At 44.7% G+C, this 57,671-nt stretch carries 56 protein-coding genes and 1 pseudogene; 42 read left to right on the top strand and 15 right to left on the bottom strand.

What is annotated here, in order from left to right:
* The first annotated feature begins 24 nt into the window (after positions 1–24).
* The gene (locus tag ACTO17_RS06750; protein WP_482557369.1) at positions 25–876 is read left to right on the top strand and encodes an AraC family transcriptional regulator; all 852 of its coding nucleotides are present in this window, start codon (positions 25–27) and stop codon (positions 874–876) included.
* A 157-nt stretch (positions 877–1,033) separates the two neighbouring features.
* Here ACTO17_RS06750 and ACTO17_RS06745 read toward each other — a convergent pair whose 3' ends face one another.
* Together ACTO17_RS06745 and ACTO17_RS06740 are read right to left on the bottom strand one after the other, a co-directional pair.
* A complete protein-coding gene (locus tag ACTO17_RS06745) occupies positions 1,034–1,591 on the bottom strand; it encodes a Uma2 family endonuclease (RefSeq protein ID WP_482557368.1) in 558 nt (185 codons plus the stop codon).
* Between the two features lie 82 nt (positions 1,592–1,673).
* Positions 1,674–1,991 (bottom strand): helix-turn-helix domain-containing protein, encoded by a 318-nt coding sequence (locus tag ACTO17_RS06740; RefSeq protein WP_172538495.1) that lies wholly within the window; start codon positions 1,989–1,991, stop codon positions 1,674–1,676.
* Between the two features lie 145 nt (positions 1,992–2,136).
* On the opposite strand from ACTO17_RS06740, the gene ACTO17_RS06735 reads away from it, so the two are divergent.
* From ACTO17_RS06735 to ACTO17_RS06725, 3 genes and pseudogenes are all read left to right on the top strand, one after another.
* Positions 2,137–2,991, top strand: coding sequence for a hypothetical protein (locus tag ACTO17_RS06735; protein ID WP_482557367.1), 855 nt, complete (start codon positions 2,137–2,139; stop codon positions 2,989–2,991).
* 52 nt (positions 2,992–3,043) lie between these two features.
* Positions 3,044–3,400, top strand: a pseudogene (locus tag ACTO17_RS06730) (CHAP domain-containing protein); the annotation flags it as partial.
* 126 nt (positions 3,401–3,526) lie between these two features.
* The gene (locus tag ACTO17_RS06725) at positions 3,527–4,978 is read left to right on the top strand and encodes a GBS Bsp-like repeat-containing protein (RefSeq protein ID WP_482557387.1); all 1,452 of its coding nucleotides are present in this window, start codon (positions 3,527–3,529) and stop codon (positions 4,976–4,978) included.
* Positions 4,979–5,168: 190 nt separating this feature from the next.
* Here ACTO17_RS06725 and ACTO17_RS06720 read toward each other — a convergent pair whose 3' ends face one another.
* The 12 genes from ACTO17_RS06720 to ACTO17_RS06665 all read right to left on the bottom strand — a co-directional run bounded on the left by ACTO17_RS06720 (position 5,169) and on the right by ACTO17_RS06665 (position 17,236).
* Positions 5,169–6,839, bottom strand: coding sequence for an ABC transporter ATP-binding protein (locus ACTO17_RS06720; RefSeq protein WP_482557366.1), 1,671 nt, complete (start codon positions 6,837–6,839; stop codon positions 5,169–5,171).
* A gap of 1 nt (position 6,840) precedes the next feature.
* Positions 6,841–8,022, bottom strand: coding sequence for a S8 family serine peptidase (locus tag ACTO17_RS06715; protein WP_482557365.1), 1,182 nt, complete (start codon positions 8,020–8,022; stop codon positions 6,841–6,843).
* A gap of 40 nt (positions 8,023–8,062) precedes the next feature.
* Entirely contained in the window at positions 8,063–9,769 is a 1,707-nt protein-coding gene (locus tag ACTO17_RS06710) for an ABC transporter permease family protein (protein WP_482557364.1), read from the bottom strand.
* 354 nt (positions 9,770–10,123) lie between these two features.
* A complete protein-coding gene (locus tag ACTO17_RS06705) occupies positions 10,124–10,318 on the bottom strand; it encodes a hypothetical protein (protein ID WP_482557363.1) in 195 nt (64 codons plus the stop codon).
* Between the two features lie 45 nt (positions 10,319–10,363).
* On the bottom strand, positions 10,364–10,630 hold the full coding sequence (locus tag ACTO17_RS06700; protein ID WP_482557362.1) for a hypothetical protein: 267 nt from the start codon (positions 10,628–10,630) through the stop codon (positions 10,364–10,366).
* A gap of 2 nt (positions 10,631–10,632) precedes the next feature.
* Positions 10,633–11,733 (bottom strand): P-loop NTPase family protein, encoded by a 1,101-nt coding sequence (locus ACTO17_RS06695; RefSeq protein ID WP_482557361.1) that lies wholly within the window; start codon positions 11,731–11,733, stop codon positions 10,633–10,635.
* Positions 11,730–13,157 (bottom strand): radical SAM protein, encoded by a 1,428-nt coding sequence (locus tag ACTO17_RS06690; protein ID WP_482557360.1) that lies wholly within the window; start codon positions 13,155–13,157, stop codon positions 11,730–11,732. The genes ACTO17_RS06695 and ACTO17_RS06690 overlap by 4 nt, the downstream gene beginning before the upstream one ends.
* 43 nt (positions 13,158–13,200) lie before the next feature.
* On the bottom strand, positions 13,201–13,890 hold the full coding sequence (locus ACTO17_RS06685; protein WP_482557359.1) for an ABC transporter ATP-binding protein: 690 nt from the start codon (positions 13,888–13,890) through the stop codon (positions 13,201–13,203).
* Between the two features lie 13 nt (positions 13,891–13,903).
* A complete protein-coding gene (locus tag ACTO17_RS06680; protein ID WP_482557358.1) occupies positions 13,904–15,070 on the bottom strand; it encodes an ABC transporter permease family protein in 1,167 nt (388 codons plus the stop codon).
* Between the two features lie 180 nt (positions 15,071–15,250).
* Positions 15,251–15,886: a sensor histidine kinase gene (locus ACTO17_RS06675; RefSeq protein ID WP_482557357.1), complete on the bottom strand. Its 636-nt coding sequence runs from the start codon at positions 15,884–15,886 to the stop codon at positions 15,251–15,253.
* A 71-nt stretch (positions 15,887–15,957) separates the two neighbouring features.
* Positions 15,958–16,518 carry a hypothetical protein gene (locus tag ACTO17_RS06670; protein WP_482557356.1) on the bottom strand — a complete coding sequence of 187 codons (561 nt, stop codon included), beginning with the start codon at positions 16,516–16,518 and terminating at the stop codon, positions 15,958–15,960.
* Position 16,519: 1 nt separating this feature from the next.
* Entirely contained in the window at positions 16,520–17,236 is a 717-nt protein-coding gene (locus tag ACTO17_RS06665; RefSeq protein WP_482557355.1) for a LytR/AlgR family response regulator transcription factor, read from the bottom strand.
* Positions 17,237–17,410: 174 nt separating this feature from the next.
* Here ACTO17_RS06665 and ACTO17_RS06660 point away from each other — a divergent pair, with 174 nt between their 5' ends.
* The 31 genes from ACTO17_RS06660 (at position 17,411) to ACTO17_RS06510 (ending at position 46,760) form a co-directional block, all read left to right on the top strand.
* Positions 17,411–18,073, top strand: a complete 663-nt coding sequence (locus ACTO17_RS06660) for a response regulator transcription factor (protein ID WP_482557354.1) — start codon at positions 17,411–17,413, stop codon at positions 18,071–18,073.
* A 57-nt stretch (positions 18,074–18,130) separates the two neighbouring features.
* Complete coding sequence (locus ACTO17_RS06655) at positions 18,131–19,387, top strand: sensor histidine kinase (protein ID WP_482557353.1); 1,257 nt, start codon at positions 18,131–18,133, stop codon at positions 19,385–19,387.
* A gap of 103 nt (positions 19,388–19,490) precedes the next feature.
* Positions 19,491–20,981, top strand: coding sequence for a DUF6034 family protein (locus ACTO17_RS06650; RefSeq protein ID WP_482557352.1), 1,491 nt, complete (start codon positions 19,491–19,493; stop codon positions 20,979–20,981).
* 75 nt (positions 20,982–21,056) lie between these two features.
* A complete protein-coding gene (locus ACTO17_RS06645) occupies positions 21,057–22,673 on the top strand; it encodes a DUF6034 family protein (RefSeq protein ID WP_482557351.1) in 1,617 nt (538 codons plus the stop codon).
* A gap of 71 nt (positions 22,674–22,744) precedes the next feature.
* A complete protein-coding gene (locus tag ACTO17_RS06640; protein WP_482557350.1) occupies positions 22,745–23,638 on the top strand; it encodes a hypothetical protein in 894 nt (297 codons plus the stop codon).
* A 60-nt stretch (positions 23,639–23,698) separates the two neighbouring features.
* On the top strand, positions 23,699–24,418 hold the full coding sequence (locus ACTO17_RS06635) for a hypothetical protein (protein WP_482557349.1): 720 nt from the start codon (positions 23,699–23,701) through the stop codon (positions 24,416–24,418).
* A 36-nt stretch (positions 24,419–24,454) separates the two neighbouring features.
* Positions 24,455–25,093 (top strand): ABC transporter ATP-binding protein, encoded by a 639-nt coding sequence (locus ACTO17_RS06630; protein WP_482557348.1) that lies wholly within the window; start codon positions 24,455–24,457, stop codon positions 25,091–25,093.
* Positions 25,090–26,604 (top strand): COG1361 S-layer family protein, encoded by a 1,515-nt coding sequence (locus ACTO17_RS06625; protein WP_482557347.1) that lies wholly within the window; start codon positions 25,090–25,092, stop codon positions 26,602–26,604. The genes ACTO17_RS06630 and ACTO17_RS06625 overlap by 4 nt, the downstream gene beginning before the upstream one ends.
* A gap of 78 nt (positions 26,605–26,682) precedes the next feature.
* Complete coding sequence (locus ACTO17_RS06620) at positions 26,683–27,348, top strand: hypothetical protein (protein WP_482557346.1); 666 nt, start codon at positions 26,683–26,685, stop codon at positions 27,346–27,348.
* A gap of 356 nt (positions 27,349–27,704) precedes the next feature.
* Positions 27,705–28,931 (top strand): PocR ligand-binding domain-containing protein, encoded by a 1,227-nt coding sequence (locus ACTO17_RS06615; RefSeq protein ID WP_482557345.1) that lies wholly within the window; start codon positions 27,705–27,707, stop codon positions 28,929–28,931.
* 15 nt (positions 28,932–28,946) lie between these two features.
* Positions 28,947–30,005, top strand: a complete 1,059-nt coding sequence (locus ACTO17_RS06610) for a response regulator transcription factor (RefSeq protein WP_482557344.1) — start codon at positions 28,947–28,949, stop codon at positions 30,003–30,005.
* Positions 30,006–30,040: 35 nt separating this feature from the next.
* Positions 30,041–31,216, top strand: coding sequence for a 1-propanol dehydrogenase PduQ (locus tag ACTO17_RS06605; protein WP_482557343.1), 1,176 nt, complete (start codon positions 30,041–30,043; stop codon positions 31,214–31,216).
* Between the two features lie 294 nt (positions 31,217–31,510).
* Positions 31,511–31,789: a propanediol utilization microcompartment protein PduA gene (gene pduA / locus ACTO17_RS06600; protein WP_135989818.1), complete on the top strand. Its 279-nt coding sequence runs from the start codon at positions 31,511–31,513 to the stop codon at positions 31,787–31,789.
* 81 nt (positions 31,790–31,870) lie between these two features.
* Positions 31,871–32,674, top strand: a complete 804-nt coding sequence (gene pduB, locus ACTO17_RS06595; RefSeq protein ID WP_482557342.1) for a propanediol utilization microcompartment protein PduB — start codon at positions 31,871–31,873, stop codon at positions 32,672–32,674.
* A gap of 21 nt (positions 32,675–32,695) precedes the next feature.
* Positions 32,696–34,357 carry a propanediol/glycerol family dehydratase large subunit gene (locus tag ACTO17_RS06590; protein ID WP_172537764.1) on the top strand — a complete coding sequence of 554 codons (1,662 nt, stop codon included), beginning with the start codon at positions 32,696–32,698 and terminating at the stop codon, positions 34,355–34,357.
* Between the two features lie 18 nt (positions 34,358–34,375).
* The gene (locus ACTO17_RS06585) at positions 34,376–35,053 is read left to right on the top strand and encodes a propanediol/glycerol family dehydratase medium subunit (protein ID WP_482557341.1); all 678 of its coding nucleotides are present in this window, start codon (positions 34,376–34,378) and stop codon (positions 35,051–35,053) included.
* Positions 35,054–35,067: 14 nt separating this feature from the next.
* Positions 35,068–35,577 carry a diol dehydratase small subunit gene (locus tag ACTO17_RS06580; protein ID WP_482557340.1) on the top strand — a complete coding sequence of 170 codons (510 nt, stop codon included), beginning with the start codon at positions 35,068–35,070 and terminating at the stop codon, positions 35,575–35,577.
* Positions 35,578–35,604: 27 nt separating this feature from the next.
* On the top strand, positions 35,605–37,425 hold the full coding sequence (locus ACTO17_RS06575) for a diol dehydratase reactivase subunit alpha (RefSeq protein WP_482557339.1): 1,821 nt from the start codon (positions 35,605–35,607) through the stop codon (positions 37,423–37,425).
* 1 nt (position 37,426) lies between these two features.
* A complete protein-coding gene (locus ACTO17_RS06570) occupies positions 37,427–37,789 on the top strand; it encodes a glycerol dehydratase reactivase beta/small subunit family protein (protein ID WP_482557338.1) in 363 nt (120 codons plus the stop codon).
* A 4-nt stretch (positions 37,790–37,793) separates the two neighbouring features.
* Positions 37,794–38,558 (top strand): BMC domain-containing protein, encoded by a 765-nt coding sequence (locus ACTO17_RS06565; RefSeq protein WP_482557337.1) that lies wholly within the window; start codon positions 37,794–37,796, stop codon positions 38,556–38,558.
* 21 nt (positions 38,559–38,579) lie between these two features.
* Positions 38,580–38,855: a BMC domain-containing protein gene (locus ACTO17_RS06560; protein ID WP_016285351.1), complete on the top strand. Its 276-nt coding sequence runs from the start codon at positions 38,580–38,582 to the stop codon at positions 38,853–38,855.
* A gap of 15 nt (positions 38,856–38,870) precedes the next feature.
* On the top strand, positions 38,871–39,521 hold the full coding sequence (gene pduL / locus ACTO17_RS06555) for a phosphate propanoyltransferase (RefSeq protein WP_482557336.1): 651 nt from the start codon (positions 38,871–38,873) through the stop codon (positions 39,519–39,521).
* Positions 39,522–39,553: 32 nt separating this feature from the next.
* On the top strand, positions 39,554–40,369 hold the full coding sequence (gene eutJ / locus ACTO17_RS06550; RefSeq protein ID WP_482557386.1) for an ethanolamine utilization protein EutJ: 816 nt from the start codon (positions 39,554–39,556) through the stop codon (positions 40,367–40,369).
* Between the two features lie 13 nt (positions 40,370–40,382).
* Entirely contained in the window at positions 40,383–41,243 is an 861-nt protein-coding gene (locus ACTO17_RS06545; RefSeq protein WP_482557335.1) for a flavoprotein, read from the top strand.
* A gap of 13 nt (positions 41,244–41,256) precedes the next feature.
* A complete protein-coding gene (locus ACTO17_RS06540; protein WP_135989808.1) occupies positions 41,257–41,523 on the top strand; it encodes a EutN/CcmL family microcompartment protein in 267 nt (88 codons plus the stop codon).
* On the top strand, positions 41,523–42,506 hold the full coding sequence (locus tag ACTO17_RS06535) for a cob(I)yrinic acid a,c-diamide adenosyltransferase (protein ID WP_482557334.1): 984 nt from the start codon (positions 41,523–41,525) through the stop codon (positions 42,504–42,506). Before ACTO17_RS06540 ends, ACTO17_RS06535 begins: the two co-directional genes overlap by 1 nt.
* A gap of 12 nt (positions 42,507–42,518) precedes the next feature.
* Positions 42,519–43,934 (top strand): aldehyde dehydrogenase family protein, encoded by a 1,416-nt coding sequence (locus ACTO17_RS06530; protein ID WP_482557333.1) that lies wholly within the window; start codon positions 42,519–42,521, stop codon positions 43,932–43,934.
* A 16-nt stretch (positions 43,935–43,950) separates the two neighbouring features.
* Positions 43,951–45,276: an SLBB domain-containing protein gene (locus ACTO17_RS06525; RefSeq protein WP_482557332.1), complete on the top strand. Its 1,326-nt coding sequence runs from the start codon at positions 43,951–43,953 to the stop codon at positions 45,274–45,276.
* Between the two features lie 21 nt (positions 45,277–45,297).
* Positions 45,298–45,846: a BMC domain-containing protein gene (locus ACTO17_RS06520; protein ID WP_172539092.1), complete on the top strand. Its 549-nt coding sequence runs from the start codon at positions 45,298–45,300 to the stop codon at positions 45,844–45,846.
* A gap of 24 nt (positions 45,847–45,870) precedes the next feature.
* Complete coding sequence (locus ACTO17_RS06515; protein ID WP_172539093.1) at positions 45,871–46,257, top strand: BMC domain-containing protein; 387 nt, start codon at positions 45,871–45,873, stop codon at positions 46,255–46,257.
* Positions 46,254–46,760 carry a EutP/PduV family microcompartment system protein gene (locus tag ACTO17_RS06510; RefSeq protein WP_172539094.1) on the top strand — a complete coding sequence of 169 codons (507 nt, stop codon included), beginning with the start codon at positions 46,254–46,256 and terminating at the stop codon, positions 46,758–46,760. The genes ACTO17_RS06515 and ACTO17_RS06510 overlap by 4 nt, the downstream gene beginning before the upstream one ends.
* Before the next feature lie 187 nt (positions 46,761–46,947).
* Here the strand turns inward: ACTO17_RS06510 and ACTO17_RS06505 are convergent, their stop codons facing one another.
* Entirely contained in the window at positions 46,948–47,883 is a 936-nt protein-coding gene (locus tag ACTO17_RS06505; RefSeq protein WP_482557331.1) for a CorA family divalent cation transporter, read from the bottom strand.
* A gap of 308 nt (positions 47,884–48,191) precedes the next feature.
* Here ACTO17_RS06505 and ACTO17_RS06500 point away from each other — a divergent pair, with 308 nt between their 5' ends.
* From ACTO17_RS06500 to ACTO17_RS06470, 7 genes are all read left to right on the top strand, one after another.
* Complete coding sequence (locus ACTO17_RS06500) at positions 48,192–51,515, top strand: leucine-rich repeat protein (RefSeq protein WP_482557330.1); 3,324 nt, start codon at positions 48,192–48,194, stop codon at positions 51,513–51,515.
* A 156-nt stretch (positions 51,516–51,671) separates the two neighbouring features.
* Positions 51,672–52,151: a DUF2975 domain-containing protein gene (locus ACTO17_RS06495; protein ID WP_482557329.1), complete on the top strand. Its 480-nt coding sequence runs from the start codon at positions 51,672–51,674 to the stop codon at positions 52,149–52,151.
* A 41-nt stretch (positions 52,152–52,192) separates the two neighbouring features.
* Positions 52,193–52,411, top strand: a complete 219-nt coding sequence (locus ACTO17_RS06490) for a helix-turn-helix domain-containing protein (RefSeq protein WP_172536177.1) — start codon at positions 52,193–52,195, stop codon at positions 52,409–52,411.
* Entirely contained in the window at positions 52,398–53,990 is a 1,593-nt protein-coding gene (locus tag ACTO17_RS06485; protein ID WP_482557328.1) for a DUF4153 domain-containing protein, read from the top strand. The genes ACTO17_RS06490 and ACTO17_RS06485 overlap by 14 nt, the downstream gene beginning before the upstream one ends.
* Before the next feature lie 86 nt (positions 53,991–54,076).
* Positions 54,077–54,922, top strand: a complete 846-nt coding sequence (locus ACTO17_RS06480; RefSeq protein WP_482557327.1) for a fumarate hydratase — start codon at positions 54,077–54,079, stop codon at positions 54,920–54,922.
* A 50-nt stretch (positions 54,923–54,972) separates the two neighbouring features.
* Positions 54,973–55,608, top strand: coding sequence for a fumarate hydratase C-terminal domain-containing protein (locus ACTO17_RS06475; RefSeq protein WP_482557326.1), 636 nt, complete (start codon positions 54,973–54,975; stop codon positions 55,606–55,608).
* 281 nt (positions 55,609–55,889) lie between these two features.
* Positions 55,890–57,560 carry a methyl-accepting chemotaxis protein gene (locus ACTO17_RS06470; RefSeq protein WP_482557325.1) on the top strand — a complete coding sequence of 557 codons (1,671 nt, stop codon included), beginning with the start codon at positions 55,890–55,892 and terminating at the stop codon, positions 57,558–57,560.
* Positions 57,561–57,671: the final 111 nt, after the last annotated feature.

The raw sequence follows: 57,671 nt of genomic DNA, 5'->3' as shown, positions 1-57,671 counted from the left end.
CCATGTAAAGGAGCGGATGAAACTATGGAATGGATAGAAAGATTGAATCAGGCCATCAATTACATGGAGGAGCATCTTACAGAACAGGTGGATTACGAAGAGCTTGGACGAATTGCCGGGTGTTCTTCTTACCACTTTCAGAGGATGTTTTCTTATATGGCAGGCATGCCCTTGTCTGAGTATATCCGAAAGAGAAAAATGTCACTGGCAGCGGTGGATTTACAGGGCGGAAAAATTAAGATTATTGATGCGACGGAGAAATATGGATACAGTTCCCCTACCGCATTTAACAGGGCATTTCAGTCCATTCATGGAATTGCCCCTTCTGCCATAAAGACAGAAGGAGTATCTGTGAAATCATTTCCTCCGATTACATTTAAGCTTACGGTGAAAGGAGTCGAAGAAATGGAATATCGGATTGAAACAAAGGATGCTTTTCGCATTGTGGGAGTGTCTGTGCCGTTGGAAAAGGAGATTGAGAAAAATTTTGCGGTGATTCCTTCCAAGTGGCAGGAAATTTCCATGAATGGAACGCTGCAAAAGTTAACAGGAATGATGAATGCTGAGCCTATGGGGGTATTGGGGGTAAGCACCTGCAATGAAGAGGAACCCTGGCGGTATTATATTGCTGTTTCCAGTTCAAAAGACAGAGAGGAATGGGAGGAATATACGGTACCGGCGGCCACATGGGCGATTTTTTCCGGTTCAGGAACCAACCAGTCCATTCAGGAGTTGGAACAAAGGATTGTGACAGAATGGCTTCCCACATCTGGATATGAATACGGAAGTGCGCCGGATATTGAGGTGTATTTGAATCCTGATCCAGCTAATGCCCAGTACGAGGTGTGGATTCCCGTGGTAAAGAAACAGGGATAAAAAGCCGGAGCCATTGAAAGGTTTTATAATTTTAATTAAAAAGTCCATGTCGACGGAGAAACGAATCCCTCAACTGCAGCAGAGTCCAGTTGAGGGATTTTTCTTTGTCATAAGAGTTTCCGGCCTTCATAGCAGGATGCTTAAACCCCAATGCTCCTTAATCCACATTTTCAAATATTTCTGCCAATGTCATTGTAATATTGGGAAATTCCCTTAAGGATATCACCGTTTGGGCATTGTAATCTTCCTCTTCTTCATCATCCTGCAGAATATAACTTTCGGTCAGTTTATAGCTTCCCTGTTTCAGATAATATATCTCCACAGAACCCTGTTGGGATACGATCCAGTATTCCGGCACGCCTGCCTGTTCATAGGCGTCTTTTTTTTCCGTTTTGTCCCTCATGGCAGTGGAAGGGCTTAAAATTTCTGCAATGAATTTGGGCACGCCGCTGTAGCTGCTGCCTTTCAGATGCTTCCGGTCACAGATGATCATAAGATCCGGACGCATATAATCGTCGTTTTCTTTCGGATGATAGTTAAAGTCCAGATTTTCCATAAAAGCCATGCACAGGCTGTTTTTCAATCCGTTTTTTATCTTGTAATAAATGTTTCCGTTGATGATTCCATGCCGGTAATTGGGGGCCGGCGACATATCATAGACAATACCGTTGATTTTTTCCTGTTTTCTGGGTTCCGTTTCTTTGAACAGAGGCATACTTTCACATCCTTTTTCTTTATAAATCAATAAAATTCCTGTTTCTAATATTATAATAAATCAGGTGGCAAAAGTACAGAGATTATAAGATTTTTGCTATCCGAAGCAAAGTCTCCTGCTTTTCTTTGTCCATTTCTTTAAAAACATTGACAAGTTCCTGTTCAATGACAGAATCTTTGGAGCGGTACTCATGTTCCAGGATATAATCTATGGTGGTATCAAGTACATTGCAGATCTGCACCAGAAGGGTAAGGCTTACCTTCACTTTGTTGGTTTCTATATTGCTGATGTGGGAAACATTGACGTCTACCGCATTGGCAATGTATTCCTGGGTAAGCATTTTTTCATTCCGAAGTTCCCGGATTCTCTGCCCGATAAAGGCAAAATCTAAATCTTTCATGACATACCTCACGTGAAAAATAATTTTATGTAACAGTATCCCCGAATTATAAAAAATAATATCTTAACTTTAATCTTTTTATAGTTATAGTATAATAAAGTATAACTATAAAATATATTCTAATAAGTAAAAAAGGAGTGTTTTTATGAAAGGGAAAAAGAGGTTTATTGGATTTATAGTTCTGGTGATGTGTTTTATTTCATTTGGGGTAACTGCATTTGCAGGGGAAATGCAGCTGAAGAATAAGAAATGGGTGTCCGGGCAGGGCGGAGTTTATGAAACAGACAAAGACGGAACAATTGTTTATAATTCTTACGGAACCGTCTACTATAAAATTAAGATTCCGAAACAGGGATATATCATAGTTGATGTGAAAACATCGTCCCTTCCTGGGGAAGACGATTACAATGCGCAGGATGATGAATATGACGGAGAACTCAGCGAGCCCGGGATGACAAATGTGGATTTGCTGAGCTCTTCTAAAAAAGTATTATCAGCGAATAGTAATAATTTGACGGAAAAAAAGAACTATTCTTTTTCCTGGGCAGTGAAAAAGGGAACCTATTATCTGGCAGTCAGCGGTAATCAGAACTATAATATCCGTTACGCTTTTACCGCGGTTACTAAAGTGAGTAAATCGGGATCAAGCGCCAAAAATGCAGTTTCTCTGAAAAAGGGAACATTAGTAAAGGATTTGCTGCTTCCCCGTAAATATCATTATTTTAAAATAGATTTGCCCAAAAAAACAAAAGTTACGATCGTGTTTGATTCTAAGCTTAAAGATTCAAATTCTATGGAATTGACAATGGTATTGGCGGTAAAAAAGGGAAAAGATTACCGATTTGTAGATGGCAAAGGGAAATTAGTGGCAAAAAATAACGCTGTCTGGTGGGAGATTAAGGGAAAAGAGAAAGTAACGCTGAATCTTCCGAAAGGAACTTATTATGTTCGGATGGATGGGGGATCGACTTCAGGTTATTACACCATGAAGTGGAAATAAGGAAAACGGCATATCCTATGTTAATGGCAGTATGTAAGAAAGAAGGGTGTTTATGAAACAGAAAGAAAACTGGAGGAGAAGAATAGCAGGATTACTGATAATGGTAATGATTTTATCATGTGTACCAATAAATCAAAAGGTTCAAGCTGCTGATTATAGTACAGCGGGATGTGTAGATTGGGTAAAAGCAAGAGCGTCTCAAATAGGAGTAACTCTTCCTCCTACTGGAAAAAATGAATATGGTTTATATGGAGCTTCTGCATATTGGACAAATTTACCCGCTCAATATCAAAGAGGAAGTGAACCAAAAGCTAATGCACTTGCAATATGGAAATTTTCGAGTAATGCGGCATACAAAAATTATGGACATGTAGCATTTGTAGAAAGTGTTAATGGTGATACTGTTACCTTGACTGAAGGAGGGCTTCCATCGTCTTATACATATGCAGGTAACACAGGTGTTCGTTTGATAAATATATCAAAAAATAAAATTAGTTCATCGGGAGGTTGTTCAGGTTTTTTAGGGTATGTATATTTGACTTCCGCCGACACCGAACCCCCAGTAATTTCCAATGTGCAGATCTCAGACGTAAATAGCGAGGGCTACACTGTCACCTGTACAGTCAGCGACAATGTGGGAGTGACAAGCGTTAAATTTCCCTCCTGGAATATAGATATCCATGGGGGAGGCGATGCAGAGTGGTTGGAAGGAAGTCGGAATGGAAACACATTTTCAGTAAGAGTAAACATTGCTAATTTGAAATCCGGGGCAGTCCAGGGATACTATGCGACGCATATTTACGCTTATGACGGAGCCGGAAATTCATCATGGGAAAATACCAATAACGGAATTCCAATTTTTATCGATCGCACTCCACCGGAAATTTCGAATATCTTTGTTTCAGATGTGACAGATACGGAATATACTGTGTATTGTACCGTTACAGATAATACCTGGATCAACAGAGTTCAGTTTCCAACCTGGACTGCGTATAACGAACAGGATGATATTGTGGCAGACTGGGCGACCAACAGCCTGTGCAGCGGAACAGCAGATGGGGATACCTATATGTATCGGGTTAATATTTCCGATCATAACTATGAATTGGGAGAATATATTACACATATCTATGCCTATGATTCTGCAGGAAATTTTGTAAAAGGCATTGCTCCTTCCCAGATCATCGAAACAGGGATGGGCAATCTAGGAGATGATGAAAACCCAGGTAATCCAGGGGATGATGAAGAACCAGATAATTCAGGAGATCCAGAGAATCCAGGCAATCCGGAAGATCCAGAGAATCCGGATAATCCAGGAGATCCGGAGAATCCGGGTAATCCAGGAGATGGCAGTAACACCGGCGACAGCAGCAATCCTGGAAATACCGAAGACAGCAGTAAACCGGACAATACCGTAAACGGCAGGCCGGAAGATACCGAAGATTCTGGCGATCCGGAGGATGCGGAACAACCTGCCCAAACTACATGCACCATTACTTTTGACGGAAACGGAGGAACAAATCTCAGCCGGCGGACAATCACAGTCCGGCGAAATCAGATGATGGGAAGTATGCCTTCTATTCAGCGAAAGGGATATTTGTTCAAAGGATGGTATACAGAGAGAACCGGCGGCGTAAAAATGTCCTATTACACAAGGGTCACAAAGTCACAGACTTTATATGCCCGTTGGGAAACAGTCACAAAGCCTAAAAAAGCAGTGATAACTACCCTGAAAAAACGCGGAAAAGGGAAATTTCTGGTAAAATACAGGAAAATCAGCGGTTCAGACGGATATGAAATCTGTTATTCCACCAGTAAGAAATTCAAATCTTCTGTGAAAAAATCCAATACCTATTCTCTGTCAAAAACAGTGAAAGGATTAAAAAAGAAGAAAAATTATTATGTGCGTATCAGGGCTTATAAAACAGATTCTACTGGAAGCAAAGTATATGGCAGTTACAGTAAGACAAAGAAAGTGAAAGTATAATTTTGTTTCGTTGGGCTGTCGGAAAGGGTTTTCCGGCAGTCCAACAAAAATTAATATTTGTATCCAAGAGAATGCATCAGCTTGATGATTTTTTTCACTTGATAACTATAATAGTTCATTTCCTGGATGAGGTTCGTCAAATATAGGCACTGCCGCGAAATAGTTCGCGGTTCTGAAATCTATTGGCAAATCATTTGGCTTGCGGGCATAATTTCCCATCCTCCAAACAATACACGCGATCCATGCCTTCTAAATGCTCCAGATTGTGAGTGATTACAATCAGCGTCTTTCCTTTTGTCTGATGGATCAGAAAATCATGTAGGTGGGCGTCGGATTCCCCGTCATATCCGGCTGTGGCTTCATCCAGAACAATAATGGGCGCTTCCCTTACCATTGCTCGGGCCACCGCAACCTTCTTCCGTTCACCCCCTGACAGCATGGAACCGTTCTGCCCGATGACGCTTTTCTCTTTTTCAGGCAGTTTTGCAATGAAATTATCCGCGCCGCTTTTTTCACAGGCTCTAAGAAATGTCTCCCTGTCCGTCCGCAAATCCAAATCAATGTTTTCCCGTATGGTTCCGCTAAACAGATAAGGCGCCTGATCCACCACTGCAAACAGCCCCCGGTAGCTGTCCGCTTCTATTTCATTGATATTCGTCCCGTTTACCGTGATTTCTCCCTCCTGGGGTTCCAAAAAGCGCAGCAGCAGATTTAAAAACGTGGTCTTTCCGCTTCCATTTTCTCCCACAATGGCTACTTTCTCCCCCTGAGTGATTTTGATGTCGGCGCTCGTTAGAATGCTTCTGCCATTTTCATAAGCGTAAGAAACCTGTCGGTATTCGATTTGTATACCCTGATCTTGTTTTACTTTTAATTTTCCAGTATCAGATTCTTCCTCCAATTCGAAGATTTGAAAGAGACGTTCTGCGGAAGGAATGATTGTGGAAAAAAAGATCCGCAGGTTCAGCAGCATCATAATCGGATCCGTTACATAACCGCTGTAAGAAATAAAAGCAAATACTCCCCCTAACGACAGATGGCCCTCTGCCATCTGCATCCCTCCCAAAATGTACAAAAGCCCTGTGACTCCCCAGCTCAGCGCCGTCTCTATATTATTATTCACGCTCTCAAGCAGCGATTCCTTTTGATGCAGTTTCAGCAATTCTTTCTGCCGCTTTTGAAATTCCTCCCATTGTTTCCGATAAAGGCCCCACAACTTTATCTCCTTGATTCCATCTATATTTTCACTGAACCATCCTGTGAAATTGCTTAATTTCTCCAAACGCTCTTGGGTCCATTTTCTTGTTTTTCTGGAAATCAGGCTGACAATCCCATACTTGATCGGTACAATCAGAATTACAACAAGAGTCAGCCTCCAGCTTATGACAAACAGCCCCACCAGACCGCTGACAATCCGAAAAAGATATTCAATGGTAAATCCGAAAAACTGATCTGTGATCAAAGCGGCGTTTGATGCGTCCACCCGCATATTGTCTATAATTTCTGCGCTGCTCTTCTCCGTAAAATAAGATATTTTTAAGCGCATCAGCTTTTGGAATCCCCGTGAAATCAAAGAAAAATAGAAAGAATTATGGATATGGACAAACATCCAGGATCGCAGAAAAGATATGATCTGCCCCGCAGCAATCAGCAAAAAGATCAGAAGCGTCAGCTTTACCGTTACAGAAAAATTCATTTCCAACAATCCCTGGTCTGTCAGCCTGCTGATCAGCAGCGGCTGCAAAAAAACAATGGCGGACGAAGCAATCAGACACAGAAAAATGGCGGCCAGATAATATTTATAGGGCTTCAGTAATGCTAGCAATTTTCCCAGATAATAGTAATCTTTCTTTTTATTCATCTTAACACCTCATCTGTTGTAAAATCTTCTGAACAATCCAGTCCGCGAGATTTCTGTCTTCTTTATCCTCAAAGACGATCGTCTGATCCATTTGTACGATAAATTCCGGTTCCGTCTTGTGTTGTTTCGCAAAGAAAATGATTAAGCTGTTATTCCTGAAATATAAGCTGTAACGCTGAACCTCATCCTGGATTTTATCATAAGACAAGGGAAAAATATTTTTTTCAAAGTCGTTCTTCTTTTCCCAGTCGGCCGTGCAGATGCAGGAATAACCTTTCTTTTCGAACCGCAGCACAATGTCTTCCAGAGCTGATTTCAGTTTTTTTCCTGCACATTCTTGATAAATCACTGCTATTTTTGGTATGGGCTCTTCCATGTACGAGGCCGGAGGCAGGTTTCTTCCTTTCGCAATGCGGACAGCAGGATTAATGAAAGTTTCATGGTCAATACCTTCTTTTTCTGAAAAACACCTCACAAGATCCCTTTTTCCAATCTTTCCATATTGCTGCAGCAGGAAACATATGGATGCGGCTATATAAGGCAGCGCAAAGCTGTTGGAAACTCCATATGGTTCCCCGATCCACTGGCTGTACCGATCCATCACGCAGGAAGATTCAAAATTCCCTTCCAGATCTATGCCGTCCTTCGGCTCCCAGATGGCTTTTATTCCATAGCAGCAACCCTTTTTTACGCCGATTGCGTCTCCATAACAGGCGGGATAAGTAATTTCAAAGGAATTGGAAGCCGCCGCAAGCAGGATGGTTCCCTGATTCTTCGCTCTATCCAGAAATGGCAGGAGCCTTTTTGCATATGCCGGAATCTTGACACCGATGCTCATCAAAACCACATCCATCTTTTTGGCAACGCACCACTCCAGCGCAGCGCAGAATTCACCAAGTTCCTGGCCGCGGTTTCGATTCAAGATGGAAACACTGGATATCCGGCAATCCGCAGCATGATTTTTTTCTAAAAATTCCATAAGAAGGGCCGCGCACAGTGTTCCATGAGATTCCAGATCTCCCTCCGGTTCCAGAAACTGAGGAACGCAGGTCCCGTCTGAAATCTGCCGGCAGTCCACGGTATCTTTCTTATGGGGCAGAAGGATTTCTAACAATTCCCTGTTTACTCCATTGTCAATAACTGCTATGTTTAACCTCAATGGCTGTCCCTTCTTTCCGTACATGTACAGGCAATTTCCTGCCAGCTTGATGCAAAGCTGATTTCTATTCTTCCTCTCTTACTCCCAATAATTGAATTGGATTCACTTTTAAGTTCCTTCCAGTCAAAAACAGGGACATTGCAAATGTGCCCAGCACTTCTACACTTACTGCGAATACAATGCTGTTCCTTACAATATTCTGGTTAACAGCAACAGACAGTTCCTCGTTTTTATTCCCTGCAATCCCCTTGGAATACATAGAACTGAAATAATCTTCCTCCAGAGACGCCGTATTCAGCATCTTTTCATTGGTAATTCCCCCAATGGTTCCTCCAACGCAGGCGGCAGCGATCGTTAAAAGCATAATTCCCGTCAGCAGGGATACTCTGCATTCCCTCCGGGTCATTCCCAATGCCCGTTCAATAGCTGTGCGTCTTCTCTGTCGAATAATGGCTGAATACAGTAAAAATGCGCTGCTTGCAATTACCGATACAAAACCCACCAGGAATATAATGACGGCTATGGTCTGCAAGTTGTTCATCTGGGAGGCGAAACTCTCATATCCTTTATCATCAAAAGTCACTTCCAGAAGGGAAGATTCCGGAAGTTTGGAGAATTCCTTGTAAAAGTCGTTGATTCCTCCATTTTCTATCTGAAATGAAGCGTTATAGCCCTGCATGGGGCCTTCCGCAATGATGTTCCTGACCTTCTCTTCTGGAACGGACGCACTTGGAATGATAATCTCATCTGGCGCCAGTTCATACAGATTCCATCCTGGTGAATGATATAAATATATTCCTTTAATGACATAATCCGATTCAAAAAACACATCATATTTTTGTCCTTCCGGAGTTAAAATATCCAACCGAAACAATCCTCCCCCTCCAGACGACATTGATACTTTAGAATATTTATAATCTGTAAAAAACATCTGTAATTTAATTTTGTCCCCGACTTTGAGATTATTTAATTTGGCAAACGTCTGGGAAATCAGACATACCTTGGAACCATTTTCATATTCATTACCGCTGATGGATTCTCCTTCCACGATAGAAGCCTGGCCGTCATGAAAAGGGCTTAATAGTTCAATATTTTCTGTCGGTGTAACGGGCGCTGTTTCAAATGTCAATTTGTTTAATTCATCAATAAGATTCTGCCATAACGCTCCATCTTCCGTATTCCAAAAACCTGCGCTTACTTCCTGCCAGCGCAGCGATGGTTTCCAGTCTGGAAAAACTGCAGCTGGAACATATTCAAAGGAATATTCTTCCTTTATACGGGTATCGCCATAAATATTCATTGACAGAAGCGCAATATATGTCTTACCTGCTTCTAACGGCTCCGTCTCCTCCCTGTAATGGTCACAAAACCAAATTTCCTTTCCAACCATGGAAGGTTCCCCATCTCCCCAATAAACATTTTTTATCTCTACCTTCACCGGAGAGTTTGGGAGACTGTTTTCAAGAGGTGAAAATTCCACTAATGATGAAGTGGGATAGGCGCCATCCCTTGCTAATGTGCCTGTAATAAAATCAGGAGAAACCGCACCGTAAAACGGCCTGTGCTCCACTTTGTTTATGTATGCAACGTCAAGGCTGTTTAATAATTCTTCATTTAGAATCTGCGTATAGCCTGCTCTTTCAGTTATTTTATATTTTTGCAGTTCCGCGTCCCATTCTTGTTCCGTCAATATACTGTCTGGCTTCTGTGTCACAGTCCCTATGGTGGTGAAGCTGTCCTTCATTCGGTTTATGGAATCTTGGACACTCATCCACAGACTGCATCCCAATGCGAAAAACACTGTGCCAAACATAATGATACAAAAGAATAAAATGCTCATCCATTTTCTACGGAATAATTGTTTTATGCTGTTTTTCACACAATCGTTTTTTCTCATCATTCTCACACAATATTCTTTCTGTCAATTTTTGATGTTATGCTGAATCATTGATACTCAGACCTCATATCTCTACTCATTTGTTCTCTATGAGGCCTGAGTAATTCATATATATTAAACATAAACTTATAGAAATAAAAATCTTTTAATAAATTCGTTACTATACTATCTTTAAAGTCATTTGAATCAGATTATAAATTAAGCACCTAACTTTTGTTCTGCAAAGTTTTATCTTCCAGCTCCACCTGTAGCTGAGCCGCCTTGATTTGAATTCAAAAAATGACTTCCCCAAACCCTGGTATCTGCATACGCAGTAGATCTTGAATCACATCTGCATTCTGTTGTTGAACAAACTCCACAAGGACATTTAAAGGAAAATACAGTTTGGCCAACTTTAGTATCCATTTTTTTTAATTTTTTCATAAGTTCTCCTTTCTTCTCAAAGTCCATGTTTAATACAATATGCGTTTATAAATTCATTTGAACTAATCTTGCAATATCATCCACTGTCAAAAATCCGTTGTCTTCTATTTTTGAAACTGAAAAATAAACATTATATTTTTCTTCCACCGCCATTAAAATCTGATATAATTGAATTGCGCTTAAACCAAAGAAAGATGATGTCAATGGCACGTTCCGATTATCAGCTGTTGCTTCATGTCTAACGTTGAAATATTCATTAATAAGTTGACAAATGTATGCCATAATATTTTCTTTGGTATATTCATCTTTCATCCTTATATCCTCCCATATGAGAAATCAAACAACTCGTTTTTTAAAGTTTTATAAAATAGTTCAAAATCAGGTTCATTTAATAATTGATAAACTTGCTTTCCTTGTTTTTCTCGTAAATTATAAGCTTCTTGTTCCGTTTTGCCCACAGGTATATAAATGGTATCCACTTGTTCCTGAGGTTCAAAAGCTATGTCAGTAATTTGGTTGCTGATATGAAATGCAGATATGGGATATCCAAATTTGTGTTTAAAATGCTCATTTATATTAAATATAAAATCTTCTGAGAGCACTTCACTTAGTCCGCAATATAAACAATAATCCGCATGGATTGCCTGTGAGATTACATATGCGCTGATTCCATAGTCATAAACTATACTATTATCAAACGCTGTCATAGGTTTTGGTAATTTTATAATTATGACATCAGGATTTTCTTCCTCTTCAATCCTTTTTATAAGAATCTTAATTTTATCAACACTATTTTCTGATATATATTTGTCATAAAACTGAACGAAATATTGGTGCTCATAGAGCGCATTATATTTATTCTCACTAACTATAGTACCCTTCATATTATCTCTTTTTAACCTTTGCATTAATTTCAAGGCTATCTCATATCCATCGCACTCGTGAGTCATTTCTCCTATGAATATGATAGGAGTTTTAAATTCTATTTTTTCAAACCGTGTCTTTTCTTGCATCTCAACAGGTTTATAGATAGATGTAAAAGATGTTTTATTTTCGGAAGCCAAAGCTTGAAATTTTCTCTGTCTTGCTTTCTCCAATTTAAAAAAACATATAATTTTTTTTCCCTCAAGTAATGTCTCTTCAATAATATTATACAATAGTGTCTTTAATTGTTCTTCTTCTCTAATTTCAATATCAGCAATTATTACTGTTTCACATTCTCTGATACCTTTTTTCCAATCAGCACTGATAACAATGCCTATTTCATTATAATTCTTCAAAAAGGATATGTCTTTTCCTTCTAATTCTGTTCCTGTTGAGATAATGAACCTAATATCATATTTATCAGGAGGACATTTTATAAGTGAAATCTCTTTCTTTGTAAATGCTATAATACATGTTCTTTCTTTTTTCAAAAAACTCCCTCCTTAATTGTGTTCATTTTCTTCTCATGTATCCTATTTTCATATAAAAGAATCCTATCCATAAGCTGATTCCAAGCGCTTCTCCTAGAAACTGTACATTGTTTTCTTTTACTTTCTACACATAGTTTATCCTTATTCACAGCTTGTTTTGCACATACCGAACATAAAGAAAAAGCCCAACAATTTTTACATTCCTCTGTAAGCTGCGCAATATTTAGCAAGCTATTTATCTTTTCATTATCGAATCCATCATCAAGGCTTCCAATATTTGTACATATTGATGTTTCACTGATTCTCTCACATGGAAAGAACTTTCCATCACAATCTACCATCAGCCTCAATTTTCCAGGAATGCATGGTCCTCCCGGTGCGGTAATGTTTGGTAAAAAATATGAGTTAAAATGACTATCAACAATTGCCCTATTTTCAAATTCCCCTTGCACTAGCCCATCCGGCGCAACAAAATTATTTTCTCTTAGATATCTGACATATCCCAAAAATGTTTGATATTCAAAATTTGATATAAATTGCTCGTTCACAGCTTTAACATTATTATCTTCTTCAACTATATTCCATCTTACTCTAATATTTTTTATAATCGGCTCATTAAAAAAATCAGAAATTTTTTTATATTCATTATCGGTGTCAATAACCATATTAACAGAACACTGTTTTTCATTGTCGCACTTAGTCTTTAATTTTTTTAAATTTTTCATTACTGTATCGTAAGAACCTTCATTATTGATATATTTTCTATTCTTATCATGAATTTCTTTAGGTCCATCGAAACTAACAGTAATGGATACCCGATTTTTTACCAAAAAATCTATTATCTCATCTGTCAGCAAAGTTCCATTGGTTGTTATTGTATACAAAATCCTATGTCCTCTAAAAGTTTTATTACAATAATCTATAATTCTTTTTATTAAATCAAATTGAAGGAGTGGTTCACCACCATAAAATCCAATCACCTTTTCTTCACAATCTACGGAATGGTTCATATAAAAATCTATAGCCTTTTTTGCTGTCTCATAACTCATATTCTTATTAGAGTGGCTTCTCGTCCCTAAATTTTTCTCTTCTGAATAAACACAGTAATGACAGCGCAAATTACATTTTTGTGTAAGTTGCAGCAATATTTTACTAACTTTCCTTTCGAGCATAATATCCAAATATCTCGTTGCTGGATGTTCAAGTTTCTCAATATATGGTTCGTTTAAGTATCCCAATTCTTTTAGTTCATTAATGGCATATTCTGTCTTTTCGTTTCTTTCTGAATATTTCATTTTCTCTACAGAATCCCAATTCGTAATCCTTTCATATATCTCTTCATTGACTGTTATAATCTCATTCCTCTGCGTTTCATAAAAATAATACCCTAACGGTGTTTTAATCGGACAAATCAATGGTTTCATTTTTATTCTCCCTTCATTTTACACAATACGTTAATCCTGTATGTTATCTATCACCTATACGGTTCTTTTTCTCCACAATCCGCCCGTCACTCATCCGGTACAGCACGTCCGCCTGCCGGGCAATGTCCGGATCATGGGTGACCAGAATGACGCACCGCCCATCTTCATGGGACAGTTTTTTCAGTTTTTCCACAATCCGCCCGCTGTTGGCCGTGTCCAGATTCCCAGTTGGCTCGTCCGCCAGGATAATCGGGGCTTCCGACGCTATAGTCCGGGCAATTGCCACCCGCTGCTGCTCCCCGCCGCTCAGCATTCCGGGAAACTTTTTTTGCATGGTTTCGTTTAATCCCACGCTTTCTAAGATTTCATTGATCCGTTCTTTCCAGTTTCCTTTCTTTCTGCCTGTGAGTCCGAGGGGATAGGCAATGTTTTCCTGTACGGTCAGCATGGGAAATAAGTTGTAATTCTGAAAAATAATGGACAGCTGATTTCTTCTGAGTTTATCCCGGTCCAGCTCCCGGTAGCTTTTCTCATCCAGGTAAATGGTTCCTTCCGAGGGGAGGTCAAGGCCCGCCAGGAGGGAAAGCATCGTGGTTTTTCCGCTCCCGGACTTTCCTTCAATGACGCAGAACTGCCCCGACTGGAACTGGGCGTTCACTTCCCGAAGAGCGTACGTGGTTTGATAGTGATTACTGTAACGGTAACTTACATTTTCTATTTTTAACTTATTCATATTCGTTCTTCTCCTAATACGTCTTCCCGATATACAGCACGTTTTTCCGGCACACAAGGATGGCGGAAAACGCTGAGCCAAGGAACTGCACCGCCATAAATGCAAGAAATACTTTCAGCCAGGTGTCTGCCGGAAATCCATAGCCGGCACAGAGTAAAGCAGCCATGGCCGCTCCGCTCCCGATAACAGCTAATGCGCTTCCTTCCAGCAGCAGCTGCAGGATAATCTCAAATCTTTTCATCCCCAGGCAGCGCATCAGGAAGATTTCCCTTTTCTGGTTATGGATGGACAGAAAGAAAATCAATGCCTCCAAAAGAATAAGCAAAACAAAAACCGGTATGACGAATATCTTTAAAATTTCTATGTTCTTCTTGATTTTAGAAGCTGTCTGGATATAGTTTCTATCATCCACCGACAGAGCTATCTGCGCAATGTCCTCCGGCTTCTGTGTGTCCATGGGGAAGAAGGAAAGCTCCCTCGCTTTTTCCTTCCATGCATTCAGTTCCATGGGATTTCCAACCACCCCTCTTGCCGAAGAGTAATAGAAAGGTTTCCCTTCCGCTGCGTACCGGCCTCTAAGCCAATCCGCTGAACAGATGACATTGGGTTCTTCCGTCATTATGCTGTCATATACGCGTCCCTGGAAGAATCCGCCTATTTCTATCTGAGTGGAGGCGACCTTTTCAAATCCGTCCACCTGGCCGATTTCATCATATTTTCCGCTGTAAAGGTTCAGTTCCAACACGTCTCCCGGCTGGCAGTCCAGCCCCCGTTCTTCTGCATATTCTCTGCTCAGGAGGCAGACTCCGGCGTCCTCTGACAGCATTGTCTCAAATTCCTCCATGCTGACGGTAAGGCTTTCCGGCTCAAGCAGGAATGCAGAGGCGTCATTGGCAGCGGTGAGGAACACGCTTATTTTCTCTTTGTCCTGGCCGCCGCGGCTGACATTGCCGTAGCTTTCGGCAGTCAGCACTTTCTCTTTCACATCTAACTGCTCTAAATGATCCGCCGTTTTTTCCTGAATCCTAAGTCCTTGCTGCCGTATCCCGCTGACATCTGTCAGGCATATGGACACGGGAATCTGTTCTCCTAAATTTTCCAGGGCGCGGTAGTTTCCGTCAATGCTGTCAAGATAAATAAAGATAAAGCTGATAAAGATAAAGGAGATTAGAATTAACAAAAAACTTCTGCTTTTGTTTCTCACTGCGTATTTTATTCTGTACATTGTTACCTCGCTAATCTTAGTATCAGGGTACATCCTGAATATTTTTTATCATTATACCATACAAATTTTCTATTTTTATCAAGATGTAATAAATTAATCATGTTTATGTAAAAAATCATGTAATTTCCTGAGAAATTATTTCGCGGAATTGATATACAGAAGCGCTTCCACCTTAAAGATATCTTCCGTGTTACTTATATTAATCTCTCCCCCGCACATATCTATCATTTTCCTGACATTTTCCAGCCCGATTCCATGACGGGCCGCATCTTTTTGAGTTGTCTTAAATGTTTCTTTTCGTTTGATGATATTGCCGGAATAGCTGTTTTCTATAAACAGAAAAAGAATGCCGGATTTTACGTATATTTCAACGTTCAAATAGCTGCGTTCTGTTTTTTGCGATTCCCGAATTGCATTATCCAGCAGATTTCCCAAAATGGTGCATAATTTAAAATTTCCATGGAACATCCCTTCTGGAATATTTATCTGCACGTTCACTTCTTTTAATGTTCTGTTTGCTCTCTTTATCATATACTCCAGAATGCCGTCCACTTCCTGGTTTCCCGTAGCTGCTGTCTCATGGGAGCCTGTCATAAATTGTTCCATCTCTTTTAGATATTCCTGCGCTTCCTGAATCTTTTTTTCTTTCAGCAGCATTTTCAATTCAATGATATGGTGTTTTATATCATGCCATAAGGTTTTTTCATTTTTTTGAGATTCCTGTATGCTCTCTAATTCCTGGGCGTATATATGCATGATTGGTTCCTGCATTTTTTGTTCCATGTATGTGGAATAAAACTGAATTAATGACTGATAGATATATATATTTAAGATATTAATGATCAGCAGCCCTGTCGCTGTAAAAAAACAACCCCCCTGAACTGCTCCCCCATCTTTACCACGTAAAAAATAACTCCTATGCTTATAACAGGAACAATTCCCAGCGAAGCTTGATATCTGACAGGAAGGGCAGAGTCTCTTTCTGCCCTTATCGTCCTCTCCATAATCATTGCAGCCAGAAACATCACCAGACTTGTAACATATTCCTGCAGGGGATTCACAGAGTTTCCGTACTGATACTTTGAAAAAGTAAATACTACGATACTGTCGTCCAAAGCATTGATCCCATAAATCAAAAACACGGTAAGCGCTTTTCTCGAAGTCTTTATGTAATATGGCAAAAGTACTAGAATAAGCCCCAGGATATTGCATAAAAGGTTAAAAAGCGGATCATAAAAGAGGTGGTAAATTGTGCTGGTAAATCCCCAGAAAAACAGATATAATATCCAATGGAATTTCCAAAGACAGACTTTTTTGTCTGCAAATGTGTCAACCATTTTTTTAATGGCAGCAGTTCGAACGGCATTGGCCGTTATGCTCAGTAATATCCCCTTAATCCCCATTTTATTTTCTCCTCTCACTCTCCAAAATTTTCTTTCTTACGTAAGGTCTTTGCGGCTGGCTGATATTCAGCACGCTGCCGTCAACCATTGTAATTTGTTCGTATGTATAAGTTTCTACGAAATACGTATTGATAAGATAAGATTTATGTATTTTCAAAAAAGTGTCGGCAGGAAGCAGTTCCTCCGTTTCATTTAACTTTCCATAATACTCTTTTATCCCCCTCACTGTCACCACCCTGATTTTCCTTTTTTCACTCTGCAGATAAAGGATGTCTCTATAGGGTATCTTATACAATTTCCCTTTGTTTCGAAACTCCAGAAAAGAGACGTTTTTTCTCAGGAACTGGAGGATTTTATCCATGACAGACGTTATTTTTTCTTCTTCCAGCGGTTTTGTCAGAAAATCAAAGGGGCGGTTTTGAAACAGCTCCAACGCATAGGATTTGCTTGACGAAATATAGACTATGACTGTCTGCTCATCGCCTATCGTATTCCGGATCATTTTTCCTACATTAATTCCATCCACTCCGGGCAGCGCAATGTCAAGAAAAAGAATGTCTGCTCTGTTATGATTCATCAAAGCCTCTGACAAATTTGTTCCTGTATAGTAAGTCTCTATATGATAAGACGTCTGATTCCTGGACGCATGATTGATCAATATGTCTTTTAATTCCTCACATGTTCCTTTCTCATCATCACATATCACAATATTTAACATATTTTCTTCCTCGTTTTCAGATTATTTTGAATATCCATAGAATTCCAAAAACCGTATCTTTGTAAACTTATTATAACACAACTTCATAAAAATTTTGAAAACACTTTTACAAAACCTTTACAAATCCCTCTCGCTTTCTTTTCCAATCTTCGCTATAATAGACTTGGTGATAATATGAAAAAGATATTAGTGATAGAAGATGAACCGCCCATCAACGATCTAATCTGCATGAATCTTGAAATTGCAGGCTACAATCCGGTTCCTTTTTTTGACGGCAATGAATTCAGCCGCCATTTAAAAGAACAGGACGATTACTCCCTGGCCCTTTTGGATATTATGCTTCCGGGAAAAGACGGATTTGAACTGTTGGAGGAACTGAAGGAACACAGAATCCCTGTGATTTACCTGACAGCCAAAGGAGATTTGCCCAGTAAGGTAAAGGGCTTAAGAAGCGGAGCGGAAGATTATATTGTAAAACCATTTGAGATGCTGGAGCTTTTAGTCCGCATAGACAATGTATTGAAACGATGCGGCAGAGAAGAGACAGAGGAAATCCGAATCCGTGACGTGATCATCAATGAAAAGAAGAGAACCGTATTAAAAAGCGGAAAAGAAATCCCCATGCAGCCCATGGAATTTGACTGCCTTCTGGTATTCTGGAAATATCGGAACCGGGTCATTACAAGAGATCAGATTTTGAATATTCTCTGGGGCGTGGATTTTCAGGGAGAGAGCCGGACGGTTGATGTGCATGTGGGAAATATCCGCAAAAAACTGGATTTTTCCGATGTGATAATTACTGTGCCAAGGGTAGGATATCGAATGGAAGTTCCATGAACAGAAACTTCATGCAGCAGCCGAACATCAATGGAGATACCGGGTGGAGGGATACCGATGGATATGATTAAGAAAATTGCATTTACTGCGTCAACCATGCTTTTTGTGTTGGCGCAGATTTTTTCGTTTTATGTAATTTTTACCAGTCGTCAGGAAAAAATTGATTTGATGAAAGAAAAAGAACGTAAAATCTATGAAAATGCTTCCGGGAATTTCAGCCAGAAGCTGTCTAATGCAAACTTAAAGTCTCAGTTGTCAGATCATGTAATCATCTACTGTTTTCGGGAAAATATGCCGGAAAATTCAGCGTTATATAAAGAAGAAGAGGAATTGTACAATGACAGCCCTTATGAATTTGATGTGAAGAATGTTAATGTAAAGAATATAGAAAGTCCCATAAATTGTGTGTTAGAGAAAAGCGGCGGCAGATATATTCTGGTGTTTTTTGAAAAGGATGCGGTCAGGTATTACCGGATGAAATCTTCCAATTATTCCATATTTTATGCAGTGGATGTCACTTATATTTATGATAAAAGCCGGGATCTGATGATTCAGGAGCTTCTGATTTCCTGCGGGGCCTCCCTGGCGATGGCAGCGCTGTTAGTATTTTTGATTAAGAAAATTACAAAACCCCTGCAGGCAATTAACGAAACCCAGAGACAGTTAATCGGAAGCATGTCCCATGAATTAAAGACCCCGCTGACAGCCATCAAAGGGTATTCAGAAACCCTTCTGAACGTAAAGTTATCCCCTGAGCAGGAGGAGAAATCCCTGCGTTATATTAATCAGGAAAGCGGCAGGCTGTCCCGTCTGACAGAGAAAATGATGGAATTAACGAGACTGTATGAAGCGGAATGCAAAGTGATGCTGCAGGAGGTATCTCTCGAGCATCTCTTTGAAGCAGTGGAAGATAATATGTCCCACAGGCTGCAGGAAACAGGGATTCAACTGATGCGGGAGGGGAATTATCAGGGAAAAACCAGGAAACTGGATGAAGATTTGATGACAAGCTTTTTGATTAACCTGATAAACAACAGTATTATGGCGTCTGAGCCCGGCAGCCGGATTTATCTGGGAGCAGATGAGGATTCCCTCTGGGTGAGAGACGAAGGGTGTGGAATTCCCCCGGAAGAAGTGGATAAAGTCCGGAAAGCTTTTTATCGCGTGGATAAGTCCCGTTCCAGGAAAAGCGGAAATATGGGACTGGGCCTTGCACTCTGTGATCAGATTGCGGTGGTGCATCACGGAACCATGAAAATTGAGAGCAGATTGGGAGAAGGAACGAAGATTTCTGTTAGATTAGAGCGTCAATGAATCATTCTCAGAAAGAAAAATCCTTTACCAAACCTTTACAACTGAGTGAATATTTCAAAAAGATAACCTGTTACTATGAAATATAAGAACAGGAGGATTTAATATGAAGAAAAAACATATAGCAATTCTTGCATCAGTGCTGTGTATCGGCATATTATCCGGCTGTCAGGAAACACCCGGGAATACCATTGTAAAGCAGAAGGGCGCAGACAGCGTCAAAGAATATGAAAGCGTTGAAGATAAAATCAAAGATATGCTCCAGGCGCCGGATACTTATCAGAATCATGCAGAATACGAAAAAGGCGGATTGGTAATTGATACCAATGCAGAAGTCATTTTGCCAGACGCAGATACCATGAACACCTACAAGGTATCTGCCGTAGAAGTGAATCAGGAATTGATAGACAAGGTAACCAATGCATTTTTTGAGGGAGCTAAATTCTATCATGCTTCCGGTTACAGCCAGTGGACGAAAGAGCAGTATCAGGAGGATATTACAAGGCTGAAGCAGTACAAAGCGGAAGGAAATATGGACCCTTACGAATATGGAACAGATGAGAACGGAGAACTGTATTTTAACATTGACGAACAGATTGCAAGAGATGAAGAAGATATGGCAAATGCCCCGGATGAAGTAACCAAAAGGGAAGTGAAGCCTTCCTTTGGCCTGGAATGGAGTTCTGAAAAAGGGGAAGAAGGCGAAATACAAGTGGATGAAGATTCATTTTACGGCTTTGCAGAAACAGATCAGGGGAATTACAGTTATAACATTATTTCAGGAAGTTTGTCTGCAGATGTTAAATTCTCCATCGAGAAAATGAGGGATGATTTGCCTGATCCACGGCAAAGCACGTTCTGGGTGGAAGGAAGATATCTGATGGACTGCGAAAGAGAAAACTTTAAAGGCATGACAGAAGAAGAACTCAAAGAATATACAGATATTTCTTATGAGGACGCAGAGAAAATTGCCAGAGAAAAAATTGAGAAGCTGGGTTGGGACTGGGAAGTTTATGATTGGGATTATACGGTCTTTAAACGGGGAGAAGGGGATGTAGAAAAAGACAATATTGTGGACGGCGGATATCTGTTTTGTTTCAGCCGGATGTTAGACGGCGTGCCTGTTACCTTTACAGATTCTTATGGAGGCAGTCTGGAGGATATGGACAGTACCTTAGTTCCGTGGAGCTATGAACGATGCGAAGTGATTGTAGGAGATGACGGAATTCAGAAAGTGGAAATTTATAATCCTTATCATATAGACGAGGTTCAGACTGAAAATGTGAAACTGATGGATTTTGACAGCATTGTGAAAATTTATGAACAAATGATGGAAGTTTCCAATGCAGATATAACAAAATTTGAAGCACAGAGAACATATCATATTAACAAAATAACCTTGGGCTACAGCAGAATTTATGAGCCTGTGGTAGACAATCGTTCCGGAATTATAGTTCCGGTGTGGGACTTTTTCGGGGGAATTGATTCAGAAATTGACGGACATCATGAAAAAAATAATGGAGAACACTCCAGACAGAGCTTTATGACCATTAATGCCATAGACGGAACAGTTATTGACAGGGGGCTGGGATATTAAAAATAAAAAAATATACAAAAGCTGAGAAATCAGCGGGAAGGAAAAGGGAAAATTTATGAAAGAAAAAAGGTGATTTTGACAACATTCAGAAACAGATGCAGGGCAGTTTTTGCGGCGGGGCTGCTTATCATTCTGGCGGGATGCCAGGAAACGCCCAAAGAATCCATTGTAAAGCAAAAAAGCGCAGACAATATCAAGAATTATGAGAGCAATGAAGAAGTTTCTGAAAAAGATGGGAACGAAACAGGAAACCAGGATTCCAAAGAAACCAAAGACAGTTTGGATACGGAAGAAGCCGCCGAAGAAAAAGAAGGAAAAATCAACGAAATTGTAAAAGCGCCCAAATCATATAAGAATCAGATGGAATATGAAGGAGGCAAGATTACCGTTGATACCGATGCAGAAATTGTGCTCCCCAAAGTGGATGCCATGAATACCTATCAGGTATCAGCCAGAGAAGTGGATCAGGAATTAATTGATCAGATTACAAACACTTTCTTTGAAAATGCGAAGTTCTATCACGGTTACAGTTATAATACATGGACGAAGGAAGATTACCAGAAGGATATTACCATGCTGAAGAAGTGGAAGGCGGAAGGAAACCTGGACCCCTATCACTGGGGAACAGACGATGAAGGCAATCTGTCTTTTGACATAGACGCTGCTATTGAAGGCGATGAGATAAGTATGGCGGATGCGCCGGAACAGATAGAGAAACAGGAAGTGGTTCCGTCCTTCGGCTTAGAATGGGTGGATACTACCAATGGAGAAAATGTGACTAAGGTAGATGAAAACAGGTTTTACGGCGTAGCGGAAACAGATCAGGGAATTTACGGCTACACAATCAGCGGCAATGACGCCCATACCTCAGACGTCAGAATACTGATTCAGACTCAGGAGGAGGGGCCTCAGAGTTTCCGGGATTTTAATACCACTGGATGGAAGGACGGAAGGTATGCCATGGATACGGAAAACAGATCTGCCGATGGAGAGACAGATTCCCATTCCCTGTCAGAAGATACGGTGAAAAGCCTGGTAAAAATTTCTTATGAAGATGCTGAAAAAATGGCAAAGGAGAAAATTCAACAGTTGGGATGGGACTGGGAAGTTACTAGCTGGGATTATTCTCTTTACTGCAGCAGTTATGAAATAAAAGAAGAAGATGTTCAGGATGCAGGATATGTCTTTTACTTTACCAGAGTACTGGACGGAGCGGCTGTTACCTTTACGGATGCCTATGGGGGAAGCCTGGAGGATCATAACAGTACCCTGATTCCCTGGAGTTATGAGCGGTGTGAGGTAGTGGTGGGAAGCGGCGGAATTGAGAGAGTGGAAATTTACAATCCTTATACCGTTGGAGAAATTCAGACCAAAAATGTGGAGCTGATGGATTTTGAAAGCATTATAAAGATATATGAGCAGATGATGGAAATTACCAATGCAGATATGCTGGATTATTACAATAAGCTTACTTACCACGTCAGAAAAATCACATTGGGTTACACCAGGATTTATGATCCGACCGTAGACAGCAAATCCGGGATACTGGTGCCGGCCTGGGATTTTTTCGGAGGTTATGACTCGGAATCTGTGGACTATACAAGCAAAGACAGCGGTGAACATTCTAATCAGAGCCTGCTGACGATAAATGCAGTAGACGGAACCATTATAGACAGAGAACTGGGGTATTAGAGCATTTTTCAAACATGCTCTAATACAGCAGAGATTTTCAGAGAGCTAGACAGAGAAAGGGGAAATGGGCTATGGAAGCTGTAAAACAGGTGGCAGCGGCAGTCAGGTGGAACTTCCTGGGGTTTTTTAAAAATCCCAGGGTGATTATCACCTTCCTGTTTTCCTTTATCCTGTGTTTTTTCTTAAGCGATCGGGCAATGATGGTGGCGGATTATTATGAATCGCCCATGCAGGCTTTGGAGCCGTTTATCTGGACATTCGGGGACGCCACAGCCATTCTTCTGTGCTCCCTGCTGCTGATTCTGCTGTTTTTGGATTTGCCCAAGCTAAGCCCTTTTACGCCTTATATGCTGCTTCGGATGAGAAAGAGCCGGTGGCTTTTCGCACAGCTGTTTTATATTTTTCTGGTGACGGCTTTGTATATGCTTTATGTGATTCTGGTTACCAGCCTGCTCTGTATGCAAAAGACGTATCCGGGAAATATCTGGAGTAAAACGGCGGCTCTTTTAGCCTATTCCCAGATGGGAAAGAAATTGTCCATTCCCTCCACTGTGAAAGTGATGGAAAGCACAACCCCCTGTTCCTGCAGTATGCAGATTATGGCGCTGCTTGTGTGTTATGCCCTGACGTTAAGTTTTCTGATGCTGTATTTTCAGATGAAACTTGGCAAAAAAGCGGCAATCTTTGCAGGATTATCCTACAGTCTGTTTGGTTTTCTGCTGAATCCGGAAATTCTGGCCAAAATTCTCCGCAAAGAAGAATATGAGATGTTTCTGGTACGGAGAATCACCGGATGGATCAGTCCTTTGAATCATGCCACTTACGGGATGCATGATTTTGGATATGACGTGCTGCCCTCCATTGGGCAGTCCTGTATGATATTTCTGGTGATTCTGGCGTGTCTGTCAGGTCTTTCTTTTCACACTCTGAAAAAATATAATTTCAGCTCCTTTACCGGGGAATAAGCAGATTGGCTGAGAAAACGTGTTTCAAATGCAGCAGTTTCAGTGAGAAAGGAAACGGAAATGAAAGAATTATTACAGGAAAAAGGCTTTTGGGCTGCAGCGTTTCTGTGTTTTCTGGGAATGGTTTTGGGGTTTCAGTTCTACGAAATCCAATATCCGCTGAGCCAGGGCAGTTTTTTGAAATTTTATCAGACTGCGTTAGATTCCCAGGTGTTGCTGTTTCTGATTCCCATTGCCGCTTCCCTATCTTCAGGCGCAGCCTATGTGAGAGAATCCTCCTGCGGATTTCTGAAATTTTATATTGTAAGAATCAGCCGGATGGAATATGTAAAACGGAAAACACTGCAGATTTATGCCGGAGGTTTTCTGCCTGTTTTTATAAGCGGAATATCAGCGCTGCTTCTCTGCTTTCTGTTAATATATCCCCTGGAATTGCAGGGAGCCATTTCCTGGGAAACGGTCTGGAAGAATATTCTTCTGCTTCTCCGACTCAGCATCATCGGAGGAATCATAGCGGAATTTGCGGGAATCTTCGGCGTGGTTTTCCGAAATTACTATATGGCGTACGGACTTCCCTTTGTTAGCTACTATCTGCTGATTATTTTAAAAGACCGCTATTTGCCCAAAATGTATGCCATGTACCCCAAAGAATGGGTGGTGTGCCAGGAAAACTGGGGAGCAGACGGCATGGGAATCTGGATATTCTTACTGGTATTTTCCTTAGCGGCCCTGTTGTGCCACAGTCTTTTGCTGAATCACCGCATAAAAGAAATTAATTAAGAAACAGATTTATTTTATTGATAGAAAGGAATGCCAATGCCCCCCTATATCGAAATCAGCCATGTAACTAAAAAATTCGGTGAAGATACCGTACTTTCTGACATTAACGTAACGATGGAACAGGGAAAAGTTTACGGAATATCCGGCAACAACGGTTCCGGTAAAACAGTTTTAATGAAATGCATCTGCGGCTTTATGCCTGTTACGGAAGGAACCATTCGGGTAAAGGGCAGAATCATCGGAACAGAAATTGATTTTCCGGAAAGCATCGGCGTTATTATTGAAACCCCAGGATTTCTGACAAATTTAAGCGGAATCCGCAACCTGGAAATTTTGGCGGGGCTGAAAGGAAGGATTACCAAAACTGAAATACGCGCCGCCATTCAGAAAGCGGGATTAGATCCGGAACTGAAAAAATCTGTCTCGAAATATTCCTTAGGGATGCGTCAGCGTCTTGGCATTGCCCAGGCAATTATGGAAGATCCGGACTTTTTAATCTTGGATGAACCATTTAACGGACTGGATAAGCATGGGGTGAAGGATATCCGCACGCTGCTGTTGGAATTAAAGGAGCAGGGAAAAACAATTCTTCTGGCCAGCCACAACAGTGAAGATATTCGGATTTTGTGCGATAAGGTCTATGAAATGGACGGAGGGAGGATACAGGAGCCATGAAAAGAACAAAGGGAAAATGTCTCAGAAATTTTGCCGCTTTCTGCTGTATGATGCTGAATCTCAGCCTGTTTTTTACTGAAACAGGAAAGGCGGCAAATCTCAGTCCTTCTGAGGAAAGCAAAAAGCAGGAACATATGATTTCCATAGAAACCAACCGGAAATACGAGGGAATGAAGCATTCTTTCTCCAAAGGCTACGAGCCTTCCATTCGGAAAAATACCATGTTTCTTGTGGTGCCTTTTACAACGAAGGCAAAACTGGAATCAGACAGAATGATTGTGGGAATTTCCTTTGAGCGGGAAGAAAACAGCCCTTTTTATTATAAAAATTATCAGAAAAAAGTAAAACAGTCGGAGGACGGCGTTTATCTGTATCAGTGCCAGATTAAATTAAAAGAGGACAGAATCAACGGGCAGTATCCCCTTCGCCTGTCTGTTCAGGCCCAGACAGAGGATACGGTTTTCCGGCAGGATTTTACCATTTACGTGGAAATAACAGACGGGAAATCATCTTCCGGGGAGGAACCAGAACACACAGATTTTTCTGATGAAACTGAAAGAACAGACGAAATGGTTCCGCCGGATACGGGAGAAGATGCAGGCTCTATGGGACAGGGCTCCGATCCGGCAGCAGAAATCACCCATCAGCCCCGGGTAATGATTTCGGCAAACAGCCTGCAGGGCGGCGACGTGTCTGCAGGAAGCAGTACGCCCTGGTCTGTTTCAGTGAAAAACTGCAGCAGCAGCCAGTCATTGGAAAATATGAAAATTACCCTTTTGTCAGAAAACAAGGATATTATACTTGAAAAAACTTCCTGGTATTTTTCCCGGATGGGGGCAGGAACCGCCGTGGAGCTGTCCCAGAATCTTACAGTGGGCAAAAAAGCCCCGGCAGAGCCGGTGTCTTTACAGTTTCAATTTGAATATGAGGATAAAAAAGGAAATGCCTACACTTCTTCTGAAACAGTAAATCTGTCCATCCGCCAGATTCCCCGGGCAGAGCTTGTGAATTTGTCTTTTCCCGAGAGCATTTATGAAGCTGACACGGATTTTCTGACGTTTCAGATTCAGAATACGGGTCTTGCAGTCCTTTACAATGTGAAGGTGCGTTTAGAGGGAAAAGGGCTGTTTCCGGATAAAGAACTGTTTCTGGGAACAGTGGAAGCCGGAACCTCCGCAGATGGTGAAATTAAGGTATTTGCCGGAACGCTGAATATGGATTATGAGGGCAATATCATAGATGAGGACGGTAAAAAATACGGGGAGACCGCAGGAACCGTGATTTTTTCCTATGAGAATGAACAGGGAGAGCTGACAGAACAGAGCCAGGAAGTGTATACCTCCATTAAAAAACCTCAGATTGTGGAATTAAAAGTGGAAAAAGAGGCGCCCAAAACCAATCAGTGGTGGATAACTATTATAATTTTGATCCTGATTGTGCTGATTCTTATCATCTGTTGGCTGTATCTGAGAATGAGCCACTATAGGAAGCGGGCGGACAGCTGCAAATAAAAAACAGGCAGATGGGGTTAAATCCCTGAGACCGGCAGTGAGATCCCTTTTGGACAATTACAGATAAGGAACAGGCGAATGAGAGAGCGGAATATTTATAAAAATATTGTGGTTTGCATGGCCGTTGGATGGACGGCGTTTTTCCTCTGGGGACAATGGCAGTCTTATCTTAAAGAGCAGAAAATCTATAAATTTTCCATTCAGTCAGCCTTGGAACTGACCCAGGAAACAGCAGAGGAATTTAAGAAAATTTCCGGTATCTGCAGATTTGATCCTGCTGATACTGTAAGAGTTACAATAAAACTGGGGGAATATACCATGGAAGCAGAGATTTTCGGTGTGGAGCTGCAGGAATTTCCGGGGAAGTGGAAGGAGGTAACAGAGACGTTTGCTCTGGGAAATACTCCGGTACTGTTTTTTGGAACAGACAGCTTTCAGCGATTCACAGACCGGCAGGGATATCCTCCCAGTACAGGCCAGATGGAAAGGTGGAGGAAGGATTATCAGCAGTTAACCCTGAAGCTTCAGGATGAAACAGGACGTGAAAAAAATGGGAAAGTCGGAGGTATTTTAAAAGAGCCGTCAGATGGGATTTTTATGGACAATGTGCAGATGGGTGAAGGGTTTGCAGAGACCGTTCACACCAGAGGCGGCCAGATGGAAATTTACGGATACCAAAATGCCAGAAAGGCAAAAAAATTATTGGAACAGGCAGGATTTGTGACAGACGCCGATTTTGATTAGGAGTAACCGGAAAACAGAGGTTCTATTTGCTACAAAACCCTCATCATACTCAGCCTGCCGTCCGGCGGGCCGCATGGCCATCCATGCTATGGAAGCCAGGGGCTTTCACAGTAAACCCTCATCATACTCAGCCTGCCGTCCGGCGGGCCGCATGGCCATCCATGCTATGGAAGCCAAGGGCTTTCATATGCAAAATATTTCCACTATAACAGGAGCCGGGACGAAAAAAGAATTGTACCTAGGGGAATATTTTGTTATAATAAAAGCATTAGGAATGATTCATGCAGGCTGCGTTTTTGTGTTTATTTGAAACCTGCAGTCAATGAAGGTGGGGATTTTTCTGGGAGATGGAATTAATGGTGAAAGAATCGAAGAAGGTATCGAAAAAAATATCTGATTATATCGACATAGGTATTCTTCAAATGCTGCAGGATGACTGCTCTAAGGCTATGGGCCTGGCTTTTGTGACAGTGGACTATCGGGGGTGTCCAATTACACATTACAGCGGCTTTACCCCCTATTGCCAGATGGGACGGAAACATCAGGATTTTTATGAAATGTGCAAGCAGTGCGACGCCCACGGCGGCCTTCAGGCCGCGATTACAGGTCAGCCCTATATTTACCGCTGCCATGCGGGGCTGGTGGATTTCGCGCTGCCCTTAATTTATGACGGGATTTATATGGGTTCTCTGATGGGCGGACAGATACGGTTATGCCGGGATGAGAAAGAGGAACTGGAGGATATTCTGCCGGTCAAGATGAACTGGCGCAACGACAAGGCTTTGAACGAAGCTTACAATGAGACACAGAGAGTTTCTTACGAGAAGATTAAGTCGGCGGTGACATTACTGCATGATTTGATTTTATTTATGATGCAGACCGGAGGACGGGCGGATCGGGATATGGAAGTGGCCGGGATGGAACCGGTGGAGGAATGGAAATCTTATTCCAATCAGGAGTTTTCTTTTCAGAAGCGTGAACTGATCAATATGAAGCAGCAGGGGAGGCTTCGTTATTTTTTCTTTGTGATGAACGTGATTTCACAGCTGGCTTTCCAGGAAAAAGCCGTGAAAACGGAAGCAGCAGCTTATGATTTTGCAGATATTATGCGATATGTCACAGAATCGGATCATCAAATTTCCACATTGGGAGAGGAACTGAGTTATGTGGGGGCGCTGCTGCGCATTCAGAAGGCCTGGGAGGGAGAGGCGATTTGCTACAGTATTTCTGTGCCGAAGGAATTCTGGGATGTGAACTGTCCTTACATGGTGCTGGAACCGTTAGTAGGACTGTCCGTGCAGGGAGCCGGGGCAGGAGAGAAACGTGAAATAGAAATATTTGCTGAGGAAAATCAGGGAGATGTAATTGTCCGGGTGGTCAGCAATAATGAGGGAATCACATTGGAGGAAATGAATGCGCAGGTGGGCGCTTCTTCCCAGGAGGAAGGTTTTTCCCTTCATGATTCGGATCGGAGCCTGAAGAGGATTTTTGGAAAAAGGTGCGGACTTTCCGTCAGTCCCAGGGAGGATGGAAAGGCGGGATATATGGTCAGCTTCCGTCTGCCTCAGAAGAAGGAAGGATAAGGAGGTGCGCATCGCATGGGTCAGATTTTAGTGCTGAATGAAAATCAGTTGGAACGGGAAATTACCAGGAGTATTTTGTCGGAAGGACTGGAATCTGCAGAGATTGTCCTTGCCTCAGAAGAAGAGTCGGCCATAAAGCTGCTGCGGGAAGGGGATGTGGATCTGCTGATTGCCGATGTGCCCCGATTTGATCTGCGCCGCTGCGATATGCTTGCGCAGGCCAGGCAGATGTCTCCGGACACTCCGATTCTGGTCACTTCTGTAGGCGTTCGCTCCGACATTGCGCCTCACGTCTGGCGCCTGGGCCTGCAGGATTATCTGCTTAAGCCCTGCCGCCCTGCATGGCTTCTGGCAGCCGTACAGGCGTTAAAGCGGGATTCCTCTCTGATATCAGATGACAGGGAGCAGCAGCGGCGGGAGCGGTATCTGAAGCTGCTGGCGGAGCAGATGCGGGTTTTTTGTTATAAAAAGTGCACAGATGTTGCAAAAGATTACCTTGATTCTCTTCATGAAGATATCCATAATAAAAGTGTAATTCGGTTCCAGGCGCTTCGGTTTGCCGAGGGGCTTGTGCAGTTGGGAGATCCCCTGGGGCCTGCAGTCCAGATGAAACTGGCGGGAATTATGGAGAAGTTTAAGCTTCGGTATGATCAGCAGACGCAGAAATATGATACTTATCTTGTGCTGAAAAAGATGCTTAACGTTATTTTTGACACACTTACGGAAGATTCCAGTTATCAGGTGGGCAGCGAGCAGAGGATACTTAATTATATCGACCGCAACATCAAGAGCGGCATCAGCCTGGACCAGGCCGCGGACTATGCAAATATGAGTTCTTATTATTTCAGCAGGGTTTTTAAGAAAATCACCGGGGTCAATTTTATTACATATGTGACGGATTGTAAAATAGAAGTTGCTCGGGAAATGCTTGCGGACACGGATATGCCGGTTATCAGCATTGCCTATGAGCTTTCTTACAGCGAAGCCAATTATTTCAGCAAGGCTTTCAAACGCAAAGTGGGGATGACGCCTACAGAGTACAGGGAGATTTATTGCGGCAAAAAGACGGGCTGAACCTGCAGCGCAGATCATGAGGAGAAGGCAGAACTGTGCCTGCAGGCATTGGCGGCGGAATGGAGGTTATGATGCAGGAATTTAGTTTCAGTACCAGGATATTTTTCGGGGAAGGCGCTCTGGAACGTCTGCGCCGGGTGGAAGAACGGAGGGTTCTTATTGTAACAGATCGCTTTATGGTAGAGATAGGGGCGATAGAGAGAGTGATTTCCTATTTAACCAATTGTGAAGTCAGCGTATTTGACGGCGTGGTGCCTGATCCGCCCATTGAGGTGGTGGCGGCAGGCGTGAAGGCTTTTGAGGAGTGCCGGGCAGAGACAGTGATTGCCGTTGGCGGCGGTTCTACCATAGATGCGGCCAAGGCTATCCGCGCTATTGCCAAGATAGCCCTTCAGGTTGAGACTGACAAGATGGAATGTTTTGCTGTGCCTACCACAAGCGGCACCGGCTCTGAGGTGACAGACTATGCGGTGATTACAGACAGCGCCAGAGGGGTGAAATATCCGTTGGACAGTCAGGCTCTGCGCCCTCCGGTAGCGATTTTAGATCCTTATCTTACGGCAAGCGCTCCTGCCTCTGTTACGGCGGACGCCGGTATGGACGTGCTTACCCATGCTCTGGAGGCTTATGTGTCAGCCAATGCCAATGATTTTTCCGATGCGATGTGCGAGAAGGCCATTTCCCTGGTTTTCAGATTTTTACCCCTGGCTTATAAGGACGGCGGGGATTTGCTTGCCCGGACGAAGATGCAGAATGCTTCCTGCATGGCGGGGCTGGCGTTTAATTCTGCCGGATTGGGGATTAATCACAGTCTGGCCCATGCAGTGGGCGGGAAGCTGCATATCGCCCACGGACGTATTAATGCGATGCTTCTGCCGAAGGTTATGGCTTTCAATGCGGATTTATCCCATGTGGCAGGAGGAGAATACTCTGTGGCAGCAAGAAAGTATCAGCGGATCGCAAAAATTTTAGACATTCCGGCGGCAAATGTCCGCCTGGGAGTATCTAATCTGATTCGGGAGATAGAGCGTTTGAACCGCACGTTAAAGATTCCTGCCACTTTAAAGGAGTGGGGAGCGGATCTGACAAAGGTCAGAACACTGCAGCAGGAGCTTGTGTCAGCGGCCCTTGCGGACGCCACATATGCCACCAATCCCCGCAGAGCCAGTGAGGAAGAAGCAGCAGCTATTATAAAGCAGATTACAGGTTAAAGTTTATAGAATACGGAGCCGGCAGCTCTGCCTTACAGGCAGGGAGGCCGGTTTTTTCGTGCAGCAAAAACCGTATCTTGGAAAAATGTACTGATTGCAAAAAGCAGTTTTTGTGCTAAAAAGAATCATTGTGCAAATTAAACAAAACATTAGACAAAAAAGTCTCTGACAACGACAAGAAAGTACAAGTCTGTTTTTAGTATAATAGAAAATAGCAACAAATTAACCAATTGTGTGCGCTGATCGTAATCAAACTGACGAATGCGCCGCAGAACATTACAAGGAGGAATCAAAATGCAAAGAGAAGCCCTTGGTATGGTAGAAACAAAAGGTCTGGTAGGCGCTATCGAAGCTGCTGATGCTATGGTTAAATCTGCAAACGTTGCCCTGGTCGGATATGAAAAGATCGGTTCCGGTTTAGTAACCGTTATGGTACGCGGTGACGTAGGAGCAGTGAAAGCATCTGTAGACGCCGGATCTATTGCCGCTGAAAAAGTTGGAACAGTTGTTTCCTGCCACGTAATCCCGAGACCGCATACAGATGTGGAGAAGATCCTTCCGCATATGGAATAATTACGGGATTCATAATGAGGAAACCCACCGCTTTTGTGAGAATGCTGAAATAGCAAAAATATTAATTTGGAGGGAAAACACATGGATGAATTGAACAACAACATCATGGAAGAAGTTATGAAGAGGCTTGGAGCCATTGCTTCTCCTGCAGAGGAGTGCAGCAAAGAACCGGCTGCTTCGCCCAAATGCAACCTGACAGAGTATGTAGGCACAACAATGGGCCATACAATCGGACTGGTTATCGCAAACCTTGATCATCAGGTTCATGAAGCTCTTAAGATTGATCCGAAATACCGTGCAATTGGTATTATCAGTGACCGTGTTGGTGCAGGTCCCCAGATTTTTGCCGCTGATGAAGCAGTAAAAGCAACCAACAGTGAATGCCTTCTGGTAGAGTGCCCTCGTGACACCGAAGGAGGAGCAGGCCATGGTTCTTTGATTATTTTCGGGGCTGAAGATGTATCTGACGCCCGCCGTGCAGTAGAAGTCTGCTTACGTGAGATTCCGCGTACTATGGGCGACGTATACGGCAACAGTGCAGGACATCTGGAATTCCAGTACAGCGCCCGCGCTTCTTATGTTTTAAATAAAGTTTGGGGTGCGCCTCTCGGTAAGGCATTCGGCATCACAGTTGGCGCTCCGGCAGGTATCGGCGTAGTTTTAGCAGACGCTGCTTCTAAGGCTGCAACCATTGACGGCGTAACTCTTGCAACGCCCGGCAACGGCGGAACCAGTTTCTCCAACGAAGTGAACTACTTCTTCTCCGGAGATTCCGGTGCAGTAAAACAGGCTATTATCGCAGCGCGTGACGTTGGACTTCAGTTATTGAAGACTTTGGCGCCGGATGAGGAACTGAAATCAACGACTACCCCTTACATTCTTTAATTCAGGAAGGAGCTGTAAGCTATGAAATCAAAACGTTTTGAAGTGTTGGCGAACCGCCCGGTAAATCAGGACGGTTACGTCAAAGAGTGGCCGGAAGTTGGTCTGATTGCCATGAACAGCCCTTTCGATCCTACTCCAAGCATTAAGATTGAAAATGGACGTGTGACAGAGTTAGACGGCAAATGCCGCGCTGATTTTGATATGCTGGATACATTTATTGCGGATCATGCCATCCGTCTGGAGAATGCGGAAAAGGCTATGGCGCTTGATTCATTGGAAATCGCCCGCAAGATTGTGGACATCAATGTTTCCCGTAAAGAAATTCTGGATATTACCCTTTCCATTACCCCGGCAAAGCTTACCGAGGTTGTAGGAAAGATGACCATAGTAGAAATCATGATGGGTATGTCAAAGATGCGTGCCCGCCTGATGCCTGCAAACCAGTGTCATGTTACAAACGTTAAGGATAATCCGGTTCAGATTGCTGCCGACGCTGCAGAAGCCGGCGTACGCGGGTTCGCTGAGATGGAGACAACCGTTGGTATTGCGCGTTATGCGCCTTTTAATGCAATTGCCATTATGGTAGGCGCTCAGGTAGGACGTCCCGGAGTTATGACACAGTGCGCTTTGGAGGAAGCTACAGAGTTAATGCTTGGTATGCGCGGTTTCACCACTTATGCTGAGACAATTTCCGTATACGGCACAGAGCCGGTATTTATGGACGGCGACGACACTCCTTATTCAAAAGCATTCCTGGCAAGCTGCTATGCAAGCCGCGGCCTGAAGATGCGTTTCACCTCCGGTACAGGTTCTGAAGTTCAGATGGGTTATGCAGAAGGCAAATCCATGCTGTATCTGGAAGCCCGCTGCCTGGCAATTACCAAGGGCGCAGGCGTACAGGGAACACAGAACGGTTCCGTATCCTGTGTAGGCGTACCGGCCGGCGTACCTGGCGGTATCCGTGCAATTGCAGCTGAGAACCTGATTGCAATGCTTCTGGATCTGGAATCCACCACATCCAACGACCAGACTTTTACTCATTCCGATCTGCGTCGTGTGGCCCGCAGCGTGCCTCAGTTCTTCTCAGGAACAGACTACATATGCTCCGGTTATTCCGCTACGCCTAACTATGACAATATGTTTGCCGGATCAAACTGGGATGCAGAAGATTATGACGACTGGAATATTATCCAGCGCGATATGAAGATAGACGGCGGTCTGCAGCCGGTACGTGAAGAGGATGTTCTGAAAGCCCGCAACAAAGCAGCCCGTGCCCTTCAGGGACTGTTCCGTGAACTGGGCCTGCCTCCAATCACAGATGCAGAAGTGGAAGCAGCTACTTATGCAAACGGCTCCAATGATATGCCGGATCGTAACGTAAATGAAGACTTGAAGGCAATTGAAGATATGATGGCCCGCAACGTAACGGGTGTAGATTTTGTGAAGGCTCTTGACAAAGCAGGATTCCCGGATGTGGCAAACAATATCTACAACATGCTTCGCCAGAAAGTAGCAGGCGACTATCTCCATACAGCTTCTATTTTTGGAGACAATTTCCATGTATTGTCTGCTGTCAATGCGCCGAATGATTACCACGGACCGATGACTGGCTACCAGATCAGTGAAGAGAGATGGAAACAGCTCAGCGATATCCCCAATGCAATTCGGCCGGAAGACATTTAAGAAGGAGGTGTGCCAGATATGACTTTTGATGAGAAAACACTGCGTAGCGTTATCGCAGAAGTAATAAAAGAAATGACAAGTCAGCCGGCTTCTGCAGCGTCCGCGCCTGCAGCAGCTGCACCTGCACCTGCAACCCTGCCTGCAGCCGGTAAGATGACCTTGACCGAGCAGGGAGATGCACCTAAGGGAGTTGCTCCCGATGAAGTTGTAATTGGTTTGGCGCCGGCATTCGGCATTTATCAGACTGAGACAATTATTCATCAGCCTCACGATAAAGTATTGCGTGAGATTATTGCCGGCATTGAGGAAGAAGGATTAAAATGGCGTGTGGTACGCGTATACCGTACTTCTGACGTTTCCTTCATTGCCCACGATGCTGCTGAATATTCAGGCTCCGGCATTGGAATCGGAATTCAGTCTAAGGGTACAACGGTAATCCACCAGAAGGATCTTCCGCCTCTCAGTAACCTGGAACTGTTTTCACAGGCTCCTCTGATTGAAATGGATACATTCCGCCAGATTGGAAAGAACGCTGCTAAATATGCGAAAGGCGAGGCTCCTACGCCGGTGCCGGTCCGCAATGACCAGATGGCGCGTCCTACTTATCAGGCGATTGCAGCATTGCTGCATATTAAAGAAACCGAACATGTTGATAACGATAAGCGACCGCAGGCTGTCGCAGTTTCATTCAAGTGAAAGGAGGCATAATCATGGATCAGGAACTTTTAATGAAACAGATTGTAGAACAGGTTATGCAGGCCATGAATAACGGCGGGTCCGTGTCGGCTCCTGCTGCCTCTGCAGGCGGCAAGGTAACATCTGAGAATTACCCTCTGTCAGAGAATATGGCTGATAAAATTAAAACACCTACCGGCAAGCCTTTCACTTCCTTAAGTTATGAGAAAGTGATTTCCGGTGACATTACCGCAGATGATATGCGTATTTCTCCTGATACTTTAGAGATGCAGGCTCAGGTGGCAGAATCGGTAAACCGTGAAGCATTCGCAGGAAATCTGCGCCGTGCAGCGGAACTGATTGCTGTGCCGGATGACCGTTTACTGGAGATTTACAATGCACTGCGTCCGTATCGTTCCAGCAAACAGGATTTGGTTGATATTGCCAATGAACTGGATCAGAAATACGGCGCTAAAACGGCGGCTGCCCTGGTGCGCGAAGCTGCTGATGTTTATGAACAGCGAGGCAGGCTGAAGAAATTCTAAGATTCTGCAAAGTTGGGAGGTTCCACTATGAAAATTGTTGCAGGCATTGATATTGGAAATGCGACAACAGAAACAGCTCTGGCAAAGATAGACGGAAACCGAGTAGAATTTCTGGCCAGCGGCACAGTACCCACAACAGGTATTAAGGGAACCCGGCAGAACATCAACGGCGTCGTTCATTCCCTGACCAGCGCGATGGGAAAAGTGGGCATTGAGATAACCGGGCTTTCGCAGGTATGTTTGAATGAGGCGGCTCCGGTTATCGGTGACGTGGCCATGGAAACCATCACGGAGACGATTATTACAGAATCTACCATGATTGGGCATAATCCATCAACGCCTGGCGGCATGGGCGTTGGCGTAGGAGAGACTATTCTTGTCACGCAGCTTGCCCAGGCAGCGGGGGGAAAAGATTACATTGCAGTGGTTCCTGCCAGCGTGGACTTTGAGGACGCCGCAAGGCTCATCAATGAAAGTTCTATGGGGACGCGGCAGGTAACCGCAGCGATTGTTCAGCGGGATGACGGCGTACTGATTCACAATCGTCTGCATCACAAGATTCCCATTGTAGATGAAGTGGCTCTGGTGGATAAAGTTCCCCTGGGCATGCGGTCTGCAGTGGAGGTTGCCGGTGTGGGCGGCGTAGTGGAAGTACTCTCCAATCCATACGGGATTGCAACGCTTTTTGGATTATCTTCGGAAGAAACCCAGCAGGTGGTGCCAATTGCGCGTGCATTGATTGGCAACCGCTCTGCCGTGGTAATTAAGACGCCTGCAGGCGATGTCAAGGAGCGGAAAATTCCTGCAGGTCTCATTGAATTCTACGGACAGAACCGTACAGTGAAGGTAGATGTGGATGCAGGCGGTGAGAAAATCATGGAAGCTGTGGAGTCCCTTCCTGTCCTGGAAGATGTCAGGGGAGAACCGGGGACTAATGCAGGCGGCATGTTGGAGAAGGTGCGCCAGGTTATGGCCAACCTGACCAAACAGCATCCGAAGGATATTCACATACAGGATTTACTGGCAGTAGATACCTTTACGCCTCAGAAGGTTCAGGGCGGCCTGGCCAATGAGTTTTCACAGGAAAACGCTGTTGGCATTGCCGCTATGGTGAAGGCAGACCGTCTGCAGATGGAAGCCATTGCCAGAGAATTTTCAGAGCAGATCGGTATCCCGGTTCAGGTAGGAGGCGTAGAGGCTGACATGGCTATCCGGGGGGCGCTGACAACGCCGGGCACCAATAAGCCTCTGGCTATCCTGGATATGGGCGCAGGTTCCACCGATGCATCCATCATCAATCAGGAGGGAGAAATCCATTCCATTCATCTGGCAGGCGCTGGCAATATGGTAACGCTTTTGATTCAGTCGGAAATGGGTCTTGACAGCTTTGATATTGCAGAGGATGTGAAGAAGTATCCTTTGGCGAAAGTGGAGAGCTTTTTCCACATCCGGCATGAGAACGGAACCGTAGAATTTTTTACGGAGCCGCTGAAGCCAAGTATTTTTGCCAAGACAGTTATTCTGAAGGAAGGCGAGATGATACCTTTAGAGGGCGACTGGTCCATGGAAAAAATCCGTTTGATCCGGCGCCAGGCCAAACAGAAAGTATTTGTTACAAATGCCCTGCGCGCATTGGCAAGGGTCAGCCCTACCGGAAATGTCCGGGATATTCAGTTCGTTGTACTGGTAGGCGGTTCAGCTTTGGATTTTGAAGTGCCTCAGATGGTTACCGATGCATTGTCCCAATATAAGGTTGTGGCAGGCCGCGGAAATATCCGGGGAACTGAAGGTCCGCGCAATGCAGTGGCTACAGGGTTAGTGCTTTCCCTGACAGAAAGGGGGATTTAATATGAATCCTTCACAAATTGCAATGACAAAACCCACCGTTCATGTGCTTTGCAGTCCGGATGTTCCGGAGAGAGCGCTGTGGCAATTGCTGTACGGACTGGAGGAAGAAGGAATTCCCTGTGAGACTTGGACAAAGACAGAAGGAGATGCGCTGACACTGGCATGGGAAGGCGCGCAGGCTTCCCGGCTGGAAGTGGGGGTCGGTATGGACAGACAGGAAGCTGTGCTGCATATTTCCAAGCTGGAGTTTGAGCATCCTCTGTTCAGAGTTCCCGTCCGGTCTGCAGAACAGGTACGTATCCTGGGAGCCAATGCAGCGCGGCTTGTGAAGAAGCTGCCGCTAAAATCTTTGGAAGGGAGGTGAGGGAATGAAGAAAAGTTTAGGGCTCATAGAGACGCAGGGGTTGGCTGCCGGCATTGAAGCGGCAGACGCAGCAGTGAAATCAGCCAATGTGGAACTGATCGGTTATGAGCTGACAAAAGGCGGAGGCTGGACTACCATTAAGGTTCAGGGCGACGTGGGGGCTGTGAAGGCAGCCGTGGACGCAGCCCGGATGGCAGCCGCCAAAGTTAATCAGGTAGTAAGCACACGCGTGATTCCCCGTCCCTCTGCCGGACTTGACACGTTGGTGTACAGTCCGGATACCGTTGGGACAGCGCAGCCGTCAAAGGAGCCGGATAAGCCGAAGCCTCCCACACCGCCAAAGGGTTCCAAAAAGGTGAAAGAGGAAGAGAAACAGCCGGCAGAGCCAGACGGACAGAAGGAAGAGAAGGCAGTTCCGGTACAGGAACAGACAGACGGAATAAATAAGCAGGAAGAACTTACTGTATCAGAAACGGCTGCAGACAATTCGGAGATTACAGGTTCAGACGGTGCAGAGACAGGAGAAAAGGAGAAGGCTCCTGAGGCAGAAGAATCTGCAGAAGATTCGAAAGATGCAGAACCGGAGGATGCAGCAGAGCAGGTAAAGGAACAGGAAACGCAGGATGATAAGGAGCCTGGACCGGAGGAAGAGGAAGCTTCTTTGGAGCAGGAAACCTCAGAGCCTGCAGCTTCAAAGCCTGTCAAGCGGACCGGAGGCGCAAAAGGCCGGAAAGGAAAGCGCGGCGGCAAACAGGAGAATACAGATTAATATAGATTGGAGGTTATCGTTATGGGTGAAGCTCTTGGCATGATCGAAACAAAAGGTCTTGTCGGCGCCATTGAAGCAGCTGATGCTATGACCAAATCAGCAAATGTTACGCTGATCGGTTATGAAAAGATTGGTTCAGGTCTGGTGACTGTAATGGTTCGCGGTGATGTAGGCGCAGTAAAAGCATCTGTAGACGCAGGCGCTGCTGCTGCTGAAAAAGTGGGCGAGATTGTATCACAGCACGTTATTCCGCGTCCGCACACAGATGTGGAGAGAATTCTGCCGAAGGATCTGTGAGAGGAGGAATAAGCCGTGGAGAAAAGCCAATGCGTGCAGGAAGAGTTCCTGCGTCTTGTGGTGAAATTGGTGGTAGAGGAACTGTTAAAAATGGAGCGTTCCGTTCCGATTGGAGTTTCGAACCGCCATATTCACCTGAACCGGGCGGATATGGATACTTTATTTGGGGAAGGCAGTGAACTGACAAGGGTGAAAGATTTAGGGCAGCCGGGTCAGTATGCAGCCGCAGAGACAGTAACCAGCCAGGGTTCTAAAGGTGAACTGACACGTATGCGCGTGCTTGGCCCTCTGCGCGAGGAATCTCAGGTGGAAGTCTCCATCGGCGACGGCTTTGCGCTTGGCGTACATCCCCCTGTCCGGGAATCCGGCCAGTTGGAAGGAACGCCGGGCGTAAAGGTAGTCGGCCCCAATGGAGAAGTGGAGATGAAGAGAGGTGTGATTGCCGCTCTTCGTCATATCCATCTTGATCCTGCAACTGCAGAACGTATGGGTGTACATGACAAGCAGATTGTCCGGGTAGAGATAGGCGGTCTGCGGGGCGCAGTGCTGAATAACGTATTGCTGCGCGTGTCAGATAAATTTGCCCCCGAGATGCACATTGACGTGGAAGAGGCCAATGCCCTGGGCGTGAAAAACGGCGACCGGGCATATATCATTCTGGATTAGAGGCAGTGGAGGAAGTGCATATGGCTTGCGATATGACGCAGTGTAATGAAATGCTGTTGGAGTTTGAGAGCCTGATAGAAAACGGCGGGAAAAAAGATTGGAAAGGCAATCTGCGCACCGGAGTGGATCTGGGTACTGCCAACATTGTTCTGGCAGTGGTAGATGAGGAGAACAAGCCGGTGGCCGGAGCCACTTTCCCATCGACTGTAGTTCGGGACGGCATTGTGGTGGATTACGTGGGAGCTGTACAGGCTGTGACAAAATTAAAAGGGCAGTTGGAAGAACTGTTGGGTGAAACATTGGAAACAGGAGCCTGTGCGATTCCGCCGGGAATTCTTTCCGGCAATGTAAAAGCCATTGGAAATGTAGTAGAGTCAGCCGGATTCCGGCTGACTGAAATTGTAGATGAGCCTACCGCCGCCGCCGCTGTGCTTGGCATTACAGACGGTGCAGTAGTGGACGTGGGAGGAGGAACTACCGGAATCAGCATACTGGAGAATGGGAAAGTCATTTATACAAGCGACGAGCCTACAGGCGGCACCCATATGACTCTGGTACTGGCAGGTTTTTACGGATGCAGCACTCAGGAAGCTGAGATCATGAAACGCGATCCGGCTCAGGAGGCAAACGTATTTCCTGTGGTAAAACCGGTGGTGGAGAAGATGGCTTCCATTGTCAAACGGAGTCTGGAGGAGTATCCCGTTGACACAGTTTATGTGGTAGGCGGTGCGTGCTGCTTTACTCAGTTTGAGGAAGTCTTTGAAAAATATCTTGGCACCCCTGTGGTAAAGCCGGCGGCGCCGCTGTTGGTTACGCCTTTGGGCATTGCCATGAATTGTACGGAATAAGGGGGTGAGGACGTTGACTGAGCAGGAGCAACATGTCCATCGTATTGTAACCCAGATCCTTGCGGAGCGCGTGGTGCAGAAGCTTTTAGAACGCCAGAAACAGGCATTGGTGGTTTATACCGGTTCAAATATGGGTATAGAACCTGGTTTGGAATGTCTGAGGACGCTGCGGCAGGAAGATGGATTTACCTATCGGGTTCTTCTGACCAGAAGCGCTGCAGAGCTGTTGGATGTACCGGCAATTCGTTCTGCCCTGGAACCGGAAGAATTGTGGATAGAAACGCCGGGAGATTCGCCGGAGGCCCTTACTGCCCGGTATGACACAATCCTGGTTCCTGCAATGACAGTAAACACCGCAGCCCATGTGGCTGCATGTATGGCGGATACCCCGGCCGCTGCCATTATTCTGGATGGTCTGATGCGGGGGAAGAATGTAATAGTAGCTGCAGACGGCTGCTGTCCTGATAATCCGGAACGCATGCGGCGGGGATTTCATATGACAGAAGCCCTTAAGAATAAGCTGCGGGAAAATAAAAATGCACTGAGGGAGTTTGGTGCGTTTCTGACAACTTCGGACGGATTAAGAGAAACGGCCAAAAAAGCTGTCCTAAGCTTTGCATCTGCTCCCGGAAAACAGCAGCCGGATACCCAGGCACACGGGCAGGAGCCTCTGGCGCAGGCTGCAGGCAGGCCGGAATCAAAATCCGCGAAAGGAGTATATCAGGCAAAACTGGAAGGACGGGTGTTCAGCGGAAAGCATATCAGGTCTTATCCGGATCACGCTGTAATTCTTGTTCCAAAAGGGACAATCGTTACCCAATTAGTATCTGATGAAGCCCGCAGACGGGATATCCGTATAGAGATTGAATCATGAGGCAGGTGGAAGAATGTATCTAGGAAGAGTGATCGGAACCGTAGTTTCTACCAGTAAAAATGAGAATCTGGTTGGCATGAAGCTGTTGATGGTTGAGAAATTAACCGAACGTCTGGAGCGGGAGGGATCAACTGAGATTGCCGTGGATTCGGTAGGGGCCGGTACTGGTGAAATAGTAATTGTTTGTAAGGGCAGTTCCGCCCGTTATGTGTTTGGAGACGGCTCGGCTCCGGTGGATACGTCCATTGTAGGTATTGTAGACTCAGTGGAGGTGGGTTGATGGCAAATTTATATACGAAAACTGGCGATAAGGGTCAGACCAGCCTGGTAGGGGGTTCGAGGGTCAGCAAGTCAGATCTTCAGGTAGAGTGCTATGGCACCATCGACGAAGCAAACTCCATGCTGGGTCTGGCCTATTCTAATACATGCCAGGAATATATTCGGACTGCCATACACACCATTCAGGGAAGATTATTTTCCCTGGGGGCAGAACTGGCCAGTGATGAAGAGGGCGCCCGGAAGCTGAAGGGTCTGATTTCAGAAGAAGATGTGGATTTTCTGGAGCATGTGGTGGATACATGTACAGAGACAACCGGAAAAATGACTCATTTTGTTATTCCCGGGGTGGATTCGGCGTCATCTGCTCTTCATGTGGCCCGGACCATCGTAAGGCGCGCCGAACGGCGTATGGTGGAGCTGAAAGGCAGTTCTCCTGTGCGTGAAGTGCTGATGCGGTATGTCAACCGATTATCCGATGCAGTCTATGCCCTGGCCCGTCTGCAGGAAGAGACAACGGCTCAGGAACAGATGCGGGAGAAGGTTACGGAACTGGTAAAGAATGTATTGGCAGAACATGCAGAAGATCTTCCTCCTATTTCCCTGGAGGTACTTAGAAGTATGGCAGAGAGAGCCAGGGAAAAATCACGGGAGCTGGGGGTTCCGGTGGTTTTTTCTGCCGTTGACAGCGGGGGAAACCTGCTTTTGCTTGAGCGGATGGAAGGTGCGCTTCCAGGAAGCGTGGAAGTGTCAGCCGGCAAAGCATACACCGCCAATGCCTTTCATATGCCAACCCACGAATTGGGCCAGGCGGCGCGGCCGGACGGTCCCCTTTACGGGATTGAAAATGCTGCTCCGGGAAAAATTATCCTCTTCGGAGGCGGTTTTCCCTATGTGTCAGGCGGCAAGATTGTGGGCGGCATCGGCATATCCGGCGGAACGGTAGAACAGGATATGGAGATTGCACGTTATGCAATGTCTGTTTAAGGAGGGAAAGCAATGAATATTGATGAACGCGTAGTAGCGGGCATAGTAAATGCGGTCTTAGGCCGGCTGGATGACGTTTCCAATCCGGCTGCAGAAGCCGGAGGCGGAAATTGGGGCATCTTTGAAAGCATGAACGACGCAGTGGAGGCTGCCGCTGCTGCGCAGAAGAAGTATATAAACTGCACCATGCATGACCGGGCGGTTTATGTACAGGCCATCCGTGATGTAGTGCTCAATCAGGAGAACCTGGAATATATTTCCCGTGAGTCTGCAGAAGAGACAGGAATGGGAAATTATGAGCACAAATTAATTAAAAACCGGCTTGCAGCCACAAAAACGCCGGGAATTGAGGACTTGACAACAGATGCCATGACAGGCGACGACGGCCTTACGCTGGTGGAGTATTCTCCTTTTGGAGTAATCGGCGCGATTACGCCCACCACGAATCCTACGGAAACCATCATCTGCAATTCCATTGGGATGCTGGCCGCAGGCAACAGTGTGGTATTCAGCCCCCATCCAAGGGCAAAAAATGTTTCGCTGCATCTGGTTCGGCTGATTAACCGCGCGCTGGCTGAAGTGGGCGCGCCGTCTAATCTGGTGGTTACCGTATCAAATCCATCCATTGAAAACACAAATGCCATGATGGAGCATCCAATGGTGCGGATGTTAGTGGCAACAGGAGGTCCCGGCATTGTAAAAACAGTGCTGTCCAGCGGCAAGAAGGCAATCGGCGCAGGCGCAGGCAATCCTCCGGTAGTGGTGGATGAGACGGCCAACATTGAAAAGGCAGGAAAAGATATTATTGATGGCTGCAGTTTTGACAACAACCTTCCCTGCATTGCAGAAAAAGAAGTGATTGTAGTAGATTCTGCGGCAGATTATTTGATTTTCAACATGAAGAAAAACGGCGCTTACGAAGTGAAAGACCCTGAGATTATCGACAAACTTGTTAAGTTAGTAGTCCAGGAAAACGGAAAGAGTCCGGTTACAGCTTTTGTAGGCAAGAGTGCAAAATACATTTTGGAGCAGGCAGGCGTTCATGTGGGGGATGATGTGAAAGTCATTATAGCAGAAACCAGCGAGGAGCATCCTTTTGTGCAGGTAGAGCTTATGATGCCTATTCTTCCGATTGTGCGGGTGCCAGATGTGGATGCCGGAATTGAAATGGCTGTCCGTGTCGAGCACGGCAACCGTCATACGGCAATGATGCATTCCCGCAATGTAGATAAGCTTACCAAGATGGCAAAGCTTATCCAGACAACCATTTTTGTAAAGAACGGCCCTTCTTATGCCGGAATAGGCGTGGGCGGTGAAGGTTATACGACATTTACCATTGCAGGCCCTACCGGAGAAGGACTGACTTCAGCGAAATCCTTTGCACGGCGGCGCAGATGCGTGTTGGTAGGAGGAATGGATGTACGCTGATTAGGGAGGTGCTCCTATGCAGGAGAATTTAACAGCATTGGTGGAAAGCGCCGGAATTGTCGGCGCAGGGGGCGCAGGCTTTCCCACCCATGTAAAGCTGAATGCCAAAGCGGATACCGTAATCATTAACGGAGCTGAGTGCGAACCTCTTCTGAGGGTAGATCAGCAGCTGATGGCAGGGCAGGCCGGACGGCTGCTTGCAGCTTTAGATAAGATTGTTGCGCATCTGGGGGCAGAAGAGGGTGTGGTGGCCCTTAAAGAGCATTACCACACGGCGGCCGAAGCCTTACAGCGTGAACTGGCAAATTATCCGAAGCTGCGTCTGCATCTGCTGGGAGCTTTTTACCCGGCAGGCGACGAGCAGGTGATTGTTTATGAAGTCACAGGACGGATAGTTCCGGAAGGGGGCATCCCAATCAATGTGGGCGTTGTGGTGACCAATGTGGAAACGGCCCTGAATGTATTAGACGCCGTTGACGGACATCCGGTTACCGATAAATATGTGACAGTAACCGGCGCTGTGCGCGGGCCAAGGACCGTTAAGGTTCCCCTGGGCATTACAGTGGCGGAAGCTCTGGAACTGGCAGGAGGTCCCACAGTGCCGGATTACCGCATTGTGAACGGCGGGCCGATGATGGGCCGTCTGGTTTCACCGGAAAGTGTAATTACAAAGACTACAAAGGGACTGATTGTAATTCCGGCGGGTCATCCTCTTTTGAATAGTCTGGAGCGGCCGTTAAACGTTTCTCTGCGGCAGGCGGCAGCTGCATGTATGCAGTGCTCCCTGTGCTCTGAGGTCTGTCCCCGGGGACTGCTCGGCCACCGCATTCAGCCTCATAAGCTGATGCGTCTGACCGCTTACGGAAGCATGTGCGATCCGGCCCAGACGCCTATGAACGCTTATCTTTGCTGCGGCTGCCGTCTGTGCGAGTATACCTGTGTGATGGGGCTGCAGCCCTGGAAGCTGAACGGCAACCTTAAGAACATTCTGGGCAGCCAAGGTATCCGCAACAGCCTGAACAACAAGCCAGAGCAGGGCGCGCCTTTCAGAGAATACAAACGTTTCCCGGTACACAAGCTGATTCATCAGCTTGGCCTTGCGGCTTATGATGTGGATGCGCCATTAGAGGAAACTGCATTGCCTGCTTACGCAAAAGTTACGCTTCCTCTCCGGCAGAATGTGGGAGCGCCGGCAGAACCGGCGGTACAGACGGGCAGCCAGGTGCAAAAAGGCGATTTGATTGCCCGTATCCCGGAAGGTAAGCTGGGAGCGAATCTCCATGCCAGTATCTCCGGCACGGTGACAGCCGTCAGTGATGACAGTATTGTGATTCAGGCGTAATTAGTAAGAAAGGATATGCATATGGGAAAGTCGATTGGATTGTTAGAGCTGAAAAGTATTCCTGCAGGCGTGCAGTCTGCAGATGAGATGCTGAAAGCTGCGGATGTGGAGTTGTTGACAGCTACCGCTATCTGTCCCGGAAAATATATTATTATTGTCAGCGGACAGGTGGGAGCAGTGAAAAGCTCCATGGAAAGAGGCAGACAGGTTGCGGGAACTTTCCTAATCTGCCATCATATTATCAATAATGTCCATGCATCTGTACCGTCGGCTCTGGTGGGCACGGTAGATGTAGAACATATCACTGCCCTGGGTATGCTGGAAACCATGTCGGCGCTGACCGCAGTGCAGGCCGCAGATATTGCTGCAAAAGCATCCAACATTACTTTAATGGAGGTTCGGGTGGCCCGGGGACTGGGCGGGAAAGGATACCTGATATTTACAGGTGAAGTTTCAGCCGTAAAATCAGCGCTGAATTCCTGTGTGACCCAGTTAGCGGATACCGGCGAGATTACCAGCAGCTGCGTAATTCCGTCGCCGCATAAAGGTTTGCTTGAAAAATTAGTTTAGTGCGGCAGAAGGAGTGAATTGGCAATGGATATGAACCTTTTGAATATCGGTGCATCAGCAGAAGGCAAGATGCGTATCATTCAGGAGACAGTTCCTGGTAAGCAGGTCACATTGGCACATATTATTGCCAGTCCTGGTGAGATTATCTATCAAAAGCTGGGTTTGAATCCGGAATTGGATTATAAACAGTCAGCAATTGGAATTTTAAGTATGTGTCCATCTGAGATATCTGTAATTGCCGGTGATATTGCGATGAAAACTGCTCCGATTGAGATTGGATTTATTGACCGTTTCAGCGGAACGCTGATTTTTACAGGAAGAATTTCCAATGTTCAGTCTGCAGTAACCAATATTCTGGCATATTTGAAAAATAATTTAGGCTTTACAGTTTGTGAGATTACAAGAACATGAAAAAGATCATTTTAATGGGACGCAGTGAATGTGGGAAAACTACTTTGACACAGGCATTGAAAGGTGATGTGATTACCTATCACAAAACACAGTATATCAATCATTATGATGTTGTGATTGATACGCCGGGGGAGTACGCAGAAACTTCCACATTGGCTCGCGCGCTGGCTTTATATGCTTATGAGGCGGATGTAGTGGGGCTTCTTCTGAATGCAGCGGAACCGTATTCCCTTTATCCCCCCTGCTGTGCAGCTGCCTGCAACCGTCCTGTTATCGGGATTGTTACACAGATTGACCGGGAGGATGGTAATCCGGACAGAGCCCATCAATGGCTGGAGATGGCCGGATGCAGGCCGGTATTTCGGGTAAGCTCTTACACAGGAGAGGGAATTTGGCAGGTGCTCAATTATCTTCGGGAGCCGGGGGATGTGCTTCCCTGGGATTCAGAAGAGGATGCCGAACGTCCGCGGACAGTTGTTTCAGATAAATTTGGAAAAGTATAATGTTTTCAGGCATTTGGAAATGAAAGGAAACAGAGAGTGGGTAAAGAAAAGGGCTGCTGTAAAACAGCTGTTCTATACAGAATATGGTATTCAGGACTCGGGGGTCTTATCCATATTTTGTATAGAAACAGTGTTTTGTAGCAGCCCCTTTCTTGAATTTTACAATTCTGTAAGGTCTGAAATATTTCTAAGCTTCTTCAGAATTCATGGGTATCTTCTCTGGTTCTTCTAAAACAGCGGAATTATCTGCATGTTTCTCTTCCAGTGCATCGGGAAGAATCTGGCTGTCGTGGAGCCGGGGAAAACGCCGGCTGCCGTTGGAACGGTATAAAACAGCAGCTCCGGCAGTCAGGCCGCCGATGAGCACGCCGCCTGTAACGCCGATAGCCGGACTGACTGCCAACAGGCTTCCGAACATAAAGTTTAATGCAACGGCGCCCAGAGAAACCAGGGTCAGAAGCCTGGTGTTGCGGCTGAGGTTATTGCTGACAATGGAAGTGTAAGTGTCCAGGTCTTTGATGATCGTATTCTTGTTCAGTTCATAGCGTTCCTCTAAAAACTTGAAATCCAGAGCCAACTGCCCCTGAAGAACATAGCTGTTCTGCATCTGCATGGGATAGTAGCCTTTGTCAATACGGGCAATAATTTCCTTTAAAGAAATGATCTGATTGCCGTATTCTGTATAACGGCGGCGGAAATCCAGGATTTGGTAAGTGCCGCTGTTGTCAATGCGGTTGTCTAAGGAATCCTCTAATGTTTTCATATCTTTAATGCTGAGTTCTATCAGTTCTCTCAGATTGTCAATTTTGAACATAAGGGCGTAGATAAATGCCTGGCCTATATATTTTACTTCCCTGTCCGTCAGGAAATTCCCAAACAGGCCCACAGCGGATTCCTCCACAATCAAATTGGTGCCCGCCTGCCGCAGACGGAGATCGCTCAGTATATCTCCCTCCCCGTAATTCAGTTCCAAAGTCAGGGCAGCTTCGTCTCCGAAAATACGCTGATGCACAACCGGTTCCTGCATGGGGCAGGTAAAAATGCAGTAGGAGCTTTCCGTAATGCCTGCGCCTTCCGGATGGCGGCCTCTGCCCATGGTTTGAAGAAAGGTATAATTATCCATAAGAATGCCTCGCTGTGGAGTTCATGGTGCGGAAATTACCGGCGTTTTGGAAACTATTGTCAGCCGGATGCCGCACGTTGACGCATCCACTTTTCTATCGTGAATTTATTGTAAAATGCTTTGTTTTCTATGGTAAAATCTTACCATATTTTTGTGATATTGTCCACTCCTGCCCATAGTGGGAAATTACCTTAAATCAAAGTAGATTTTGCATTTTTTCTATGTTATTATTTAATAAATATGGTACGTCTGGAAATGCGTGTTAATTTTGGAACGCATCCACCTAACGATATTCAGGAGGGAGACCTATGAAAAAGAATCTGGCATCCAGGAAACTTTCATTTATTTTTAAATTTACACTGTGTTTTGTTCTGGGGACGGCGGCTTTTTTTCTGACAGGCCGCAGCATAGAAGCTCTGGCGGCACAGCAAGTCAGCGGGGAAGAGGATCAAGTGCTCTATGAAGATGAATACGGCAGAATTCATACAGCAAATGGATTTGTCTATAAGTTATACGATGACATTTACGATCCCACTTACTCGGTGCGTTATGAAGGAACCGCGGAAAGCATTGTTATCCCGGACAGGTTCAAGGGCTTGAAAGTGAAATGGCTCTTTTCTGGAGCATTTTCAGACGCCCCTAATTTAAAGAGCGTCACCCTGCCGGAGAGCATGTCTGAGATAGACGATGGGGCCTTTATGGATTGTAAAAATTTAGAAGAAATCCTGGTAGATGAAAAGAATCTCTGTTATACGGTACAGGAAGGAGTTTTATATGAACTTGGTGATAGCGGCGCAAAGAGGCGCATTGTATTCTGTCCGCAGAAAAATATAAAAGCTTTTACGGCGCCGGAGAGCGTAGAGTGGATTGACAGTTATGCGTTTTGGGAGTGCAAAGAATTGCAGAGCGTCTATATCCCCGCTTCCGTCCAGAAAATAGGCTCCGCGTTCCAATTTGCAGGTCTGCAGAATGTTTATTACGGCTCTGGCAGTGATGAACTGGAAGATACAAAAGAATATTATGATTTTTCAAAGACGGTAGAAAAGGCTCATCTGCATTTTAATTTTAACCCGGAGGATTATCAATCTTCGCTGTTATCGGATCAAACGGCTGAGATTTCAGGATACTGGGGAACAGACAGCGAATTGTCTCTCCCGGCGGGGCTTGGGAATACGATTGTCTCATCCATTGGAACGGAGACTTTCTCTGGCTGCCGGAGCGTTGTCCATGCTGATATTCCAGACAGTGTCGTCCGTATTGGGGACAGGGCTTTCGAAGGATGCAGCGTGTTAGAACGAATCGTCGTGCCTGCAGGGGTAACTTTTGTTGGAGCAGACGCTTTTAATGGCTGCTTCAGTTTAAGAGAAATCTATTACGCCGGGAGCGAAGCCCAGTGGAACAGACTTAACGTTCAGCTTACAGATGAAGTAAAAATTATTTACAATTGTAATCCCCATGAGCTCTTTCCGGGGCACTTTTCAGAATCAGAAACAAGGATTATGTATTATACCGGAGATAGGGAGGATATTGTAATCCCCTCATGGTTAGACGGCCGGCAGATGACGGCCATTGGAGATGGATATACGAGGCTTTTTGCCGATGCTTCACCGAAACGCATTGAAATTCTGGAGGGTATTACTCAGATTGACAGAATTGCTTTTTCCGGCTGTAAGTCTGTACAGGAAGTCAGGCTTCCGGACACCTGCATAGAAATCGGCGAGGAAGCTTTTGCGTCCTGCGAGGGTCTGGAAAAGCTCACGCTCTCTCCGAACCTGGAAAAAATGGGGGAAAAGTCTTTCTTCCAATGCAAAAGTCTTTCGGGAGAGATTTCTTTTCCGGAAAAACTTACATATATTCCCATCAGCGCCTTTGAAGACTGTGAAAAATTAAACGGCGTAACTCTGCCGGAAAACTTGATTGAGATAAACTCTTATGCTTTTTCCGGCTGTAAAAGTCTGACCTCTGTTTCCCTTCCCAAAAGCCTGAATTATATGGGAATAAGCGTATTTTGGGGATGCAGTTCCCTGAAAGACGTTTATTATTCCGGCACAGGGAAGGAATGGAAGAATTTCACGCTTTCCGGCAGCTTCAACAAAGCAGGGAACGACTGTCTGCTGAACGCCGGTTTTCATTATACAGAAGAAGATCTGGGCGTTCCTTCCGGCAGCTTTACAGTCACTTTCAACGCCTGGGGTACGGCAGATATTCCCCCGCAGACAATTCTGCAGTTTGGGCATGTGAAAAAGCCGGCAGATCCTGTCCGTCCCGGCTATATCTTTATAGGCTGGTACTACGGGGAGGAACTGTGGGATTTTGAATTTGACAGGATACGGGGCGACATGACGCTGCAGGCTAAATGGACCTATGAGGAAGAGATCCGACAGAATGGGAAAGGCGAATATATTGACGCGGAGGGCTTTGTCCTGATTCCTCTGGGAAAAGAATTTATTGTAAACGGCGGCGCGCCCGCTTATTCCTCTAATATCACTTATAATTGGCAAATTGATAAACCAACGCTTATGCAGATGGGACGAAACGGGGACCAGAGCATCCCCGTAAAAGGACTTGCAGAGGGTCAATGCACCCTTACGTGTACGGTCAGAAGCGAGCATTACCGGGTTCCCCCATTTGGCACAGAACCGATACTCTATGATGTGGATACGAGTAACTACCCATATAAATACAGGATTGTTCCGCTGATAAAATCCCTCAGAATGAGTGAAAAATCCATTACGATGAAACCTGGCGCTTACCATTTTCTTACGGTTACCGCGGCGCCTTCGAACAGCGGCTATGCGCGGGTTTTGAGCGGCCTGACCTTTGCTTCTTCAGATCCTTCCGTAGCGGAAGTCAGTAAAGATGGAATCTTAACAGCCAGGAAAAACGGAACGGTCACAGTTACCGCCTTTACGGAAAACGGTATGGATGGAATCACGGGGAGAGATAGTTGCACCGTCACCGTTACGGATTCTGTTTCAGCTCCATCGGCGCCGGATTCCGGTAACGGGGAAACGGATAAGAATCCCGGTACAGCGCCGCCGGCGTCTGGTTCCGGCAATGGGAATACAGATAAGGATTCTCCTGATTCCGGGCCAGGCAAAGACGGTGCAGAAGAAAAACCAGGCGGGGGAACGAAAGAAATCCCTGTAAAAAAGATTACTTTGAGCGCAAAACAAATTTATATGGTGAAAGGAAAGAGTATCCGCATAGGAGCGTATGTGTCTCCTGCCAATGCCACCGATGAACTCAAATGGTCTACTTCTAATAAAAAGATTGCGGTAGTGAAGAACGGGAAAATCACTGCAAAAAAAAACGGAAAAGTATCCGTTACTGTCAGAGCCGGGAAGAAAAAAGCCAGTCTGAACGTAGTTGTCGTACCGAAAGCGAAAAAGGCGGCGAAAGTAACCTTAAAGAAAAAGAGTTCTATGAAAGTAAAAAGCAGCCTCCTGTTGAAAGCATCCGTATCTCCAAAAAATGCAACCGATACTCTGACCTGGAGCAGCTCCAATAAAAAGATTGCGAAGGTAGACAAATTCGGCAGAGTCACAGCCCTGAAAAAAGGAAAAGCAACGATACGGGTTAAGACCAGCAGCGGAAAAAAGGCTTCCTGCAGAATCAGCGTAATCAGGTAAGCGGACAGATACAGAGCCGGCAGCAGAAATCATACTTAATCTGATAATAATATATAAAAGTCAATATAAATGTATTGTAATTCGATAAATTTATATTGACTTTTATTGCTTATGAGGGTATGATAATTATAATAAAACAAATAGGGAGGTTATAAAATGACGCAAGAGAGTTTAAGCAAATGGTTAAAAGGCGTAATTGCAGGAATTGCAGTCTGCGGAGCCGTGATTTATTTTTATCTGGTGCCGGTATTCGGACAGGAGGCAGCGGCGGCTTATCCGGAGTTTTCCCATTGTTATATCCCGTGGCTGATCGTAATCTGGCTGACGGCCGTTCCCTGTTATATGGTGCTGTATTTTGGATGGAAGATTACCATGGAAATTAAAAAGGACAATTCATTCTCCATGACAAATTCCAGATATTTAAAATACATTTCCACACTGGCATTATTGGACAGCGGATACTTTTTTCTGGCAAATCTGATTTTGCTGCTGCTGAATATGAATCATCCTGGGATTTTCCTGGGTTCTCTGCTGGTGGAATTTGCAGGGGTGACGGTGGCAGTAACAGCGGCGGCTCTGTCTCATCTGGTACAGAAAGCTGCCGAGATACAGAATGAGAATGAGCTGACTATTTAGCGGGATGATAAATATTATCAATATCAGGAACGGAGGAAGAGATGGCAATTATTATCAATATAGATGTTATGCTTGCCAAACGGAAAATGAGCGTGACGGAGCTTTCTGAGAGAGTGGGAATTACCATGGCGAATATTTCCATTTTGAAAAATGGCAAAGCGAAAGCAATTAAAGTTGACACATTAGATAAGATCTGCAGAGCGTTGGAATGTCAGCCGGGGGACATATTAGAATGGAGGGATGAAGATGGAAAAGCATGATGCGTCCGTACTGGAGCAGGAAAAACCCATTAATCCGGTAATGATTCATAATGTTCCGTATTTTATGGGAATCTCTTTCTTGTACGCAGTTTGTTTTACCATAGCATTTTACAAAAATTTTATTGGAATTACTTTTCCGTTTATCACAGCCGCAACATTAACTGTATGCTGCCTGTTCTTAAAGAAAAATGAAATTCCCTGGCGCAGATCCAATTGGTGGTATATAATTCCCAGTCTGCTGCTTGGCGTAAGCACTGTGCTTACCGCCAATGGATTTGTTCTGTTTTTCAATACCCTGGGTATTCTTTTGCTGATTACAGTGTTTATGATACGTCAGATCTATGATGACAGAACATGGAATCTGTGCCAGTATATCTGCAATCTTCTGTTTTTGTATCTGTGCATGGTGCCTGAGATTGCAAGTCCCGTGATTCATGCGGTAAATAGCAGGAAAAAATATAAAAAAGATGAAAAGACGAATAAAAATATTAAATATATTATCATTGGAGCATTAATCGGACTGCCGATGATTCTGATTGTGGTTGCCCTTTTAAGCAGCGCAGATCAGATTTTTTCCAGATTTGTGGGCAGTTTGTTTCACAATCTGGGGAGTCAGATTGTGTTCTCTCCCAACTTATTCCTGGTTCTGTTCCTGATGATTCTGGGATTTTTCGGAATTTACAGTTTTCTTTCTGCGCTGACCCAGAATAATATGCCGGAATGGAAGAAAAAAAAGAGCAGGAAGAATCCTGTCATTGCCATTACCTTTCTTTCCATGATCACAGCCGTTTACCTGATTTTCTGCGTGATTCAGGCAGTGTTCTTGTTTACCGGCGGCAGGCTGCTTCCTGAGGGTTATACGTATTCCGAATATGCGCATCAGGGATTTTTTCAATTGCTTTTTTTGTGTATGTTTAATCTGATTCTTGTGGTAGTATGTCTCTCTGTTTTTCAGAAACATCAATGGCTGAAAATCCTTTTGCTGATATTTTCCGGATGCACGTATCTGATGATTGCTTCCAGTGCATTTCGGATGGTGTTATACATCTCTGTTTATCATTTAAGTTTTCTCAGGGTCCTGGTGCTCTGGTTTCTCAGTATGCTGGCAGTCCTGATGGCGGGAGTGGTGGTAAATATCTTAAAGGAGCAGTTCGGACTGTTTCGTTACTGTATGTCAGTGGTTACTGTGTTCTATCTGCTGTTTTCTTTCGGTAAGGCGGATGCTCTTATTGCAAGCTACAATGTGGCTCAGCTTGGAGGGGAGATGAGTTACAGGGATGTGGCATATCTGACGGGTTTGTCAGTAGATGCGGTGCCTGTATTAAGCAGCTGTGAATTTGAACATGAACATTCTGCAGAACATACGGCGCAATACGGGGGCTATACGGAAGACGTGTATGGATATTCAACAGGATTAAAATACTACGAAGATCGGAACGGATACGTTTCCGGCTGCAGAAGATGCAAACTGGAGCAGAAATTTCAGCGGGCATTGAATAAAGCAGAAACTATGACTTTACGAACCTTTCACTTTTCCAGATATCAGGCGGCAAAGGCGGCAGAAAAATATTTCAGATGATTGTTTACAGATGAATATATATCCATTATTATAAAATAAGGCATGCAAAAAGGCAGGCTGAAGTTCAGGATTAAAGGAGAAATGTTATGATTCGCAGCATCTCAACAGAAGTAATCACAGAGAATATCAAAGAAATGTGCATAGAAGCCAATCACTGTCTTTCCAAAGATATGGAGCAGTCGTTAAAAAAAGCGGAGGCAATCGAAGAATCGCCGCTGGGCCGGAAAATTTTAGGTCAGCTTCAGGAAAATCTCCGGATAGCGGAAGAAGAGCGGATTCCCATTTGCCAGGATACGGGAATGGCAGTTGTTTTTGCAGAAATCGGCCAGGAGGTGCATTTTGAAGGAGGCTTGTTGGACGACGCCATTCACGAAGGGGTGCGCCGCGGATATAAAGAAGGATTTTTAAGAAAATCTGTGGTGGGAGATCCGATTCTCAGAGAAAATACCAAAGATAATACGCCGGCAGTCATACATTATACCATTGCGGCCGGAGATAAAGTAAGACTTACCCTGGCGCCCAAAGGATTCGGCAGCGAAAACATGAGCAGAGTCTTTATGCTGAAGCCTGCCGATGGAATAGAGGGAGTAAAAAATGCGATTTTAACGGCAGTCAGGGATGCAGGCCCCAATGCCTGCCCGCCGATGGTAGTGGGAGTGGGAATTGGCGGAACTTTTGAAAAATGTGCGCTTTTGGCCAAACAGGCGTTGACAAGGCCGGTGGGTGAACACGCGTTAGTTCCCTATGTAAAGGAGCTGGAGCAGGAAATGCTGGACAAAATCAATAGGCTGGGAATAGGTCCCGGAGGACTGGGAGGCACCGTTACGGCCCTTGCAGTAAATATCAATACGTATCCCACCCATATAGCGGGGCTTCCGGTAGCGGTTAATATTTGCTGTCATGTAAACCGCCATGTGGTGAGGGAGCTGTAAGGCAGGAGATGAAACTAACTGACAATCAGGAATACAGAGAGGTTTGTGTTATGGATAAATACGTGAAAACACCCATTACTGCAGAAGTGACAGAGGAGCTTCATGCAGGAGATTATGTTTATATTACCGGAACGGTTTATGTGGCCAGGGACGCCGCCCATAAACGGCTGGTGGAATCGCTGAATCAGACAGAAAAAGAGTTTTATGCTGAAACGGGCGGGAAATCTCCTTTGCAGCAGTCTGAAGCAGAAGAGCTGCAGAGGAGATTAAAGGAAACGCTTCCGTTTCCCATTGAGGATGCCGCTGTTTATTATATGGGCCCTTCACCGGCCAGAGAAGGCCGTCCCATCGGTTCTGCCGGCCCTACCACGGCAAGCCGTATGGATAAATACGCCCCCAGACTTTTGGACTTGGGACAAAAAGCAATGATAGGGAAAGGAAAACGTACAAAAGAAGTGATTGACGGAATTGTCCGTAACCAGGCAGTATATTTTGCCGCAGTAGGAGGAGCCGGGGCATTGCTTTCCAAATGTATCAAGAAATCCGAGACAGTCTGTTATGAGGATTTGGGCGCAGAAGCAATTTTAAGGCTGGAAGTGGAGAATTTTCCTGTAGTTGTGGTTATAGACCGGGAAGGAAATAATTTATATGAAACTGCCGTCAGGGAGTATGCAAAAGTAAATTAATGAATCAGAGATGGGGCTGTCGCATTAAGAAGTAAATATACAAGATATACTATTTTGTACATAGAACTTATACCATATCTTGTAATTGTATTTCTTAATGCGACAGCCCCTTTTTCCGGCCCAAACCTGATATTGCATAAGTATTCCCTAAAATGAATAAATACAGAAAAATAATCAGAAAACCATGGTTAAACTTGACGAAAGAAAGATTATAAAGTAAGATATTATTAAACAAATCAACCAAATACTGAAAGAAATAGAGATAAAAGAAGGGAAGATTTATGGAAAAAAACAGTCAGTCATTTCAATTGAAAAAAATAATCAGACAATCAGTTATTACAGTAGCGGCGGGAGCTGTCTTGCTTTTGCTTTCCATTGGTACAAGTATCTTTATGAGCCGGGTGTCAGATGAGGAGCTTGAGACTACTACATATCTGAATCAGTACAGGCTTGGATCTAAGACATTAACCTATGCAGTGCAGGCTTATGCGGCTACCGGAGATCAGCAATATTACGATGATTATATGAAAGAACTGAATGAAGATAAGAATCGTGATGTGGCGCTGGCAGGTTTGAAGAAGAACAACATCACAAAGGACGAATGGGATGGCATGAACCAGATTGCAGACTTTTCCAATGGTCTGGTGCCTATTGAAGAAGAAGCCATGGAGCTTGCCGGAAAGGGTGATATAGAAGGCGCCAAGAGCCGTGTGTTCGGCGAAGAGTACCGGAATACCGCTCTGCAGATTAATTCCCTGACAGATGAAGTGATTACACGTATTCAGAAAAGAGTAAATGGCGCAAAAGGGAAATTAAGAATATTCCAGGGAATTGTAGAGTTTATATATGCGCTTTCCTTTTTATATCTGATTTTCCAGATTGTAAAGATTGTGAAATTTTCCAGAGAAGAGCTGTTGTCTCCGATTGTTAAAGTGTCAGAACAGATGCTTGAACTGGCAGAAGGGAATTTTCATGGAGATTTTGAACTGGCAGAGGACAGCAGTGAAGTGGGAAAAATGGCAGGAGCCATTATCCATATGAAGCGCAGTACCACAGCAATGATCCAGGAAATCTCTGATATATTAGAGAAAATGGGCAATGGAGACTATAATTTTGAAATCACGCAGGAATATGTAGGGGAATACGATCAGATCAAGGAATCATTTTTGAAAATCAAAGAAAAAATGCGGGAAACACTGGGAACAATCCGGGAAGTTTCCTTACAGATTGACAGCGGTTCTGAGCAGCTGTCCTGCGCTGCCGTTGATTTGGCAGAAGGAAGCCAGGAGCAGGCAGGAAAAATATCTGACTTAGTGAGTCTGATGAATGATATGTACAAAAGTATGGAACACAGCGCCAAAGAGGCTGCGGAAACAGTGGAAATTTCCAATCGGGCAGGTTACGTACTGGAGGCCGGCAACGTAAAGATGCAGGAACTGAAGGAAGCCATCAGCGAGATTAACAGCTGTTCCGAAGAAATAGGAAAGATTATCAGCACCATTGAAGATATTGCTTCCCAGACCAATCTTCTGTCACTGAATGCAGCCATAGAGGCGGCCCGGGCAGGGGAAGCCGGAAAAGGATTTGCAATTGTGGCAGATCAGGTGAAGAGCCTGGCAGATGAATCTGCAAAAGCGGCAGGTGAGACAGACAAGCTGATTGAAAGAACGGTTATGGCTGTAGATAAAGGAATTTTAATTGCAGATGAAACGGCAGTTAATATGGAAGAAGTTATGATGGGTGCAAAAGAAGCCACAGGAAGAATGGGTAAAATGTCAGGCATTCTTACCGGTGATGTGGAGCATATGCATCAGCTAAATGAAAATATTATGCGTATTGCAGAAATCGTTGACAGCAATTCAGCAGCTTCTCAGGAGACAGCGGCAGTCAGCCAGGAGCAGAAAGCTCAGGTAGAAACTATGGTAGGCTTAATGGATAAGTTTAATGTATAGGAAAGAAAAGAAAGGTGAATTGAAAAAGTAAATTCCACTTTGTAAGATTAAATTCCGCTTTGAAAAAGTAAATTCAATAGGAATACAGAAAAAAAGAGATTTCATATAGAA

The organism is Petralouisia sp. (assembly GCF_056822245.1).
The sequence above is the reverse complement of the archived record's forward strand: the minus strand, read 5'-3'. Positions and strand labels throughout refer to the sequence as shown.

Bases quoted from the DNA above. Each gene is read 5' to 3' on its own strand.
- ACTO17_RS06740 (WP_172538495.1), bottom strand. From the start codon at position 1,991: ATGAAAGATTTAGATTTTGCCTTTATCGGGCAGAGAATCCGGGAACTT.
- ACTO17_RS06650 (WP_482557352.1), top strand. From the start codon at position 19,491: ATGAAGAAAAAACATATAGCAATTCTTGCATCAGTGCTGTGTATCGGC.
- ACTO17_RS06510 (WP_172539094.1), top strand. From the start codon at position 46,254: ATGAAAAAGATCATTTTAATGGGACGCAGTGAATGTGGGAAAACTACT.
- ACTO17_RS06720 (WP_482557366.1), bottom strand. From the start codon at position 6,839: ATGAATAAAAAGAAAGATTACTATTATCTGGGAAAATTGCTAGCATTA.
- ACTO17_RS06660 (WP_482557354.1), top strand. From the start codon at position 17,411: ATGAAAAAGATATTAGTGATAGAAGATGAACCGCCCATCAACGATCTA.
- ACTO17_RS06470 (WP_482557325.1), top strand. From the start codon at position 55,890: ATGGAAAAAAACAGTCAGTCATTTCAATTGAAAAAAATAATCAGACAA.
- ACTO17_RS06620 (WP_482557346.1), top strand. From the start codon at position 26,683: ATGAGAGAGCGGAATATTTATAAAAATATTGTGGTTTGCATGGCCGTT.
- ACTO17_RS06690 (WP_482557360.1), bottom strand. From the start codon at position 13,157: ATGAAACCATTGATTTGTCCGATTAAAACACCGTTAGGGTATTATTTT.
- ACTO17_RS06665 (WP_482557355.1), bottom strand. From the start codon at position 17,236: ATGTTAAATATTGTGATATGTGATGATGAGAAAGGAACATGTGAGGAA.
- ACTO17_RS06700 (WP_482557362.1), bottom strand. From the start codon at position 10,630: ATGAAAGATGAATATACCAAAGAAAATATTATGGCATACATTTGTCAA.
- ACTO17_RS06655 (WP_482557353.1), top strand. From the start codon at position 18,131: ATGGATATGATTAAGAAAATTGCATTTACTGCGTCAACCATGCTTTTT.
- ACTO17_RS06735 (WP_482557367.1), top strand. From the start codon at position 2,137: ATGAAAGGGAAAAAGAGGTTTATTGGATTTATAGTTCTGGTGATGTGT.
- ACTO17_RS06495 (WP_482557329.1), top strand. From the start codon at position 51,672: ATGACGCAAGAGAGTTTAAGCAAATGGTTAAAAGGCGTAATTGCAGGA.
- ACTO17_RS06565 (WP_482557337.1), top strand. From the start codon at position 37,794: ATGAAGAAAAGTTTAGGGCTCATAGAGACGCAGGGGTTGGCTGCCGGC.
- ACTO17_RS06530 (WP_482557333.1), top strand. From the start codon at position 42,519: ATGAATATTGATGAACGCGTAGTAGCGGGCATAGTAAATGCGGTCTTA.
- ACTO17_RS06625 (WP_482557347.1), top strand. From the start codon at position 25,090: ATGAAAAGAACAAAGGGAAAATGTCTCAGAAATTTTGCCGCTTTCTGC.
- ACTO17_RS06590 (WP_172537764.1), top strand. From the start codon at position 32,696: ATGAAATCAAAACGTTTTGAAGTGTTGGCGAACCGCCCGGTAAATCAG.
- ACTO17_RS06485 (WP_482557328.1), top strand. From the start codon at position 52,398: ATGGAAAAGCATGATGCGTCCGTACTGGAGCAGGAAAAACCCATTAAT.
- ACTO17_RS06610 (WP_482557344.1), top strand. From the start codon at position 28,947: ATGGGTCAGATTTTAGTGCTGAATGAAAATCAGTTGGAACGGGAAATT.
- ACTO17_RS06745 (WP_482557368.1), bottom strand. From the start codon at position 1,591: ATGCCTCTGTTCAAAGAAACGGAACCCAGAAAACAGGAAAAAATCAAC.
- ACTO17_RS06715 (WP_482557365.1), bottom strand. From the start codon at position 8,022: ATGTACGGAAAGAAGGGACAGCCATTGAGGTTAAACATAGCAGTTATT.
- ACTO17_RS06630 (WP_482557348.1), top strand. From the start codon at position 24,455: ATGCCCCCCTATATCGAAATCAGCCATGTAACTAAAAAATTCGGTGAA.
- ACTO17_RS06500 (WP_482557330.1), top strand. From the start codon at position 48,192: ATGAAAAAGAATCTGGCATCCAGGAAACTTTCATTTATTTTTAAATTT.
- ACTO17_RS06490 (WP_172536177.1), top strand. From the start codon at position 52,193: ATGGCAATTATTATCAATATAGATGTTATGCTTGCCAAACGGAAAATG.
- ACTO17_RS06635 (WP_482557349.1), top strand. From the start codon at position 23,699: ATGAAAGAATTATTACAGGAAAAAGGCTTTTGGGCTGCAGCGTTTCTG.
- ACTO17_RS06480 (WP_482557327.1), top strand. From the start codon at position 54,077: ATGATTCGCAGCATCTCAACAGAAGTAATCACAGAGAATATCAAAGAA.
- ACTO17_RS06750 (WP_482557369.1), top strand. From the start codon at position 25: ATGGAATGGATAGAAAGATTGAATCAGGCCATCAATTACATGGAGGAG.
- ACTO17_RS06515 (WP_172539093.1), top strand. From the start codon at position 45,871: ATGGATATGAACCTTTTGAATATCGGTGCATCAGCAGAAGGCAAGATG.
- ACTO17_RS06535 (WP_482557334.1), top strand. From the start codon at position 41,523: ATGGCAAATTTATATACGAAAACTGGCGATAAGGGTCAGACCAGCCTG.
- pduB (WP_482557342.1), top strand. From the start codon at position 31,871: ATGGATGAATTGAACAACAACATCATGGAAGAAGTTATGAAGAGGCTT.
- ACTO17_RS06575 (WP_482557339.1), top strand. From the start codon at position 35,605: ATGAAAATTGTTGCAGGCATTGATATTGGAAATGCGACAACAGAAACA.
- ACTO17_RS06640 (WP_482557350.1), top strand. From the start codon at position 22,745: ATGGAAGCTGTAAAACAGGTGGCAGCGGCAGTCAGGTGGAACTTCCTG.
- ACTO17_RS06520 (WP_172539092.1), top strand. From the start codon at position 45,298: ATGGGAAAGTCGATTGGATTGTTAGAGCTGAAAAGTATTCCTGCAGGC.
- ACTO17_RS06560 (WP_016285351.1), top strand. From the start codon at position 38,580: ATGGGTGAAGCTCTTGGCATGATCGAAACAAAAGGTCTTGTCGGCGCC.
- ACTO17_RS06675 (WP_482557357.1), bottom strand. From the start codon at position 15,886: ATGCAGGAACCAATCATGCATATATACGCCCAGGAATTAGAGAGCATA.
- eutJ (WP_482557386.1), top strand. From the start codon at position 39,554: ATGACGCAGTGTAATGAAATGCTGTTGGAGTTTGAGAGCCTGATAGAA.
- ACTO17_RS06540 (WP_135989808.1), top strand. From the start codon at position 41,257: ATGTATCTAGGAAGAGTGATCGGAACCGTAGTTTCTACCAGTAAAAAT.
- ACTO17_RS06570 (WP_482557338.1), top strand. From the start codon at position 37,427: ATGAATCCTTCACAAATTGCAATGACAAAACCCACCGTTCATGTGCTT.
- ACTO17_RS06505 (WP_482557331.1), bottom strand. From the start codon at position 47,883: ATGGATAATTATACCTTTCTTCAAACCATGGGCAGAGGCCGCCATCCG.
- ACTO17_RS06580 (WP_482557340.1), top strand. From the start codon at position 35,068: ATGGATCAGGAACTTTTAATGAAACAGATTGTAGAACAGGTTATGCAG.
- ACTO17_RS06705 (WP_482557363.1), bottom strand. From the start codon at position 10,318: ATGAAAAAATTAAAAAAAATGGATACTAAAGTTGGCCAAACTGTATTT.
- ACTO17_RS06685 (WP_482557359.1), bottom strand. From the start codon at position 13,890: ATGAATAAGTTAAAAATAGAAAATGTAAGTTACCGTTACAGTAATCAC.
- ACTO17_RS06585 (WP_482557341.1), top strand. From the start codon at position 34,376: ATGACTTTTGATGAGAAAACACTGCGTAGCGTTATCGCAGAAGTAATA.
- ACTO17_RS06475 (WP_482557326.1), top strand. From the start codon at position 54,973: ATGGATAAATACGTGAAAACACCCATTACTGCAGAAGTGACAGAGGAG.
- ACTO17_RS06710 (WP_482557364.1), bottom strand. From the start codon at position 9,769: ATGAGTGTCCAAGATTCCATAAACCGAATGAAGGACAGCTTCACCACC.
- ACTO17_RS06615 (WP_482557345.1), top strand. From the start codon at position 27,705: ATGGTGAAAGAATCGAAGAAGGTATCGAAAAAAATATCTGATTATATC.
- ACTO17_RS06525 (WP_482557332.1), top strand. From the start codon at position 43,951: ATGCAGGAGAATTTAACAGCATTGGTGGAAAGCGCCGGAATTGTCGGC.
- ACTO17_RS06670 (WP_482557356.1), bottom strand. From the start codon at position 16,518: ATGGGGATTAAGGGGATATTACTGAGCATAACGGCCAATGCCGTTCGA.
- pduA (WP_135989818.1), top strand. From the start codon at position 31,511: ATGCAAAGAGAAGCCCTTGGTATGGTAGAAACAAAAGGTCTGGTAGGC.